This window comes from Candidatus Methylopumilus turicensis (assembly GCF_000953015.1).
Lineage (GTDB): Bacteria > Pseudomonadota > Gammaproteobacteria > Burkholderiales > Methylophilaceae > Methylopumilus_A > Methylopumilus_A turicensis.
In genome coordinates this window covers 57,672-113,730 of record NZ_LN794158.1, presented here as the reverse complement: position 1 = coordinate 113,730, position 56,059 = coordinate 57,672, and the positions used below count along the sequence as shown (strand labels likewise).

Genomic DNA, 56,059 nt, shown 5'->3' with positions numbered 1-56,059 from the left:
CATTAAGCGATGATTACTTTGGTGGAACCAGCAATCATCGTTGGGAAGAAAACAACCATGCTGATGAAGATATCGACTACACATTTCAAGAAGTCGTTGTACCTTCCTTGCGCGAACACCTCATCAGTCAACTTCATTTAATGCCGCTCTCAGATCGAGATCAACTGCTTTCAATGGTGCTCATTGATGCGATTAATGAAGATGGATACCTAGAGCAATCTCTCGAAGAAATCGCTGAAATTCTCAACGCAGAACTTGAAGTGGACATGCTGGAACTTGAAACTGCACTCAAACACATACAACACCTTGACCCACCAGGCGTGGGGGCTAGAAACTTATCCGAATGCCTCACATTGCAACTCAAGCTGCTGCCAAATGAACTGCGAGAAGAGAATAAAAACGTGTTTGATTTAGCCCTGCAAATGGCGGAGCAACATTTACCATCACTCGCGTCACGCGACTTTGCCAAACTGAAAAAAAACCTCCGTTGCGATGATGAGAGCCTTCGCTTAGCCCAGAAAATGCTTAAGCATCTCGATCCGCGCCCAGGAAGTGAATTCACAAAACTCGCCTCAGGTCATTATATTCAACATGAAATTATGGTGAAAAAAGTCAAAGGGCAATGGCTTGCAAGTTTGAATGATGAGGTCGTTCCTAAATTACGTATTAATAAGCTCTATGCCGATATTCTGAAACGTAATCGAGATAGCTCAAGCCAATATTTAAATGGCCAAATGCAAGAAGCAAAATGGATGATTAAAAATATTGAGCAACGGTTCTCCACGATTTTAAGAGTGTCTCAGGCAATCATTGACCAACAAAGTCAGTTCTTCGAACATGGCGAGATTGCAATGCGACCCTTGATACTCCGTGAAATTGCAGATGCACTTGGTTTACACGAATCAACTGTCTCACGTGTAACGACGCGAAAGTACATGCTCACACCACGTGGCGTTTACGAGTTAAAATATTTTTTTGGAAGCCATGTCTCGACAAATACAGGTGGCGCATGTTCAGCAACAGCCATTCGAGCTCTGATTAAACAATTGGTGGCAGAAGAAAACCCAAAAAAACCTTTTTCAGATAATCAACTAACTGCAGTATTATCAAAACAAGGCATTGTCGTTGCAAGACGTACAATCGCTAAGTACCGCGAGTCTCTTAACATACCTGCGGCCAACCAACGCAAGTCCTTGTAAGACTTGCATCACTACCAAAAGGAGTTAATCATGAATTTACACTTAACGGGGCATCACTTAGAAGTTACTCCAGCGTTACGTGAATATATCGAAACAAAATTGGCTAAACTCAGCAATCATTTTGACCATATGATTGATGTTAAAGTGACATTGTCGGTGGAAAAACTGGTACAAAAAGTTGAAGCGACGATTCATGTTCCTGGGGCTGATTTGCATGCCGAATCAAGTGATGCAGATATGTATAGCGCCATTGATTTATTGGCCGACAAGCTTGATCGTCAGGTATTGAAACATAAAGAAAAAAATGCGGATCATCACAAAACAAATGGTGCTGTGAAGCATCAAGCAACTGAGTAATTCACTAGGTAACTTCTGATGGCCGAAATTAGCGTACACCAGCTTCACCAAGAAACCCGCCGCAAGCTCAAACTCACTTGGGTGGCGGGTAAATCTGGCGGAGACAATTTATTAAACAGTGAGACAGTTTCCAAGCCCTCGCTGGCTTTAACTGGTCATCGTAATTTCGTCCATCCCAACCGCGTTCAAGTCCTAGGTTGTGCGGAAATGGACTACTTGAACGGCTTAGATCCAGAAGAACAAAAACAGTCGATTAATCATTTATTCTCTCAAAAACTTGCAGCCCTCATCGTTGCCAATGGAGAGAAAGTACCGACTGAGCTAATGGTGGCAGCAGACAATCACCAGACTGCTTTAATGACATCGCCGTTGGCTAGCCCAAACTTAATGGATTTATTAAGCCATCATTTAGCACAAGCTCTGGCTGAATCAACCAGTGCACATGGCGTATTCATTGAGGTTCAGGGCTTTGGTGTGCTGATTAAAGGTAGCCCGGCTATTGGTAAAAGTGAGTTGGCATTAGAGCTGATATCACGCGGCCATCGTTTAGTCGCTGACGATATTGTCGATTTTTATCGTGTATCACCTGAGCGCATTGAAGGCCGCTGCCCGCCTTTATTGCAAGATTTTCTAGAAGTGCGCGGATTGGGCATTTTGAATATCCGTGCGCTCTTTGGTGATAGCGCTGTGAAGCCAACTAAGCCGCTTGATTTAATTATTCAGCTTGAAATGGCTGACACATTAGCCCCACAAAATTTAGATAGACTCAAAATCAAATCACATGATGAAGACGTGCTAGGCATCAAGGTGCAAAAAGTTGTCATTCCTGTTGCTGCTGGTCGCAACATTGCTGTTTTAGTCGAAGTAGCTGTTCGCAATCACATGCTTTTATTGCGCGGCGTCAATGGCACCAAGCAATTTATGGATAGGCAAGCACGCGAACTTAAAAATAATGCGAATCAAGACTGATGCAACTGATTATCGTCACAGGCCTATCTGGCTCAGGTAAAAGCGTGGTCCTCAAAGCCCTTGAGGACACTGGCTATTATTGCGTGGACAATCTGCCCGCAACCCTGCTCCCGCAAATCTATGAAAATTTAAAAGGCACTCAGAATCGAGTGGCGATTAGCACTGATACCAGAAGCGGGGCATTAGAAGCCCTGCCTGAGAATATTAAAAAATTAAAAGCTGTAGGCGTTAACGTTCAAGTGTTGTTTCTTGAATCGACCAAACAAGCTTTAGTTAAAAGATTTAGTGAAACGCGTCGGCGACACCCACTCAGCAATGAGGATATTACGCTCGGAGAAAGCATAGAACTTGAGCGTGAATTATTAGCACCACTTTCTGAGTTGGGACATCACATTGACACGAGTGAATTAAGCGCGAACACCTTACGGGGCTGGGTGAAAGATTTTGTCGCTCAAGAAAATAAAGAAATCACGCTCTTATTCGCCTCTTTTGGGTTTAAGCATGGCATTCCGCTTGATGCAGATTTTGTATTTGATGTGCGCTGCTTGCCAAATCCACATTACGACCCACTACTCAGACCAATGACAGGCCGTGATGCGCCGGTGAAAGCTTTTTTAGCGCAGCAACCTATGGTGCATGATATGTACCAAGACATTGAAAACTTTGTCACACGCTGGTTACCAAGCTTCGTCCAAGAAAATCGTAGTTACCTCACCATTGCCATTGGTTGCACGGGTGGACAACATCGCTCTGTTCATATTGTTGAAGAGCTGGGCAAACACTTTTCACAGCAACAACAAGTCTTAATCAGACATCGAGAACTGGAACTATCTTTATGATTGGTATTTTAATTGTCGCGCACGGAGCACTTGGCGAAAGCCTTATTCAATGCGCTACGCATGTCATGGGCGCACGCCCAGCATTATTAGAGCAGTTTGGGATTGATACCCACGACGACCCAGCGACCTTGTTACCTGTGATGCAAAAGGTAGTAAAAGATCTTGATGAAGGTGATGGGGTGCTAATCCTTTCAGACATTTACGGTGCAACCCCTTGTAATATCGTGAGCAAATTAGTGAAACAAAATAGCGTAGAGGGCATTGCTGGCGTGAATTTGCCGATGCTTGTCCGTGCCCTCACGTATCGCAATGTTGACCTAGCCAAGCTTGCAGAAAAAGCCATGAGTGGCGGGCAAGAAGGTGTGATTAATTTTACAGAAGCCGCCTGCAAAGAAAGTTCGGCTAAGGATGCGAGCAAATGAAGCAAGAAATTCTCATTATTAATAAGCTCGGCCTCCATGCCCGCGCGTCAACAAAGCTGACGCAAACAGCCAGCCAATTTAAAAGCGACATTTGGATAGAGCGCAACGGACGTCGCGTGAATGCAAAAAGCATTATGGGCGTCATGATGTTAGCTGCCAGCAAGGGCAGCATAGTCACTTTAGAAGCTAATGGCGCTGACGAAGTTGAAGCAATGGATGCGCTCGTTGCCCTCATTAACAATCGTTTTGGTGAGCCAGAGTAATGAGCTTTTCTATTCATGGGGTAGGGGTATCAAACGGCATTGCCATCGGCCATGCCCATTTGGTTTCGCACGCCCTGTTAGAAGTCGTCCATTACCAAGTGCCAAAGCATCTAATCGATCAAGAGCTTGCGCGTTTTGACCAAGCAATTAATACGGTTAAACATGATTTAGAAACCGTAAAAGCACAACTCCCAAGCAAATCACCTGCCGAACTGACTGCTTTCATCAATACACATTTGATGATTTTGAATGATCACACGCTCGCTGAAGACCCAAAACTCACCATCAAAAATGAGCACTGCAATGCCGAATGGGCGCTCAAACAGCAGATGGAAAGTATCGTCGAGCAGTTCGACCAGATCGAAGACGAATACTTACGTGAACGTAAACATGACGTCGTACAAGTTGTAGAACGCATTATTAAAGTCTTGCTTGGACGGCCTAGCCAAGTGCCTGTGCTGGAGCAAGAAAAAGCCATTATTTTAGTTGCACACGATATTTCACCAGCGGATGCCATTCAGTTTAAGCATCACCAATTTGCTGCATTTGTACGGATGTCGGCGGCGCAACCTCGCATACTGCCATTCTGGCACGTAGTCTCAATATTCCATCTATTGTTGCGCTGCAACGTGCAAGAACACTTATCCGCGATGGTGAATTACTGATCATCGATGGAACGCAGGGCGTTGTCATTGTTAACCCTGACAAAGACACGCTGGCTGAATACAAGCTCAGACAAGAGCAATGGCAAATCGAGCAACAAAAACTAAAGCGTATCAAGCTCACCAAAGCAGTGACTTTAGATGGCACAGCGATTGATTTATACGCGAACATTGAAGTGCCTGATGATGTTGTTCAAGTAAAAGCCTCAGGGGCCTCCGGCATTGGCCTCTATCGCACCGAATTCTTATTCATGAACCGCAGAGAAGCCCCTAATGAAGAAGAACAATTCGAAGCATATAAAGCAGTAGCAGAAGCGATGGATGGCAAACCAGTGACCATTCGAACGCTGGATTTAGGCGCTGACAAACAAATGAATGCTGATACAGAGCGTACATGCACGAATCCTGCACTTGGGTTGCGTGCAATTCGCTTATGTTTAGCTGAACCACAAATGTTCCACATCCAGTTGAGAGCGTTGTTACGTGCCTCCGCTTTTGGCAACATTAAGATTCTGATTCCAATGTTGTCTTCACTGACTGAACTCAGGCAAACGTTGTTATTAATCGAGCGCGCTAAACAAAGTTTGCGTGTCCAAAAAATTGGATTCAATAATGAGATTGAAGTTGGCGGCATGATTGAAATTCCAGCAGCCGCTTTGTGTGCAGAAGCTTTTGCTAAAGAATTGGATTTTCTCTCTATCGGCACCAACGATTTGATTCAATACTCACTCGCCATCGATCGAACTGATGATAGCGTTTCGCACTTGTATAACCCACTTCACCCAGCGATTCTGCAATTAATTGAAATAACACTTAAAGCTGGTCTTAAGCTTGGTAAAAAGGTGTCGGTTTGCGGTGAAATGGCTGGCGATTCAAAGTTAACACGTCTATTGTTAGGCTTGGGCTTGCGTCAGTTTTCTATGCACCCATCGCACATTTTGTCAGTCAAGCATCAAGTATTACAAAGTGATCTTGTAAAATTAGTCCCCACCGCACGTAAGATTTTGTCTAGCCATGACAGCGACAAGATTGAACCTTTACTCCAAAAAATGAATCTCTAAATTATAACAAAACCCAACACATGTGCACGACCAAAAGGAATTTGAATTGACCGACTTAGCAAACAATCCGTTATTGAGCTTTTCTGGCTTACCAAAATTTGACCAAATCAAAGCAGAGCACGTTGAACCTGCAATTGACCACTTACTCGAAACGGGTCGCAGCTCTGTTGAAAAACTAGCGTCATCAAGCGAATCGCCCACATGGGCTAATTTTGCCAAGCCATTAGAGGACATGGAAGAAAAGCTCTCGCGTGCGTGGTCGCAAGTTGGTCACATGAATGCTGTCGTCAACAGTCCCGAACTTCGCGAAGCTTACAATGCCAGCCTGCCAAAACTGACTGACTTTTATTCTGATTTGGGCCAAGACGAACGCTTGTATGCAAAATTCCGCGCGCTTAAAAATAGTGCTGAATTCGACACGCTCAATACTGCCCAACAAAAAATCGTAGAGAACGAACTACTTAGCTTTCGTTTAGGTGGTGCTGAGCTAGCGGACGCAGAAAAAGCTCGCTTCAAGTCCATACAAGAATCACTCTCCAAAATCACCACCAAGTTTGAAGAAAATTTGATGGATACCGTGAATGATTTTTCACACTTTGTAGAAGATGTCGCTGAGCTAAAAGGCGTACCAGAGGATGCACTTCAAGCCGCGCAAGAAGCAGCTTCCAGCGATGGAAAATCAGGTTATAAATTCACGCTACACTTTCCTTCTTATATGCCTGTATTGCAATATTGCAAAAATCGCCCACTGCGAGAGTTACTTTACCGCGCTTATGCAACAAGAGCTTCAGAGTTTGGCAAAAGCGAACTGGATAACACCCCGCTCATCAGCGAAATTCTGACACTTCGCCGCGAAGCGGCGACTTTATTAGGTTACAAAAACTATGCTGAAATGTCACTCGCTACCAAAATGGCTGATGCACCAGCAGATGTCATCTCGTTTTTAGATAACTTGGCGCAGCGCGCAAAACCTTTTGCAAAACGCGATATGCAAGAACTCACTGAGTATGCTGCGAAGCTTGGCATTGCTGATATGCAAGCATGGGATGTGGCTTTCGTGTCAGAAAAATTACGCGAAGAAAAATATGCGTTTTCAGATCAAGAAGTAAAACAATACTTCCCTGAAGCACAAGTGTTAGCAGGCTTATTCAAAGTGGTCGAAACCATTTTTGGTGTGCACGTTAAAAAATCTCAAGCGCCAGTTTGGCATGCTGATGCAGCCTTTTATGAAATTAGTGACCAGCACGGAAAAGCAATTGGTCAGTTTTATTTAGATTTATATGCACGTAACAACAAGCGGGGTGGTGCTTGGATGGATGAAGCTATCACCCGCCGCAAACAAGATGATAAAAATGGCGAAGACAATATCGTCACCCCTGTCGCTTACCTCACCTGCAATTTTTCAGCACCAGTGGGCGGCAAACCAGCGCTATTCACGCACGATGAAGTCATTACGATGTTCCATGAGTTCGGACATGGTTTGCACCACATGCTTACACAAGTTGATGACTACGGCGTGTCTGGGATCAAAGGTGTTGAATGGGATGCAGTGGAACTGCCAAGTCAGTTTATGGAAAACTTCTGCTGGGAATGGGATGTGATTCGTTATATGACCAAGCACGTGGAAACAGGCGCAAGCTTGCCTCGTGCATTGTTCGACAAAATGATTGCCGCTAAGAACTTCCAAGCAGGCATGCAAACTGTTCGTCAGATTGAGTTCTCACTTTTTGATATGCGTTTGCATGGTGAATTTGACCCAAATGGCAAACAAACTGCACTCGATTTAATCGAACAAGTTCGTGACGAAGTTGCAGTGGTTCGCCCACCAAAATGGAACCGCTTTCCAAATGGGTTTAGCCATATTTTTGCAGGCGGCTACGCAGCTGGCTATTACAGCTACAAATGGGCAGAGGTCCTTTCAGCAGATGCATACAGCATGTTTGAAGAAAATGGTGTGCTATGTGCAGAAACAGGCCAACGCTTTTGGCATGAAATTTTAGCTAAAGGCGGTTCACGTCCAGCCTTAGCGTCTTTTGTGGCGTTCCGTGGTCGTGCACCAGATATTGAAGCCCTACTGCGCCATAATGGCATGACCGCTTCGGCATAATCCTCTTTTAGATATTTTATGAAAATCGCCACCTGGAACGTTAACTCACTCAATGTGCGCTTGCCACACGTGTTGGATTGGCTCGTCGCCAACAAGCCCGATGCTTTGTGCTTGCAAGAAACCAAACAAGAAGACAGCAAGTTTCCTTATGAAGCGTTAAAAGAAGCTGGCTACAACGCGATTCACAGCGGACAAAAAACGTATAACGGTGTTGCCATTATTAGTCCTCACAAATTAGACGATACCCACATGGGCATTCCTCATTTTGCAGACGAGCAAAAACGCTTGATTGCCGCGACGATTAATGGCGTTCGTATTGTGTGTGTTTATATCCCAAATGGCCAAGCAGTAGGTTCAGACAAATACGCTTACAAGCTTGGTTGGTTACAGGCATTTACTGCTTGGCTCAGCACCGAAATCAAACAGCACCCTAAGCTTGCCTTGTTAGGTGATTACAACATTGCACCAGAAGATATTGATTGTCACGACCCTGTGGCCTGGGTAGGCCAAGTACTCGTGAGTGAACCAGAGCGTGAAGCTTTCAAAGCGTTTACGCAATTAGGGTTAGAAGACAGCTTCCGCCTATTTGAAAAAGGTGAAGGACAATTTAGCTGGTGGGATTACCGTATGGCAGGGTTTAGACGTAATTTAGGTATGCGAATTGACCACATTTTAGTGACGCCTGAACTCAGCAAAGTCAGCACAGCTAGCTATATCGACAAAGCCCCACGTAAATTAGAGCGTCCTAGTGACCACACCCCTGTGGTACTGGAATTCAATCATTAATGTTGATTAGTTGGGTAGAAGGCGGCGCCACGCTCAGTGCACGCTGGCAATCCGAAGCTGGTGTTGCCGCGCCTCAGCGGGTCATTATTGCTGATGACACCATTAACGCTGACACAGCCTATAGGCTAGCTTGTGAAGGCACAGCGATGTTGTGGCGTGGTGACTTTCACAATGCGCGCCAACTCCTACAAGCAATGGCGAGACGCTGTGACCAAAAAAAATCACCAAAAAAAATCAACCAAGAATCTGCAACAATAGACCTTAAGCAAGCCTTTAATTTACATCGTGTTGCGCAAGCACAGCGCGCAAGAGTATTAGGGATGCTGCTGATCGAAGTCGGAGAAAACTTTCAAGTACGCCTGAAGAGAGCACCAGATTTTCAGCAAGCTTGCTCGGAAGCCTATGGCGAATTTACCAGCCCATTTGTAGCTTCATTACGCGAGCTACAAGGCTTGGTTGGTGCACATGAATGGCGTAAAAAAGGCGTGCCGATTGAAGCCTTAGGTGCCAGCATTCATCCACATTACGGTGTATTTTCGCCGATCCGCGGCGAGTATTTAGCATTGCTCGCCAATGCACCGTTACCGAGTCGAGAGCTCGCCTTTGATATTGGGACAGGAACAGGCGTGATTGCCGCGCTGCTTGCTAAACGTGGTGTCAAAAAGATTATCGCCACTGACCAAGATCCGCGTGCCTTAACTTGTGCTAAAGAAAACATCACCCGCTTAGGTTATCAACAACAGGTTTCAGTCAAACAAGCTGACATGTTTCCTGAAGGTAAAGCACCCTTGATTGTATGCAACCCGCCATGGTTACCAGCCAAGCCAAGCTCACCGATTGAGTATGCAGTTTACGATCCAAATAGCCGTATGTTGATGGCATTTCTAAATGGGCTAAAAAATCACCTGACGCCAGAGGGTGAAGGCTGGCTGATTATGTCTAACTTTGCTGAAAACTTAGGCCTAAGGACCAAAGATGAATTCCAAAACGCAATTGCTCACGCTGGTTTAGTCGTTGAAGAAAAAATAGATATTACGCCAAAGCATGGCAAGGTCATGGATCAGACAGATAGATTGCACCAGGCGAGAAAAGCTGAAATTACTTCACTTTGGCGATTAAAAGCCAATTAGATTTACTTCGTTTTAATGCCTAATTGCTTGAGCTTGCGATACAAATGGGTGCGCTCAAGCTCAACCGCTTCAGCTACACGAGTCATGTTCTTCTCTGATTTTTGAATATGATACTCAAAATATAATCGCTCAAATTCATCGCGTGCTTCTCGTAATGGCAAATCAAAATCAATAGGCAAGCCGCTACCTTCTTTAGATGCCGGCTCCATCAACGCGGACTGCAGTGGTGAGAATTGCTCCATCACACGATGCACATCGTCTAATGTGATTTTCTCCCCTAAACTTGATTGCATCAAATTACGAATTACGCTATCGAGTTGCGAGAGATTACCGGGCCAATCGGCGTTTCTCAGCATATTGAGCGCGGCTGTCTCAAACTCTCGGTAAGGAGATGCTGTGGTTTCGACCAACAGAAATGCTAAGGCACGGGCTAAATCAGGGATATCTTCTCTGTGGTCTGCGAGACTTGGAATTCGTAAGGTGCTGACGGACAAGGTCTGTAATAAGCCGTTATCAAACATTCCTTCTGTGACAAGATCAGGGAGAGGTTTGGATGTGCCACATACCACACGCGTTCCATATTTTTCCGCTTTTGCCAGCAGCACCAACAAGCCTTTTTGCTGGGTCTTATCTAAATCAGCTACCTCGGGAATAAATAAAACTCCTTCACGTAGCTGCTCCAAGACATCGAGTGGCGCATCTGCAAGTCGTTGAGATTCGAGGAGTTCCATCCATGGGGTGTTGGCCTGATGTAAAAATTTCGCGCAAAGTTCAGCTCCACTTCCTTTTTCACCAATAAGCAATAGCGGTGCTTTGCTCATCATGACTTGCTCTAGTCGCTGACGCAGCTCATTAATCACGACACTTTTGCCAAGATTAAGCAAACTCATATCAGATCTTGGAAGTTGCTCACTATGTTTTAGGGCAGCGTTCACTGTCTTGAGTAGCTTTTGAAGCGCGATTGGTTTTTCAAGAAAATCAAAAGCACCAATCCGCGTAGCTTCAACAGCGGTATCAATCGTGCCATGTCCAGACATCATGACCACTGGCATGGTCAACATACCGCCAGTGCCCCATTCTTTTAAGAGCGTAATACCATCGCAATCTGGCATCCAAATATCGAGAAGAACAACATCTGGACGGGTGTGTTGGCGATATTCTCTGGCTTCAGCTGCATTCTCTGCGAGTTGTACTTGATAGCCTTCGTCTTGCAAGATATCTCTTAATAGTTCACGAATGCCGATTTCATCGTCCACCACTAGGACTTGTCTCGTGGTCATACCTAATCTGCCTTTTTACCGTTAATACTTGGTTTTTTAGATGCTAATTGTTGAAGCGGCAAGGTCACAATCACAATGGCTCCGCTGTCTTGATGAGACGCACCTTTTCGGTTCTCGATATTGATCGTACCCTGATGTTCTTCTACAATTTTTTTCACGATCGCTAACCCCAAACCTGTGCCATGGTGTTTAGTCGTCATATATGGCTCAAATGCACGAGACATAATCTCGATAGGAAAGCCGGCACCGTTATCCATGACAGTTAATTGAACATGATCAACAAGCTTTGATGTTGTTACCTCAATGGTTGGTGCATCCACGCCCTCTAACGCATCTTGTGCATTCTGCAACAGATTATGTAACACCTGTCTCAACATCGTGTTGTCCCCAAGCACATCAAGTGTCTGCTTAGCGAGATTTACTTTAAGCGTCACCCCTGTCAGTTCATACAGATCAAGGACGTCACGCACTAATTGATTAAGATCTAATTGGCTTAAATTAAGCACTGGCGCTCGAGCGTACTCACTGAATTCATTCACCATCGTTTTTAATGCATCCACCTGGGCAACAATCGTGCCTGTCGCTCGCTTCAACATCTCACTGTCTGCGACGTCTAGCTTAGCTGAAAGCTTATGTTCAATTCGCTCAGCTGAAAGTTGAATAGGCGTCAGTGGATTTTTGATTTCATGGGCCAAGCGTCTTGCTACCTCACCCCATGCAGCATCGCGCTGAGCTTGTGCCATCATTGTGATGTCATCAAATACGACTAAATAACCACTATCGGCACTATAAGGCAGTCGCGTTCCCCGAAGGAGAAGCGTGCGCTGACCTTGTGTGGTCACAATCTCCATTTCTGCTTGCCAGTCATTCGTTTTTGATTCGCTCGCATTTTGAAGAATGGTATCGGTCAGCGCGGCTAAATTAGGAAATGCCTGCCCGAGTTTAGTGAAGGGCTGTCCGGAAAAATGTCCTAACACAACCCCTAATATATTTGACGCAGTTGCGTTATAAGTCCGCAATTCACCTTTGTCGTTCAAAGCCAAAACACCAGATGACAAATGCGCTAAGATCGTTTCTAAATAACCTCTTGCCGCTTCCACGCTTGCGCGATTGGCTTCTGCAGCTTGTTTTGCCTCACCAAGCTGTTTACTCATACTATTAAAAGATTGAACTAAAATACCCAATTCATCGTTGCCGTGTACAGGGAGTACGGTCTCATAATCGCCCCGCGCAATCGCCCTAGTCCCTTCGGCCAGAACACCAAGCGGCGATGATAAGCGACGGCTCAATACGAAAGCAACCGAGACAGCGGTTAGCATGGCTAGCATTAACACTAAAGTAAGTGTGAGAGAAAATACCTGTTTAAGTGACTCGCGACTTAATGACAGCTCTTGATAATCTTGATAAACGTTTTGGACGGCTTCAGCTGTATTCGAGAGTTGACTCGGAACTGGCTGGAGTAATTGTAAAATCCGAGTTTCCCCCCCAATATCATTCATATTGACTGGTACTAACGCACGCAAATATAAGCCCTTGCCCGCGATAGGCTCAATAATGCCAAAATCTTTTTGGCGTGCTTGTCTAAGCTGCTCTAAACTTGGCGTATCGGGCAAGAAGCTGGTGGCGTCACTACTAGAAAAGGCTAAAATTTTGCCTTGCATCGTCAGCAAAACGGCATCTTGCACGCCACTTTTTTCACGCAAGTCATTTAGCACGGTTAGCTGCGCGTTGGTCGGCTGGAAAGCAAGATTTAGCGCCATTCCATCACCCTTTTGCTTGAGGTCTGCCAACATCGCATCTAATGAGCTCTGACCAAGCTTTACACCCCCTTCAAGGGCGGCTTCAACCTTGACGTTAAACCACGATTCAATCGAATGCGTAAGAAAATTGACCGACACCCCATAAACAAGAACGCCTGGCGTAATCGCCATCAATGCAAATGCTCCTAACAGTCGTAAATTCAGGCGACTGCCGATTACTCTTGCTCGCATCTGCTTGAAAAGTAACGATAACTGGTATGCGATCAGCAACAGCAAGGCCGAAGCAAGACCAATATTAAGGCCAAGCAACATCGTGTAATCTGCGCCGGAAACATTGCCATTTCCACTCGCATGCGAGAGCAGATAGAGCAGGCCTGCACCGAGCAAAGCAGTAATAAAAACGATATATCGCATCAGTAAGTGCTCATCTTAAAAAGCGAATACAGGTGTCCAGCGATATCGTTCTGACGCTATATTCCAATCATCAGAACCAATCGCTTCCACTTGTAAAGGTTTGGGTAGCTTTGTTTGATCGAGACGCACTTTTATCGCGGCAACATATGCGTCCCCTTTTTTGAGTAATTTTTTATCCACAACTGGCCATGGTTTAATTTTTGAAAACTCGTCTTTGGCTTGTTGCAGGTTTGCAAATGATTGTTGATGATTGTTGCGATTGACTAAATATTGTCGTGAAAGTGCGTGATAACTTATCGTCAAATACTGCGTTTGAGTAACAATTTCATCATCAAACCAATAACGACGAGGTGAGCTTAATTGAAACTCAACGAGAAATGTAAGTGGTACGCCTTTATTTAACGCGTCTTCAATGACGGAACTAAAACTGATATCAAAATCAGCAATCAATGTGTAGGCTTCTTCGACTGGAAGCAACTCTGCACTTTTAATATGAATGGCGCTACCTGCCGCATTCGCTAACTGGCTAAAAGCCAATGTTAACGCAATAATGACGAGGCAAACATGTGCGTAAAGACGCTTAGTGCTTCTGTAGTAACGCATAAAATAAACCATCATGCTGGGCACCCGGTTTTAGTTGTCCATCGTTTAAAGTCAAGCCTGAAATTGGTTCATTTAAAGGCAATTGCTCCGCATCTGCATGCAACTTCAAAAAACTATCAATTTGCCGCTGATTTTCTTCTTGAAACACTGAGCAAGTCACGTAAAGCAATTTACCACCCTTTGCTAATAGCTGCCACAAAGATGGCAATATCTGCGCTTGCTGTCTAGTGAATGAAGCAATATCGGCCTCGCGACGTAACCATTTAATATCCACATGACGTCGCACAATGCCTGAAGCCGTACACGGGACATCCGCCAAAATACGATCGAATGGCTTGCCATCCCACCAGTCTGCTGACTTGCCTGCATCCCCAACCAGCAAAGTCGCTTTCAGTTTTAAACGCTCAAGATTACTTTGAGTCCGTGCGATACGCGTTTCATCATTATCCACTGCGACTAAATCGACATCTGCCAACTCTAAAATTTGGCCTGTTTTACCCCCTGGAGCGCAACAAGCATCTAAAACACGTTGCCCACTTTGTAAATCCAGCGCATAACCAGCGACTTGTGCTGCGTAATCCTGTACCGAAGCTTCGCCATCTGCAAAGCCTGGGATAAGATCAACAGGAATAGGCTTTTCCAACATTACTGCATTCGCACCAAGCGCTTGGGAGGCAATCCCTTCCGCACTGAGTTTGGCGATAAAATCAGCAGATGAAATTTGTCGCTGATTGACACGTAATATCATCGGCGGATGCTGATTTCCAGCTTCCAGCATTTCCTGCCAATTGTTTGGATATTGGTATCTCAGCTTAGTAATCCACCAAGCTGGGTAAGAGTATTTCGCGAATTCGTCATCTTGAATATTCGTCAACAATTCGGCTTGTTGACGTAGAAAGTTACGTAACACGCCATTGACCAAACCTTTTGCCCACGTTTTTTTAGACTGCGAAGCAGCCTTGACCGCTTGATCGACCACCGTATGCGAAGCCGCTTTGTCGTATTGCAGCTGATAGACTGCAACCAACAACAAGCACTGTAAACGTGCGTCATCCAACGGTTTTTGCAAAAGCTGATCCAACAAAGACTGTATTGCACCGTAGAACCGCAAAGTGCCATAACTCAAATCTTGAGCAACTGCACGTTGCTGAGGTGTGATATTTGAATATCTAGAAAATAAGCCGTCTAGTACGACGCCTAAATTGCGGCCCGCAAAAACTTGTCCAATTGCCTCTGCGGCAATTTGTTGTGAGATATGCACGTGTTATTTGACCAATCTCATCGAAATATAAAAAATAAACTTACTCAAAATGTTGTCCCACTTTCAGGTTCTGCCCAGCAATAAAATCTTTAGCTTTCAATCGTTTCCCGCCAGGAAGTTGCAACTCCTCAACAATGAGCGCGCCTTGCCCACAAGCAACTTGAATATTGGTGCCAACATCCAAAATAGTGCCAGGTTTTACATGACTAACAACATCAGATTGTGTCGCCATCCAAATACGACAAACCTCACCATTCAATATGGCATGGGCAACAGGAAACGGATTAAATGCACGCACTTGCCGTGAAATTAAATCGGCAGATTGAGTCCAATCAATGCTCGCCTCCGCTTTTTGCAATTTGGCCGCATAAGTCACTAAAGACTCATCTTGAATTGTCGCTGGCAAATTGCCAGTTTCAGCAAGCTGTTGCATAGCATCGACCATTAAATCTGCTCCCATATGGGCAAGGTCATCATGCAAAGATTGAGAAGTATCGCGTTCGCTAATGGGCAGCACACCTTTAGAAACCATGGCGCCGGCATCAAGTGCTGGCACTACTTCCATAATGGTAACCCCCGTTTCAGCATCGCCTGCTAACAAGGCGCGATGAATTGGTGCGGCACCACGCCAACGTGGCAATAATGAAGCATGAATGTTATAGCAACCCAATCGCGGCATTTGCAAAACGTTAGTTGGGATAATTAAGCCATAAGCAGCGACAATCATCACATCCGCTTTCACCGCCTCAATCCGCGCTTGCGCATCAACATCTTTCAATGTTTCAGGCTGAAAAACCGCTATTGCGTGTTGCAAAGCGAGTTCTTTAACAGGACTAGCCTTCAGCTTCATCCCTCGCCCAGAAGGGCGGTCTGGCTGAGTAAGCACTAGCACTACATCATGTCCAGCTTTAATAAGCGCCGCTAAAGCTGGGACAGCAAAATCCGGCGTCCCTGCGAAAATAATCTTGAGTGGCTTCATGTTATCGACCGCGCTGCATTTTCTGCATTTTGGTTTTAATGCGATTCTGTTTAAGCGGAGACAAATATTGGACAAAGACCTTCCCAAGCAAATGGTCCATTTCATGTTGAATACATACAGCCATCAAGCCGTCGGCTTCCATCACAAAAGGCGTCCCATTTCTATCCAAGGCCTCAATCACTACGGCCTCTGCACGCGTGACGTTTTCATAAACACCAGGAACAGATAAACAACCCTCTTCATATTCTTGCGAGCCCGTCTTAGCCTTAATTTTAGGATTGATAAATACCTGCAGCTTATTTTTAGATTCGCTGATATCAATGACGATAATTTGTTGGTGCACATTCACCTGAGTCGCAGCCAAACCGATGCCTGGCGCTTCGTACATGGTTTCAGCCATGTCATCGATCAAACGCTGGATTTTTGTGTCCACTTGCACCACCGGCTTTGCAACCGTATATAAACGTGCATCTGGATAATTAAGTATGTCTAATATTGCCATCTGAATTCATTGCCATAAAAACTTGATTGTTATACAAATTAAATGCAGAATCTAATACAGCTTCACCGCTTCTCAACTGAAACTTAACGCCGTTTACAAAGCCCATATGATTCTTCGCTCTATTATAACCCTGCTTATGTTTTGTTGTTTAACTGCGCATGCGGCAAATAGCATGATTGAACTTCAAGATAACCACTCAGATCGCTATGTCGTCACTGAAGGTGACACCTCATGGGGAATTTCTGCTAAGTTTCTCAAGGATCCATGGCGATGGCCGCATTTATGGGAAATTAATAAACCATCGATCAACTCAAAACGCATTAAACTACCCAATGAGCGGATAGGCTTGTTGATTGTGTTAAGTGCGTTTGAACGTATTTCTTACGCATAATTGTACAATCCACCAAACCCATCAGAAATGATGACTTAGTAGAAGCCCCCCAATAAAAAAGCTCAAAATGACCATTCAAGAAAACAAAGAAAATTCTTTATGGATATGCTTACAGAACATTCATGGCCTTGGTGGCCAGGGGATCTGTAAGCTACTTCAGCAGTTTGGTTCTCCAGAAAATATTTTTAACGCCTCACATCAAGCCCTCCAGCAAGTGGTTTCGGAAGATGTCGCCAGCTCAATTAAGCAAGGCACTAATCTAGATGAAGCGGCATCAGTATTGGCTTGGCTAGAAAAAGAAAATAACCATCTTATTACACTTGCTGAGACGCATTATCCTCAAGCACTTTTAGAAATTCCCGACCCCCCGCCCGTGCTTTATGCCAAAGGTGATTTAAGCTGCTTAACGATGCCGACCATCGCGATGGTCGGCAGTAGAAACGCTTCTGTGCAGGGTGAAAAAAATGCTGAAGACTTTGCATATGCATTAAGCGAACAAGGGTTTTGCATTGTCAGTGGCATGGCACTTGGCATCGACGGAGCTGCACATCGGGGCGCACTAAAAAATAAGCAAGGGAGAACGATTGCAGTAGTTGGCACTGGCTTAGACATCGTTTATCCCGCTAAGCACCGCGAACTCGCGCACAAAATTGTCGGCCAAGGCTTGATCATCTCAGAATTTCCAATTGGCACACCCTCTCGCCCACAAAACTTTCCAAGGCGGAATCGCATTATTAGCGGCCTAAGTTTGGGGTGTTTAGTGGTGGAAGCGAACACGCAAAGCGGCTCACTCATTACTGCAAAATTTGCTGCTGACCAAGGTCGCGAGGTATTTGCAATCCCTGGCTCCATTCATTCTCCAATGTCCAAAGGCTGTCACGAGCTCATTAAACAAGGTGCAAAATTAGTCGATTGCATTCAAGACATCACAAACGAATTGGCGCCACATCTCGCACACCTCATTAGCCCAGCTTCGGAAAAACCTGAAAGCTCAGAATACACGGCCTTGCTTGACTTAATGGGATTTGACCCCATTAATATGGAAGCACTCATTGCGCTGACCAACTTGACGAGTGAAGGCCTTTCGGCCACACTACTCGTGCTGGAGTTGGAAAATAAAATAGCTTCTCTACCAGGAGGTCGTTATCAGCGTATCGGCTAACTGAATAAATTTGACCATATAAATTTGATAGGAGAATCTATGTTTGAAGTCTTGGTTTATATGTTCGAAAACTACGTCGAGGCAAATATTCAGCCTGACCATAACACCCTTGCTCAAGAGTTATTTGAAGCAGGCTTTGACAGCTCCGATATCAATGGTGCATTCGATTGGTTTAGTTCCTTAGAGTCAATGGCTGATGAGGCAGGAAACGCACCAAGCGGCCTTACTCAATCAACGCGCATTTATAGTGATGTTGAAACCGAAAAAATTGACGTTGAAGGCTTAAGCTTTTTGATGTTTTTGATGCAAGCGAATGTCATCAATCACGCATTGCATGAAGTCATTATGGATCGTGCCATGGCGCTTTCACAAGAACATGTCGGCTTAGATGAAATCCGCTGGACTGCATTAATGGCACTCCGCAAACAAGGCCGCACGGACGATTTTTTGTTTGTTGAAGATGCCGTTTTCGGTGATGATAGCCCAACGTTTCATTAGCCGTTCATCATTTTTTCTCAATAAAAAAGCCTAGATTGCGTCTAGGCTTTTTTATTTTATAAAGCAACACTTCTAGATTAGCTAGCTAAGATTATTGCACCAAGGATTATTTCACCAAGGATTACTTTATCAAGCCCAGTCTTTCAGCGATGATACTAATAGTACTCGATTGATTTAATGTATAAAAATGAAGCCCTGGCGCACCACCTGCCATCAGTTTTCCACATAAATCCGTCACAACATCTAAGCCAAGTGCACGAAGTGAAACCATATCATCGCCGTAATCCTCCAGGCGTAATCTTAACCAGCGTGGAATCTCTGCGCCGCATACGTTAGAAAAACGTGCTAACTGCGTATAGTTGTAAATAGGCATGACACCTGGGACGATTGGAATTTCAATCCCCATTTTCTGGCATTGCTCAACAAATTGAAAATAGGCATCTGCATTATAGAAGTATTGCGTAATTGCTGCGTTAGCACCGGCGTCTACTTTGGTCTTAAAGTGTTTTAAGTCGGCATTAGCCGAGCGTGCTTCAGGATGTGTTTCAGGATAAGCCGCCACCTCAATTTGAAACCAGTCATCCGTTTTTTTGCGTATGAATGCGACCAGCTGGCTGGCGTAAGCAAAGTCACCGCTACTCACCTCTCCTGAAGGTAAATCACCACGCAAGACGACAAGGCGCCAATGCCATGACTCTGGTAAGTCTTAAGGAGACTTAATATTTCTTCTTTAGATGAAGAAATGCCTGAAATATGAGGCGCCGCCTCAAACCCTTCAGCTTGAATTTCAAGCACTGCATCCATCGTGCGATCACGCGTTGAACCACCAGCACCAAAAGTCACTGATAAGAACTTCGGATTAAGTCGCGCTAACTGCTTTCGCGTTTCACGAAGCTTTAATACGCCCTCTTCCGTTTTTGGCGGAAAAAACTCAACACTAATTTCAGGTTTCATAAATGCTTTCTTCTCTTACAATTTCTATTATTAAGACATTAGCAGGTCGACGAGCGACCTGCTAATGTCTTAATTAATAGCGGTAAGTATCAGGCTTGAATGGGCCGTTTTGTGAAACACCGATATAAGCTGCTTGTTCGTCTGATAAACGCGTTAGCTGAGCATTCAGTTTTTTCAATTGCAATACTGCAACCTTTTCATCCAAATGCTTAGGCAACGTATAAACGCCGACTGGGTATTTTTCAGTGTTACAAAACAATTCGATCTGTGCGATCGTTTGATTTGCAAAAGATGAGCTCATCACATAGCTTGGGTGACCAGTTCCGCAACCCAAGTTAACTAGACGGCCTTTTGCTAACAAAATAATCTTTTTGCCATCAGGGAAAATCACATGGTCAACTTGTGGTTTGATTTCGTCCCACTCATACTTTTCGATTGAAACAACATCAATTTCGTTATCGAAGTGACCGATGTTACATACAATGGCTTGGTCCTTCATTTTCATCATATGGTCGTGACTAATCACGTGATAATTACCTGTTGCTGTGACAAAAATATCAGCATGCTCACAAGCATAGTCCATTGTCACTACACGATAACCTTCCATCGCCGCCTGCAACGCGCAGATTGGATCAATTTCTGTTACCCAAACCTGCGCTGATAAAGCACGCAAAGCCTGTGCTGAACCTTTACCTACATCGCCGTAACCTGCAACCACTGCAATTTTTCCTGCAATCATGACGTCTGTTGCACGCTTGATTGCATCAACCAATGATTCGCGGCAACCATACAAATTGTCAAATTTTGATTTTGTCACAGAGTCATTCACGTTAATTGCTGGGAAAGCTAGACGGCCTTCTTTGTGCATTTGATATAAGCGATGAACACCTGTTGTTGTCTCTTCTGTCACACCTTTAATTTCAGCAAGACGTGTTGAGTACCAAGTTGGGTCTGTTTTAAGCTTTTCTTTGATGGCGTTAAACAAACATACTTCTTCTTCGCTACCAGGATTGTTCAGCAAAGAAATATCTTTTTCAGCATTCGTACCAAGATGTAACAACAAAGTAGCATCGCCACCATCATCCAAAATCATGTTCGAATAGCCACCATCAGTCCATTCAAAAATGCGATGTGTGTAATCCCAGTACTCTTCTAATGTTTCGCCTTTAATTGCAAACACTGCGGTGCCGCCAGCAGCAATCGCAGCAGCAGCATGATCTTGCGTTGAATAAATATTGCATGATGCCCAACGCACTTCCGCACCCAAATCCTTGAGTGTTTCAATCAACACCGCAGTTTGGATAGTCATGTGCAATGAACCAGTAATACGTGCGCCTTTTAGCGGCTGCGCTTTTGAAAACTCTTCGCGAATCGCCATCAAACCAGGCATTTCAGTTTCAGCAATCGCAATTTCTTTGCGGCCAAAACCAGCTAAATTAATATCAGCAACTACATAATCTTTAATATCAGTCACAGTATTCATGTTTTTTCCTTGAATGGTGTGACCGGAGGGAATGCGGAAAATTTGGAGTTGCTTGAAAAACTAGAAGTGATGCCACTTGAAGTTCTAACACTCTCACCCGTATCCCGTGCCCGGCACGGTTAATATGGTGAGCGCCGTTAAAACATTTTCCGAGCCTGGGAGTTTTTCTCTCGCAGCGCTCCTCGGAATGTCGGCTATTATACGCAAATATTGTTTTTACACAAATTCAACACATTAGCCTTAATTAGTGTTTTCAAAATACCTGAATGAAGACACAAAAAAGCCCCAATCAGTTCATGATTGAGGCTTTAAATTTCAAAAAAAGATAATCAAATAGAAGCTTTGAGCGCTGCCGCCTTATCAATCGCTTCCCAAGAGAACTCAGTTTCGTCACGACCGAAGTGGCCGTAAGCCGCTGTCTTTGTGTAAATCGGACGGAGCAGATTAAGCATCTTCACAATGCCTTTAGGACGTAGGTCAAAGTGTTCGCGCACAAGCGCTGTCAGCACCTCATTTGATACCTTACCTGTACCGTAAGTCTCGACCATGATAGAAGTAGGCTGTGCCACCCCAATTGCGTAAGAGATTTGCACTAGGCAGCGTGAAGCCAATCCTGCTGCAACGATATTCTTAGCCACATAACGACCTGCATAAGCGGCTGAACGGTCTACTTTAGAAGGGTCTTTACCAGAGAATGCACCACCACCATGAGGGGCTGCACCGCCGTAAGTGTCGACAATAATCTTACGACCAGTTAAACCGCAATCGCCTTGTGGGCCGCCAATCACAAAGCGACCGGTTGGGTTCACTAAGAACTTAATATCACCCTTGATGAGTTCTTTAGGCAATGTTGGTTTGATGATCTCTTCAATCACCGCTTCACGGATGTCTTTTAATTCCATCTCAGGCGCGTGCTGTGTTGAAACAACCACAGTATCAATGGCACTGGGTTTGCCGTTTTCATATTTAATCGTCACTTGAGATTTCGCATCAGGACGAAGCCATGGCAAACGGCCATCTTTACGGAGTTGAGATTGACGTTCCATGATCCGGTGCGATAGCCAGATTGGTAATGGCATCATTTGTGGTGTTTCATCACACGCATAACCAAACATTAAACCTTGGTCACCAGCACCTTGGTCTAGTGGATCATCTTCTGCCTTATCCACACCTTGAGCAATATCAGGAGACTGTTTGTCATAAGCAACCAATACAGCACAGCCTTTATAGTCGATGCCATATTCTGTGTTGTCGTAACCAATGCGTTTAATCGTCTCACGAGCAACCTTGATGTAATCAACGTTCGCTGTTGTGGTGATCTCACCTGCAAGCACAATCAAACCAGTGTTCGCTAAGGTCTCTGCTGCCACACGTGCAGTTGGATCTTGCTCTAAAATCGCATCTAAAATACTGTCAGACACCTGATCAGCAAGTTTATCTGGATGGCCCTCAGAAACAGATTCTGAGGTAAATAAATATTCGGACATAATGAATTATCAATAAATTTTACAAAGATGACTAGGATAGCAAAATAAGCCTCATTCGCAAAATGACGACTACCTTCGCCTGAAACAATCCCATACAATATGGGTAATTATTCAGGTAGCTTGATCAATTAAATATGCATATATCATTCACAAAAATGCAGGGAATAGGCAATGACTTTGTTGTCATTGATGCTTATAGCCAAGCGATTGAATTGACCTCAGATCAAATTCGCCAACTTGCTGATCGGCATTTTGGGATTGGATGTGACCAATTACTATTGGTTGAAAAACCAACAAACCCTAGCGCAGATTTTCGTTATCGCATTTTTAATGCAGACGGCGGTGAAGTTGAACAGTGCGGGAACGGTGCACGCTGTTTTGTTCGCTTTGTTCACGACAAAAAACTGACTACCAAAACGCAGATTACGGTTGAAACAGCGAACGGACTCATTTACCCAACCCTTGAGGATAATGGCTTGGTCACCGTCAATATGGGGGCGCCTCAATTTGAGCCCAGTCAAATTCCTTTTATTGCTGATGCCAATGCAATCACCTATCAACTCAATGTCGCAGATACCGAAGTTGAAATTTCCACCGTTTCAATGGGCAATCCACATGCAGTTCAAATCGTTGAAGACATTAATACAGCCCCAGTTAGCGTGCATGGCCCCATCATAGAAAATCATCCGAGATTCCCACAGCGTGTGAATGCAGGATTTATGCAAATCATTCATCCACACGAAATTCGTCTGCGGGTCTTTGAACGTGGTGCAGGTGAAACATTGGCGTGTGGCACAGGCGCATGTGCTGCAGCGGTCGCTGGGATAAATTTAGGTAAATTACAATCACCAGTCAAGGTCATGATGCGGGGCGGCAATCTCAACATTTGCTGGAATGGTGGCAACAGCCCTGTCATGATGACAGGGCCGGCAGTCCATGTATTTTCAGGCGAAATTACTATTTAATTTAACACCTACCGCTGGAATGTAACGATGGAAAATCAAGAAAATAATCCAATGATCAACGAAGCAGATGTTGCCCAATACTTACAAAGCAATCCGCTTTTTTTCTCAAACCATGCTGGCATACTTGCCACAATGTACTTGCCCAACCCGCATGGTAGCGGAACAGTATCACTTGCAGAGCGTCAACAAGTCGCCCAGCGCGACAAAATCCGTCAAATTGAACGAAAATATAACGAACTTCTGCAATTTGGTATCGACAATGAAGAAAAGAGCAATAAAGTTCACAAGCTAACCTTGTCATTATTAGTAGCAACTCACCTAGCCGAAGTAATCGATACTCTCAATACTAGCCTCAAAAATGACTTTGATATTTCGAACACAAAAATCATTCTTTGGACTGAGCCAAAACGGACTGAGGACGCAAATCATGCAGCATTTGATGAAGTGGATGATATTTCAAAAGCATGGGCGGAAGGTTTAATTGAACCCTATTGTGGTGCATTTCCTAATGAGAACCTTGCAGGCATGATGAAGAACAACGAAGCGAAATCTTACGCCATCACTCTATTAGAAATTGGCACGCCTGTCGGCATGTTAATCTTGGCATCAAATGACGAAAATCGCTTCTATCCAGACATGGGCACCTTGTTTGTAAAGCGGATCGGCGAGCTTTTCAGCGCTGCGCTTAGCCAGCATCTCGCTTAATGTTGAGCCGGTCGCTCGAAGGCAACTTGGATTGAATTACTTAGAAGCTTATCTCAACCACATCACCTTCGAGCGAGGCCTCAGTAAGCTGACGCAAAACAATTACACAAGGGATATCAAATTACTCATTGATGCAAGTGCAGATCACTTACCCCCATTAGATGCATTAAAACCAGCGCACATTCGACAGCTCATTGCCAAATTACACGGCCGTGGACTGGGCGGAAAAAGCATTGCTCGGATGCTCTCTGCGTGGCGAGGATTTTTTGATTATCTCGTCAAACAACATCAATTCAGCAGCAATCCTTGCATCGGCATGCGCGCTCCAAAATCTGCAAAAAGCCTCCCTCAAGCGCTTTCAGCTGATCAAGCAGTGCAATTAGTTGATATTAAGTCAGATGATTTACTGAGCTTACGTGACCATGCAATCCTGGAGCTTTTTTACTCCTCAGGACTGCGTTTAGCTGAGTTAGTTGGGCTGGATTTTAATACCTTAGATCTAGCCAATGGCACTATTACGGTGACCGGCAAAGGCAATAAAACCCGCATCGTTCCAGTGGGGAGCCACGCTGTGCATGCGATTAAAACTTGGCTAACGGCGAGAGCCGCAATTTCAAAGGCAGACCAACCCGCTCTATTTATTACAAAACAAGGCAATCGCATTAGCCCACGTGCAATTCAATATCGCTTAAAAGAATGGGCGGTTAAACAGGGAATTAATAGCGATGTGCATCCCCATATGCTCCGACATAGCTTCGCAACGCATGTTTTGCAATCAAGCGGTGACTTGCGCGCCGTGCAAGAAATGCTGGGTCATGCAAATATCAGCACCACTCAAGTCTACACTCACCTTGATTTTCAGCATCTTGCTAAAGTGTATGATCAAGCGCACCCGCGGGCCAAGAAGAAATAATCACTTACCCATAACTAGAGCATTGTTTTTTATCTTTCACTAATGTGGCAAAATCGAATTTCAAAATTTTTTGCCAACCCTTACTAAGGAATTTTCATGGAACATCAATTACCAGCGCTACCTTATGCGAAAGATGCGCTCGCTCCACACATTTCAGAGGAAACGTTTGATTTTCACTACGGCAAACACCACCAAACGTATGTAACCAACCTCAATAACTTAATCAAAGGATCTGAGTTTGAAAATAGCAGCCTTGAGGAAATCGTAAAAAAATCTTCAGCTGGCATTTACAATAATTCAGCACAAGTTTGGAACCACACATTTTTCTGGAATTGTATGAAACCCAACGGCGGTGCTGCTCCAGTTGGCGCGTTGGCTGATGCAATCAATGCAAAATGGGGTTCATTTGATGAATTTAAGAAAGCTTTCCAAGCTTCAGCAGTGGGTAATTTTGGTTCAGGCTGGACGTGGTTAGTTAAAAAAGCTGACGGCTCTGTCGATATCGTTAACATGGGTCCAGCTGGCACACCACTCACAACAGGTGACACAGCACTGTTGACCATCGATGTTTGGGAACATGCTTATTACATTGACTACCGCAATGCACGTGCAAAATTTGTAGAAGTGTTCTTGGCATCACTTGCTAACTGGGACTTTGCTTCAGCAAATTTCAGCGCTTAAATTACGTATTTAGCATCAAGCCCAGCCTACTTTGTTAGCTGGGCTTTTTTAATGCTGAAACGAAACAGTGATCATGGACAAATCCTTAAAGAATCGATTACTAAAAGCAGTTAATCTGGCGCAAGCAGGAGAATGGGCTGCGTCACACGTTATCGTACAGGACGAGCAACACGCCTATGCTTGTTGGATACATGCGGTGCTCCACAAAATTGAAGGGGACAAAAACAACAGTCAATACTGGTACGCCCGTTGCCAGGTGCGTTTTGAGGATTACCCGGATGCCATGCAAGAACTTAACACCATTCAAGATTTTTTAATCTGATACAATTTAATGATGATTCGTCGTTATTTTATTTATTTTACTTTTGCCTTGCTGTTCGCATTGACACAGCAAGCAGCTGTTACGCATGAGATATCTCATATTTCAGACGTGCAACAAAACACGCAAAAACAAGATAAGACAACACATCTTAGCTTTTGTGAAAAATGTGTGAGCTTTGGCGAATTGGCCAACAGCATTACATGCAAATCATTTGCAATCGAACTTTCTGCTTTTAACTGTGACCAAACTGCGCATCTTATCCTTCAGGACTTCAGCAATACCTATGCTGTTTATTCTGCCCGCGCTCCCCCATTGCACGTTTAATTAAATCGCTCTAACGCAAATATGCGTTTTATTTTCTCTCTTGATTCAGGAGAGGAATGCTGTTTATTTTTAAAGGTGGCACGATGAAAACCAAGCAATCTTTGATCTCTTTTGTTGGCTTGATAGCCATGCAAGCGACATCATTCAATCCAGCTCAAGCGGCTGAAAGCACTTCAATTAAAGCGCCCTCAGTGCCAATCACCGGCAATCCGCTTGGCGCTGGCTCAGACCAATTAGTTGTTCCCGTGTATGTATTAAGTGGTCGGGAATTATCCATTACGCGTGAATCAACCATAGGCGAAACCCTTACTGGCACACCCGGGGTCAGCTCTAGCTATTTTGGTCCGAATGCTTCACGCCCAATTATCCGTGGCATGGATGGGGATCGCGTAAGAATCATGCAAAATGGCGTGGGTGCGCTTGATGCATCTTCTCTCAGCCCAGACCATGCTGTTGCAATCGACCCTTTAATTGCAGAGCAAATTGAAGTCATTCGCGGACCCGCTACCGTACTTTATGGTGCAGGTGCGATTGGCGGCGTGGTGAACGTGATCGATCACCGCATTCCCAAAGAGCCACTGAATGGTGTCATGGGTCGTGGAGAAACAAGATTCGGTGGTGCAGACAATGAGCGAAGTGGTGCAGCTGTCATTGATGTCGGCAATGGCACATTTGCCATTCACGCCGATGTTTACACACGAAAAACAGATGACTTAAGCATTCCAAGCAGTGCGCAAAACAAACTCATCGGCTCCGGAAGAGCCGAGCATGTCAATAAGGGCAAACTTGCCAATAGTGCGGCAAAGTCAGACGGAGGTGCTTTTGGTGCATCATTAACGTTTGATAAAGGACATGTCGGCGTCTCATATTCAGAATCTAATAACTTTTATGGCACTGTCGCTGAACCCAGTGTAAAAGTGCATATGAAAAGTAAGCGCTGGGACTTTTCATCAGAAGCACATCATCTTGAAAGCTTTATAGAGCGGGTTAAATTCCGCATGGCGTTCACGGATTATAAACATCAAGAAATTGACGATGGGACGATTGGCACTACATTCTTAAACAAAGGTGTGGAGAGTACGCTTGAAGCAGGCCATGCCAAAATAGGTAATTTATCTGGGGTAATTGGTCTACAAACCCAAAACACTAGATTCTCAGCTTTAGGCGATGAAGCTTTTGTGCCATCTACTCGCACATCTAGTCAGGGAGTTTATCTATACGAAGAGCTTCCAATTGATCGCTTAAAACTTTCTGTAGGTGGTCGGATTGATAAGACCACGGTCAAATCAGCTGGCGGTGGTGCTGATGATCAAAACACCTTACTTCCCAAATTTGGCGATGCAACATCGAAACAATTCACCCCAAAGAATCTTTCAGCTGGCGCTTTATTTAGTATTGATGAGCACTGGGGTATTGCGACAAACATTACCCATACAGAACGCGCCCCAACACAGAATGAACTGTTTTCAAATGGCGCGCACGTGGCAACCAATCAGTATGAAGTTGGTAATAAAAATTTAGCAGTTGAAAAAGCCAATGGTATAGACGCACAAATTCGCTGGAAATCTCAGAAACACAGCTTCAACATAAGCGCCTTTTACACAAAATTTGATAATTTTATTAATGTTTACAATACGGGCATCATCAATGAAGGCCTTAAAGAAGCCAATACTATTGGTGTGCCAGCAACTTTTACAGGAATGGAAGCACAAGGTAAATTTCGTATTTATGAAGGGATTGGCGACTTAGATCTTAATGTACGCGGAGATTATGTCAGAGCCACAAACGAAATCACTGATACCCCGCTTTCTAGAATTGCACCAATGAGAATTGGCACAGGTCTTGATTATCAATTTGCCGGATTTGCATCGAAAGTTGATGTTCTGCATGGTTTCAAACAAGATAGGGTTGCCACGAATGAGTTAGCGACTGATGGCTACACACTTGTTAACGCAACCATTAGCTACCGCCTTAAAACCGCACTTCATCTCGAAGCCTTTGCAAAGGCGCGGAATTTATTAGATGAAGATATTCGAGACCACAGTTCGTTCTTGAAGGAAATCGCCCCGATGGGCGGTCGCTCAGTTTTGTTTGGCTTACGCGGTGAATTTTAGTGGGGGTTTTGCCTGATACTCAGGTGCAGTGTTTCTGCGCTTGCGCTATCATGAACACTCTAGATAATTTTCTATTAAAGAGATGAATATGGCACGTACAGTTAATTGCATCAAATTAGGTAAAGAAGCAGATGGTATGGACTTCCCTCCATACCCGGGCCCATTAGGCCTGAAGATTTTTGAAAGCGTTTCTAAGGAAGCTTGGGCGGCATGGCTCAAACAACAAACCATGTTGGTGAACGAAAATCGTTTAAGTCTTGCAGATGCGCAAGCGCGTCAGTATCTCAAAGAGCAAACGGAAGCTTACTTCTTTGGTGATGGTGCTGACAAAGCCAGTGGCTATATTCCACCACAAGCTTGATCATCCAGCCAAATCGCTTTTTTGTCATAAAATCGTCATCATAGACGCATACAGTTTAGGATTATTTTGTCGCGTGCCATCAAATTGAACTCTGAACACTTCGTCAATCGTGAACTTGGCTTACTAGCCTTTAATAAACGCGTACTTGCTCAAGCAGAAGACGAGCGAGTGCCTTTGTTAGAACGCCTAAAATTTCTGTGTATTTTTAGCAGTAACATGGATGAGTTTTTTGAAGTCCGCGTGGCAGGCATTAAAGACCAAATCAAATATAACGATCAGCAAACAGGCCCAGATGGTCTTCTGCCCAAACAAGCCTTCGCAAAAATCAGTGCTGAAGCCCACATCCTGGTTGATCATCAGTACAAAATTCTCAATGAAGTTGTGCTACCTAAACTTGCAGAAGAAAACATTCACTTTCTCAGAAGAACAAGCTGGAATGATGCGCAGCGCCTATGGATTAGAGAGTTCTTTTTTAGAGAGTTGATGCCTATTCTGACTCCCATTGGACTTGATCCGGCACATCCCTTTCCAAGAGTACTCAATAAGAGTTTAAATTTTGCAGTGGAGCTAGATGGCAAAGATGCATTCGGGCGTAATTCTGGCATCGCCATTGTTCAAGCGCCCAGAGCGCTCCCACGAGTCATTCGCTTACCCCCTGAAATCGCTCAATGTGACCATGGCTTTGTATTTTTATCGTCTATTTTGCATGCCCATGTGAACGAGCTTTTTTCAGGCATGACCGTTAAAGGGTGTTATCAATTCCGAGTGACTCGTGATAGTGAATTAACACTGGATGATGAAGAGACAAAAGACTTAAAGATTGCATTACAAGGTGAGTTATCTCATCGTCAATTCGGTGACGGGGTAAGGCTTGAAGTGGCCGACAATTGCCCTGCTGAAATGTCACATTTTCTACTTGGTCAATTTGGCTTACATAAAGAAGATTTATATCAAGTAAACGGCATTGTTAATCTCGTCCGTTTGATGCAAATTCCAGACTTGGTAGACAAACCTGCCCTCAAATATCCGCCATACACGGCCTCAAAAGCCAAAGAACTCGTTAAAGAGTCCGATGTGTTTAAAGCGATACGTAAACAAGATATTTTAGTGCATCATCCATTTCAGTCATTTAATGCCGTGACGGACTTCATTACGCAAGCAGCTGAAGATCCAAACGTGTTAGCAATCAAACAAACCTTTTACCGCACCAGCGCAGATTCCACTTTAATGAAATCACTGATTGAAGCGGCTAAACGCGGCAAAGAGGTGACGGTTGTTGTGGAGCTTTTTGCGCGATTTGACGAAGAAGCGAATATCAATTGGGCAGCAAAGCTTGAAGATGCAGGCGCGCATGTTGTTTATGGTGTTGTTGGTCACAAAACCCATGCCAAAATGGCCATGGTGATTCGCAGGGAAGATGGCATCTTGCGCCGCTACGCTCATCTTGCCACTGGCAACTATCACCAACGTACCGCAAAACTTTATACCGACTTTGGTCTATTTACTTGTAACGAGCAAATCTGTGCTGACGTCAATGATGTGTTTGCCCAGCTTACCGGTCTGGGTAAATCTAATAAACTTAATCATCTATGGCAGTCTCCATTCACACTCCATAGCAACTTAATTAAAGCGATTCACAAAGAAACTGAGCTTGCGAAGTCGGGCAAGAAAGCACGCATCATTGCCAAAATGAACGCCTTATTGGAAAGCGATGTGATTAGAGCACTGTATGAGGCCTCTTGTGCTGGCGTCGAAATTGACTTATTGGTGCGCGGTGTATGTGCCCTTAAGCCAGGTGTGCTGGGCGTTTCTGAAAATATTAGGGTACGCTCTGTGGTTGGGCGCTACTTAGAACATACGCGTATCTTTTACTTCCTCAATGAAGGAGAGGAGAACGTGTATTTATCAAGTGCCGATTGGATGTATCGCAATTTCTTTAAACGTATCGAAGTCTGCTTTCCAATTTTGGATCCCAAAGCTAAAAAACGTGTGATTCAAGAAGGCTTAGATATCTATCTAAAAGACAATGTGAATGCTTGGGAAATGATGCCTGATAGCACGTATCAACTGGCACATAAACGCGGCCTGCAAAATTCAGCGCAACAGTCTTTGATGCAACTATATGGCCAGGATTTACCAGTTCAAGAAGCGCTCAAGAGTTAAGCGAGCGACAAGGTAATATTGATTTCTTTCCAATAAATGACCTCACTCGCTAGTTCAGCATCCGTCAGAGGATTCTTTGCTAGCCATCCGGGCTCCACATCCAATCCGAAGCCTGCTTTATGCCAAGCCAAATTAAGTTCAGGCGGCGTGATATCTAAACGATTGCGATGAAACAAAACGGCCAGCCTAAAAATCATCATCAACACAGTGTGATGATCAAATAGGGATGGTGAAGCCATCTTTGTCATTGATCTTCGCTGTGCTCGGACCAAGAAACCTAGAATCTCTTGCTCCATTTTTGAGAATCCAGGCATATCGGCATTTTCAATAATATAAGCCGAATGCTTGTGGTATCCACCATGGGCAATAGAAACTCCAATTTCGTGTAACTTAGCTGCCCAAACCAAATATTGCTTGGCTACTTGAGTATCCATGCTTAACTTGTGTGCCACCTGCGAGAGCAGGACTAACGCTAACGATTGAACACGCTTTACTTGATCGCGGTCTACATGATATCGACGCATAAAACTATTGACCGTCGCATCACGCGTATCATCATGCTGCATACGACCAAGCAATTCATAAAGCACGCCTTCTCTTAATGCACTATTCGCAACAGTTAGCTTATCAATGCTCAATCCCTCAAACGCAGCGATCATGATGGCTAAGCCACCAGAGATGACTGAGGAGCGATCGACACTGAGTCGTCCGTTAAGTTGTATTTTTTTCACATCCTTAGCGCGAATCAACAGCTGACGCAATTGATACAAGCCCTCTATCGTCACGGCCCCATCTGTCAGACCATTCAGTCTAAGGACTTCGCCAAGCGTGCGAGCAGTTCCAGAGGAGCCGACGGCTTCTTGCCAATGTTTAGATTTAAAGTTTTTGGAAATTGTTTGGATTTCTGTGGCTGCTGCAATTTGAGCACGCTCAAATGCTTCCTCCGTTATTTTTCCATCGGCAAAATATTTGAGGCTATAGCTGACACAGCCCATGTAGAGACTTTCCATCTCTAATGGTTCTAAGCCTTCGCCAATAATGAATTCGGTTGAGCCGCCCCCGATATCAATCACGAGGCGCTTGTGCTCAGCTTTAGGAAGGCTGTGGCTAACCCCTACAAAAATCATTCGAGCCTCTTCACGCCCTGCAATAATTTCTATCGGAAAACCAAGTGCTTCTTGAGCTGCTTTTAAAAGCTGAGGGGCATTTTTGGCGACACGAAATGTGTTTGTTGCTACCGCACGGACCGCTTGTGGAGGCAAACCGCGCAATCGCTCACCAAAACGATTGAGGCATTCAATTGCACGGTTCAGGGCTTCATCACTCAGGACTTTGTCATCACCTAACCCTGCACCAAGCCTGACGACTTCGCGCAAGGAATCGTGGAAAATCAGGTGATCATCAACCACCCTTGCAAGCTGCAACCTGAAGCTATTAGAGCCTAAATCAACTGCAGCAATTTCAGAGAAAGTTGGTTTACTATTGACCAAGACCAACCTTTATTTTTAACACAACAACAAAAAAATTATGGTGCGAGTGTTTCGCGCTCCATCTCATCAACAGAGGTGTGGCGAACATCCTTACCCTTGACCATGTAAACAACGTATTCTGCAATATTTTTGGCATGGTCACCGATACGCTCAATCGCTTTAGCCACAAACAACACTTCTAATGACATTGAAATTGTACGTGGGTCTTCCAACATAAAGGTGATTAATTGTCGCATCGCCGCGCGGAATTGTTCATCCACTTGTTCATCTTGACGAGCAACCTCAACTGTTCTTGTCACATCTAAACGTGCGAACGCATCCAATGCCGTACGGAGCATTTCACGCACTAGAGTCACCATTGTTTTAATTTCATTAAAACGTGGCTTGTACATCCGATCTGACTCATAAATCTTCTGAGCAACGCGCGCAATTTTTGTCGCTTCATCACCAATACGTTCAAGATCCGTGATTGTCTTAACGACCATCATAATCATCCGTAAATCACTTGCTGCTGGCTGGCGACGCGCAATGATATGACTGCAGTCTTCATCCACTTGAACTTCCAACGCATTCACGCGTTGGTCAGTCTCCATCACTTCCGCTGCTAACTTTGGATTCACGCTGATAAGTGACTCTAACGCGTTTACAATTTGTTGCTCAACCAAGCCGCCCATTTGCAGGACTTTTGCGCGCACAGCTTCAAGTTCAGCATCGAACTGCTTATAGGTGTGTTCAGTTTGCATCCGAAATATCCTTATTAAAAATGAATAGCAAAAGCATTAAATGGGAAAGCATAGACTATGTTTATGACAGTTTGATGTCATTTTGATGTATAAGTTTTAACACCTTGCGCAGTTGCGAGCAGCAGGACATTTGCTGGGCGCGCCGCAAACAAACCATTGGTCACCACACCCACGATTTGATTGATTTTCGCTTCCATTTCAATTGGGTTGCTAATCGTTAATCCGTGCACATCTAAAATCATGTTGCCGTTATCTGTTGTGAAATCACGCAATTTTGGCTGTCCACCCAGCTTCACTAACTCACGAGCCACATAGCTACGCGCCATTGGTAACACTTCTACAGGCAAAGGAAATTTACCGAGTACTGGGACATATTTGCTCTCATCGCAAATACAGATAAAGCTTTTTGCACAAGCTGCCACGATTTTCTCGCGCGTTAACGCACCACCACCACCTTTAAGCATGTGAAGATGTTCAGTAATTTCATCCGCACCATCTACATAAATTTCCATGCCATCAACCGCATTCAAATCAAACACTTCGATACCATGCGCACGCAAACGCTGCGCAGTTGCTTCTGAGCTAGCGACAGCCCCGTCAATTTTTGATTTTACTTTTGCAAGCTCATCAATGAAAAAGTTAGCTGTTGAGCCTGTGCCCACACCGATAATGCCACCTTTTACATACTCGACCGCCGCTTTTGCGACTTGTTGTTTTAATTCGTCTTGCGTTGTCATGTTCTTTTATCCTTCAAATTGCATAATAAAATTCTTTAATGATGCGTTTTCTTTATAATTACAAGCTACCCTCAATCATACACTTAGCAAGACTGAATGAAAAACGACTACTTAGAAAAAATTCGTGCCGCACTCGTCTATGACGTTGCTAAAAAAACGCCTCTCGAATACCAACCAAATTTGTCGGCACGTCTAGATAACCGCGTCTTACTCAAACGTGAAGACATGCAGCCAGTGTTCTCTTTCAAGATCCGCGGCGCCTACAACATGATGGCGCATCTTTCAAAAGAATCGTTGGCACGTGGCGTCATTGCAGCATCTGCCGGCAATCATGCCCAGGGCGTCGCTTTATCTGCACAAAAACTTAAGTGTCGGGCGGTCATTGTGATGCCGACGACAACCCCACAAATTAAAATTAATGCCGTTAAAAGCCGGGGCGGAGAGGTGGTCTTATTTGGCGACTCATACTCTGATGCTTACCTTCATGCCCTAGAGCTTGAAAAGTCTGAAGGGCTGACTTTTGTTCACCCTTACGACGATCCTGAGGTCATTGCAGGCCAAGGAACGATTGCAATGGAAATCCTTAATGAACATCCAGAGCCAATAGAAGCGATATTCTGTTGCGTGGGTGGTGGTGGTTTGCTCGCTGGGATTGCCGCATATGTAAAAGCCTTACGTCCTGACATTAAAGTGATTGGCGTTGAAGCAGTTGACGCGGATGCGATGACACAATCTCTTAAAGCAGGGAAGCGCGTGATGCTAGATCAAGTGGGACTGTTTGCTGACGGTGCTGCGGTGAAGCAGGTCGGTGAGCATACATTCAAGCTTTGCCAAGCCTATGTCGACGAGATGGTTTTAGTCGACAATGATGAGATTTGTGCTGCGATCAAAGACGTGTTTGAAGACACGCGCTCAATCTTAGAGCCCGCTGGGGCGTTAGCGGTCGCTGGAATGAAATCCTATATCGCACGTAATCACACGCACGGTAAAACCATGGTGGGGATTGCTTCTGGTGCCAACATGAATTTTGACCGTTTGCGTTTTGTAGCGGAACGCGCAGAAATTGGTGAGAAGCGTGAAGCCGTTTTAGCGGTGACCATCCCTGAAAAACCCGGCTCCTTTAAAAAGTTCTGCCGTCTCCTGAGCGGCCGCAGCATTACGGAATTTAATTATCGTTATTCAGATCCTCAATCAGCACACATTTTTGTGGGCATTGCGATTAACGACAACAAAGCACCAAGCCAATTAGTGGAAATGCTTAAAGCAAACGAATTACCTGCACTAGACCTAAGCGATAACGAAGTTGCAAAACTACATTTACGTCACTTAGTGGGTGGCCATGCGCCTCAAGCAACAAACGAAGTCATTTACCGGTTTGAGTTTCCAGAGAAACCTGGCGCGCTGATGAATTTCCTCGACACCATGGGACATGATTGGAATATCAGCTTATTTCATTATCGCAACCATGGGGCTGATTACGGACGTGTATTAGTCGGCATGCAAGTCCCCCCAAGTGATCGCGCCGCATTTAAAGTCTTTTTAGATCAGCTTGGCTATCCCTATTGGGACGAAACCAACAACCCTGCCTACAAGCTTTTTTTAGGATAAATTCCCGACTTAGGATTAGATAGAACCTAAGCAACAGACAACTGACTAAAATAGGTCACTCTATAAAGGAAATCAGCGATATGAAAAATTTCTCAGTACTTTTAACAGCACTCATGATTTCAGCCATGAGTTTACACAGCGTTGCAGCAGGAAAGGGTAACGCCTATGTGTCAAATCAAGATGGCGGCGTCAGCGTGATCGATCTGGATACGATGGAGACCACGGGCAATATTGATATTCAAGCCAAAAGCCCCCGCGGGATCGCGGTCACGTCTGATGGTAAATACCTGATTACCGCGAATAAGGATGATGGCAACATTTCGTTGATTGACCGTGCCAGCGGACAACTCGTTAAGCTTATTCCTGTTGGTAAAAATCCAGAGTTCGTTAGAGTACACAAGGGCCTTGTCTTTGTTTCAACAGAACCCAGCTCAAAAGGTGGCCCGCCACCTAAGCCAGGTGAAGCAGTCAAAGAGGAAGACGACGACGACAAGTCACCCGCAATTATTGCCGTTGTGGATGTAAAAAAAGGCAAAAAGGTAAGAGAAATCGTTGGCGGTCCTGAAACTGAAGGCATTGAATTCTCCAAAGATGGTAAAAAAATCATCATCACCAATGAAGCGGACAATACAATTACAGTCCATAGCTTTAGTACCGGCAAGCTACTCAAAACGGTATCGACAAAAGAGTATGGCGATCGCCCACGCGGCATAAAAGTCTCACCTGATGGCAACACCTACTTAGCCACTTTGGAATACGGCAATAAGTTTTTAGTCTTGGACAAAAAGCTTGATGTCATTCGAACTGTTGAAACCGGCCAATCGCCTTATGGTGTTTCTTTTGATCGAAAGGGCGAACGGATTTATGTTGCCTCTTCAAAAGAAAAAGCCTTGCAAGTCTATGATGCAAAAACGTTTGAGAAGATTAATGACATCAGCACTGGCAATCGTTGCTGGCATTTTAGTTTTACGCCAGATGACAAACAGATCTTACTTGCGTGTGGTAAATCTCAAGCGGTGATGGTGATTGACACTGAAACGCTAGAAAAAACCAAAGAAATTGCTAATAAGGAAATGCCTTGGGGCGTGGTGACTTATCCTAAATCGATGGGTAGCCTAGACCAGCCTTAAGAACTAGATCAGTTTTATCTTTAGTGATTAATAAAAAAGCCCTGAATTTTCAGGGCTTTTTTATTGGCTTAGGCTAACAAAGCCATAATCGTTTGCCAATCTCTTGGATCAACGGGCGTAATCGAGAGCCGATTGCCCCGCTGCAAAATTTTTAAGTTTTCTAGCGCAGGATTTTCGCGCATTTCTTTTAAGCTCAGCAATCGCGTCTTACGCACCAGCTTCACATCCACATTAAACCAACGCGGTGTTTCTGGCGTCGCTTTTGGATCATAATATTTATGATCTTTGATAAACTGTAATCGATCTGGATAAGCGAGTGTTGAGACTTCTGCAAGTCCTGCAATGCCAGGCTGATCGCAGTTCGAATGGTAGAACAAAACCCCATCACCGACTTGCATTTGATCACGCATAAAGTTACGTGCTTGGTAATTCCGCACCCCATACCAATCCACCGTTTGATTTGGGAAAGATGCCAAATCATCAATCGAAACATCAGCAGGCTCAGACTTCATCAACCAATAACGCATTATTTATTCCTCAATATTTCCTGATTATTCAAATATGCGCTTATCATAACCTGACTTAATCTTAAAAAAGAAAAGCATCATGGCAAAAAATGTATTAGGTACATCTCTAGCGGTTTGTAGTCTGGATCCAATGACAGGATTTACGCGCACTGGGTGCTGTGAAACTGGCCCTCAAGACACAGGAAGCCATACCGTTTGCGCGCAAGTGACAGAAGAGTTTTTGAGTTTCTCTTCGGCCCAGGGCAATGACCTCAGCACACCACGTCCCGAGTACGGATTTGAAGGACTTCAACCGGGTGATCGATGGTGTTTATGTGCATCAAGGTGGCTAGAAGCTGCTGAGGCCGGCTTTGCTCCGCCAGTCGTTCTTGAAGCGACACATGAAAAGTGCTTAGAAAAAATCAGCATTGCTGATCTTGAATATCACGCACTTCGTTAGAAAATGGGAGTTCCCCGCCGCATGCGGCCTAGGCTAGCATCCTGAACCAAAAAGGCTCAAGTGGTCACCATCTAAAGCGCATTAGGCGCAACCGCAGTGGATCGCGCTCACAGCAACCTGAATAACGGAAACCTATGCTAGAAACTAGTTCAAGGAATATATAACCTAAACCACACCGCGGGGAACAAAAGAAACTTGTAAAACAACCGATCGAAAACGTTTTAAAACAATTTATTTTGTTCAGCGATCGCAGTATCAACCAAACTTTGCATGCGCGCAATCTTACCCTTCATGCCTCCAACGTCGACACCACCGGAACGAGTCGAAAGTAATTCATGCGCTAAATTTAGCGCTGCCATCATCGCAATGCGCTCAACACCAACTACTTTACCCGCATCACGAATATCACACATCTTTTTATCTAAATATCCGACGGCGTTCAATAAACTTTCACGCTCATCAGGTGGGCATGCAATGGTAAATTCACGCCCCATAATATTGACTTCTACACCTTTAACGTCACTCATAAGACATCCTCTGGTAAGCGATCAATAATGTTTTCAATACGCACTTGGGCTTGCTGCATTCTCGCTTTTAGTTGACGCTCAGCATCCTGCGCTAGGGCAAGCATTTGCCTCAAGTCATGATTATCCTCGCGCATCGATTGGCACAACTGTACGAGTTGTGTAATCTTTTCTTCTAAAGCTTTTAAATCAGCATCCATGCACGCACTATAATTGTTAAATCCTTATCTAGTCAACCTATAAGCGATTACTCTGAAAGCTTTACTGCACCTTGCTAAGCGTCCATTTATTTAAATTGTTAAACGTCGCCAATTAAAATCCAATATAATGATTGAAGTTGATAGGTGCCCGCGTTGCTTTTCAGCAACAAAGGTGAAACTGGGAAATAGGTGCGTTCTTAAAACAAATCCTATGCTGCCCCCGCAACGGTAAGTGATTGTAGATTTGCAACATGCCACTGAACGAAAGTTTGGGAAGGCGCAAATCATATCCTCACAAGCCCGGAGACCGGCCTACGCAACCTAAGCATGGAAATGCCGCGGGGTGACGGTTTCTGTTGTGTTTGATCTTGTCAGGTTAGCACCACTTAATCTATCTTTTATCTCATCGAGTCATACACTCGGCATTTTCATTTTTGATATTGGCGCACGGGGACGTACGCCTTTACTAGGGAATGATAATGAAAAAAACCACCATTGCCGGCCTGATAGGCCTGCTTTTTAGTACGCCAATCTTAGCCGCAGAAACAAACATTAACGCTAAAGACGTCATCGTTACAGCTAGTCGCGTCCATGAAAAAATTCAAAATATTCCAGCTAATATTAAGGTGATTAGCCGTGAAGATATTCAAGAAATCAACGCAACCTCGATCCCACAGATTCTCTCGCAACTAGGCGGGTTAAATGTCACAGGGACTGCCCTTGGCCAATTCAATCAAGGTGCAACTGTTGATATTGGTGGTTATGGAGCTACTGCAGGAAGTACAACTTTAGTTTTAATCAATGGACAAAGAGTTAGTTCTATTGATTCCAGCGCCACACCATGGGAAATCATCCCAGTTCAATCTATTGATCGTATCGAAGTCATTAAAGGTAGCGCAGGGGTTCAATATGGCGATCGCGCAGTGGGTGGGGTTATTAATATCGTCACCAATGAAAGTCAGAAATCAATTAATCAAGCATCTGCAACCATAGGTAGCTTCGGCACAAGTGGTATGAACGCAATCCTTCAGAACAAATTTAACGACACGCTTTTTAGGATTTCAGGCAATGCCAACCACTCAGATGGCTGGCGACAAAACACGGCCTCAGAACAGTATTCAATCAATGCCCGCATTACTCAATACTTCGAAAAAAGCTCTGCCTATCTAGAAGTTTTCGGGAATCACAACAAAAATCAAACGCCTGGTGCTGTGATAGCGCCTATTGGACAAGGCAACCCGCGCGATGTGAAATGTGACATTTATAGTTGCTTCAAAGGAGCAAACAATAAGTATGACAACTACGGACTTGGATTAGGAACTACTTTTGAAGTTACAGACAGCGTTAAATTTGAAGGTGACTTTTCTTATAAAAACACAAAGTCTGAGTTTTTCAAAAACGGCGACAATCAAGGTGATCCTTTAAATGGCTACGCCCTCTATAACCCTCCTCAGTATTATCCTTATACCGCAAACTATAGCCGATGGCGCATAGACTTTTCACCCCGTTTAAAAGTTGAATTAGAAAAGCTGGGCACCCTCATAATTGGATACGACTATGGTCGCGCATATGGATCGCAAAACGACTCTAATACTTTCACCAGCTACACTGCACTCTCAAATTCTAACGCCTCTTTGATAGACAATTCATTGTACCTAAACCATAGATTGCCAATAAAAGAAAAATTAGATTTAACAGGGGGATTCAGAAGACAAACTCAGCAAATAAGTGCTAATGACGATGACGGATATGATTTATCCAATGCTCAAAAAACCACCTCCGCTAACGCTTGGGAGTTGGGGCTTAACTATAAATTCTCCGATGCCGAAAAAATTTACGTCAAATACGGACAATCTTTCCGATTCCCTAACATTGATGAATTTTGGGGATATAGCAGCAGCGGTCGCACCTTCTTTGGAGGCTTAATCAATCCCCAAATAGATCGCACGGCAGAAATTGGCTCAACATTTGAAATAGGCAATACAAGACTTACAACCTCTGTTTTCCGGACAAGAACAGAGGATGGAATTCGATATAACGTTAGCACTCAAAAAAACATCAATGACGCAAACATAGTTGAAAGAAAAGGCGTTTACTTGAGCACTGCATCTTTGATTACGGATCGCCTAAGTTTTTACACAAACTCAAAGCTACAAGAAGCAATCTATGAAGATGGGCCTTATAAAGGAAAGTCTTTTGATCTTGTGCCGAAACTTATAATTAATGCACGTGTGAATTATAAATTCGACAATGATTGGTCTTTGGGCTTGGTAACTAACTACGTTGGCAGTCAATATTACGATGGCGCAAATGATAAAGGCGCTTATACAAAAATGCCATCTTATATTGTCAGCGACTTGTATCTGAATAAAAAAATTAATCAGTGGGATTTGAAATTGGCAATTAAGAACTTAACCAACGAGCGCTATGCAACTTACGGTGGCTATCAAGATAAAAATAATCCAAGTTTTTATGCCGGCTACTACTACTACCCAAGTGACCCAAGGTCAGTATTTGCAACACTAAGCTATAATTTTTAAACCCCAACCCTTATCCGACAAAAACCGTCGGATAAGGGTTACAATAACGTTAAATATTTATGGAGTTCGTTATGTCTTCAAAAACACAAAATTCAACACTCATTGGAATGGCGATTATTGCGTTAATTTTGCTCACGCGTAGCAGTCATTTTGGCACTAGCTTTTTGTTGCCTGATGCAACCATCGCAGCACTTTTCTTAACTGGCATGTTGATGCAAAAACTACGTTGGTTAGCGATCGCTATCGCAGTTGCTTTTGCTGTGGATTTTTACGCGCTGGGCTTTGCTGGCGTTTCTGACTACTGCATGTCATTAGGCTATTGGGGCTTAATCCCAACTTATGCCATGGTATGGGGTGTTGGTCGCTACATTGCTAAACAAGAAAATCCTTTTGCACTACAAGTTTTTGTTCCTTCCGCTTTGATAGCTACTAGCCTAGCTTTTGTTTTATCGAACGCGTTTTGGTATGCATTTTCAGATAAGGTTAGCAGCTTAACTATTGCTGAGTTTTCAGCACGTGTTGCTCAATACTTCACACCCTACCTCGGCTACACAGCTTTCTACTTGGGCGTAGCTTGGATTGCCCAAGCGGCTTTCCAAAAACTAGCGATTCATCAAAGTAAAACAGCCTAACGGTTCACAAACTCAAGTCGCGTGACTCCTGCATCTAATGCAATCTGAGTCACGCTTCCGTAATTCACCTCCACCCCCGATGCTTCTCGCAAAGGCACCTTTAAAGCCTCAGTTACTAATGCTCTGATAACGCCTGCATGGGTAAAAACTAGCGCCTGTTGATTATTTTGATGCTTAGCCAAATCATATAAAAATGCTTTGGCTCTTTCATGCAACTCAACAAAAGACTCTCCATTTGGCGGTGCTTGCTTCACATGCTCATCGGTCCACTCACCAACCAACCCCTGCGGAATATCTCGCCAAGCCTTTAATTCCCAATCTCCAAAGTTAAGTTCCATCAATCGGTCATCAATAAACTGCTCTGAGAAATCAAAATGCGTCACGGCTTTTTGCGCCAATTTAAAGCAACGTTGCAGCGGACTGCTGAAAACGAGAGGAGACTCTAGATGCGCAATTTTTGATCTGAACGACAACCATTCCGCCTCAAAGCTATCCGCCAGCCCCACATCAGATTGCCCATAGCACAGTTCAGAGTCGATTTTTGGAGTCGTATGTCTTACTAGAAAAATATCCATGAGATGCACAATTGAAAACAGCATTTAATGTATTTATTATTGCACAGGGCAAGCTTTTTCAAACGGAATCACAACAGATTTACTATTAAAGGATGCCACAATAGATTTAGTTTGCTATAATGCCGGTCTTTCGCAGTGTGCAAACACCATGAAATGATGGCTGGGTAGCTCAGTTGGTAGAGCAGCGGATTGAAAATCCGCGTGTCGGCGGTTCGATTCCGCCCCCAGCCACCAAACTAAACAAGCTCACATTTATGTGGGCTTTTTTTACGCCTGGCATTCGTAATCAGGCTTAATTTAATCGTCTAGAAGATGTGACTTCTCCTGAGGTAACATATGACTTTCGATTCTTTTCAAATCAACAGTCCTCATACCATGTATCACAAACCTCGCTTAGATCAGTATAGATAATAATGAAGCCAAAATTAGACAATCCAAATGATATTCGCCAGCAAGTATGGCGAGAGCTAGAAAAAGCTTGTCATGATCGGCATCATGCCTGGAGAACGCCAGTGATGGCGACGACATCAAGCGATGATTCGGTGAATGCGAGGACGGTTGTTCTAAGAAAAGTAGATCGATTAAATCAATCCTTAATGATTTTTACAGACCAGCGCAGTTTGAAAGTACGTGAAATACTTAAGCAACCCAAAGCGATCTTTGTGTTTTGGAGTGCACGTTTAAATTGGCAGTTGCGTGTTGATGTTGAGGTATCAGTGATGACAGATTTAACGATGCTAAATACTTTGTGGCAAACCGTTAAAGACGGCCCAAGCGCAATGGATTACTTGCGTGCAGAAGCGCCTGGGACCACTTTAACAAACACAATAACTGAACAAGAAACCGTCATCGACAATCATCAGTTCACTGTGTTAACTGCCGAGGTAAAGCAAATCGATTGGCTTGAATTATCCAGAGAAGGCCATCGGCGCGCCAATATAAGCTCTGATACTTGGGCGTGGCTGGTTCCCTAAGCGATCAACTCATCAGATGCATACTTTGCAACAAACTGTTCAATCTCTTCGTTAATTTGAGCATGAGCCGTGAGCCCATCAATCCAGCGCCGAGGAATAGCACTCATCCCCAGAGCAGCTCCAAGTATGGCTCCCAACACAGCCCCTCGATGACAGTTATCACCTCCGGCATTCGTATTAGCGACCAAAGCACTCTCAAAGTCATTATGATAGCGTGCAGCTAAATAAAGTACCGAAGGAAATGCTTGGTCTACATAGCAAGCGGGGCTGAGAAGTCCCCCAATGACTTCCAAGTCTGATCTTTGATGAAGGCAAACATTCTCAACCACCTGATCCGCTGGAAAGCCCAAGTTTTGTGCTGCTTCATAAGCAAGTTGCTCTACATTTGGATTTGTCTGTTGAAAAAGATTAAACAGCAACTTACTTAGCTCAAGGGTATACCGTTCAAGCACGGATGATTGATGCGTCAGTCTTTGTTGCGTTAAGGCTGCTTCGTTAGTGGCCTGAAGGTTGTTTTCTGCCAAGCTGGCGAGGATCACCAAAGGCAAGCTTACTAAACCACCGATAGAGGCTGTGTCATGACCCTCCTCGCCTGCGCAATTTTCTGGGGCAAGCCCTTTAGCAAAGTTTGCAAAGAAATCACGATGATAAGATTCTGCATAAGTATCGTTATGCTGATCTGGCGTCGTCATGAAGTGAATATAATCGTTCAAAAATTTCGCTTTATCGTAATGGTCTTTGCCATTTAAAGCGCGCATCAAAACACGAGTACATAACAAATTAAGCGTATTGTCTCCAGCATGCATTCCTTGGTGGTAGTGGCGATTAGCAGGACCCCAGTGATGTTTTTTTCCTTTCAGAATCACATCCCCAACAATATCTCCATCTTGTGAGCCACGACCAGCTTTTGCTGGTGTTAGCTAAAGACATGATTGAGTTAGGATGATGTGCTTTGGGCGCCTGATAATCACGAATCTGGCCAAAGTCTTTTGCTAATGCCGAAATATCGTAATACCAATGCACTGGCATTGAGAGTGCATCCCCGATAAATAAACCCCATAACAAGCCTCTCATACGATCAGCTTTAGTGAGAAGATTAGCGCTCATGGTCTCATCCTTGGTTGTTAAATTTAAAAATTAACCGTTATTACGACTTTGAATCACAGGCAAAGTTTAAATGTGCTATCAATCAAAACTTACGAGTATTGGCGATAAAACAATCAACACCTCGATACCACTTTTTAAAATAGGCACACTGTCGATGTTTAACTCAATGGCGTTTTTATTTGAAATACTATGTAATAAAGAAGACGATCTAGCAAAGCATGAAACTCTTTAATTAAAAAACTCTCTTACTGATATGAAAAAAATATCGCATTTTCAGGCCGTTAACTTCTCCGACTATTTCGCGCTCGCTTGCACTAAGTTCCTGCGCTTTTTTGCAGATACCTTTTTTGCAGGGCGATATGGACATCGCGCTGTCGTTTTAGAGACGGTTGCCGCCGTGCCAGGAATGGTAGGTGGGGCATTGCAACATCTTAAATCATTAAGAACGATGAAAAGTGATGATGGCTGGATCAACATACTCTTAGAAGAAGCCGAAAACGAGCGTATGCACTTAATGACTTTTATTGAGATTGCGAGGCCAAATGCATTTGAGCGGCTAATGATTGTTATCGCCCAAGGGATATTTTACAACCTGTTTTTTCTGCTTTATTTGTTCTCAGCAAAAACTGCTCACAGGCTAGTGGGCTACTTTGAGGAGGAAGCAGTTTATAGTTACAGTGAATATTTAAATGGCGTTGAGAGCGGAAAATATGAAAACATTGCCGCACCGCAAATTGCAATTAACTATTGGCACCTTAATGAAGATGCAAGATTGTCAGATGTCATCATGGCGGTAAGAAATGACGAAATGAACCATCGAGACGTCAACCACAACTTTGCCTCGCTATTAACTCAGTAAAACGAAATTTTTCCGGGGAAGCAACGTTAGTCCAATTTAAGCTAACCTCGATCTTCTTAACCCGTTGCTACATGAGCTTGGCTTATGTGCAATAATCATCCAATCAAAATCGAAAGGTTGCCATGAAAACATTAAGAAACTTTGTAATCCTATTTTTCTCATTCTACATGCATGCCGCAATGGCAGAATCACCTCAGGTAGATTTCGTTGATCTTAAAAATGGCGATGAAGTATCCAGTCCATTCAAAGTAAAATTTGCTGTGATGGGCATGAAAGTGGCTCCTGCAGGTGAGACAACGCAGAATACAGGTCACCATCATTTACTGATTAATGTGGAGGGTGTTGCAGCAGGCGAAGTGGTGCCCGCGGACGAAAAGCATTTACATTTTGGAAAAGGTCAAACTGAAACAGAAGTTACTTTGCCAAAAGGCAACTATATGCTGACTTTACAATTTGCCAATGGATTACATCAGTCTTATGGTGAACCGATGCGCAAAAGTATCCATATCACGGTAAAGTAGCGCTTGATGACGTATCTCACCACATCAATCAAAGATTGATGTGCTTAGTAAGCAATCGAGTATCCCAGATAAGCAAATGGTTGGAATCGCGTCTCAACAATTGGACTGTTTGCTTGTTGATCGCCTAATCTAGTGACCGCAGCGCCAAACAAAATGTAGCTATTTGTACCGACTAAGTAAGAACCATTAATCCCAGCTTTATATTCAACACTGGAGCCTGCAGCATATTGCGGCCTATTCACAGTAGCCTCACTTGCAGTCACGCCAAAGTAATAGTCATTAAACTTGTTATCGCTCCATGTGAGGCCCACGCTACCGTTTAACTTAAACGCGTTGTCACGATAAAGGTTTTTGATGAATTGCAAATCTACCGTTTGCCCATTACTTGCGCCGCCAGCATCAAGTCCCCATTGCGCATTGATTGTTCCAAAATCCGTTTGCCAACGCAACGCGGGGCCGATTTCAACCGTGAAATCACGATCTCGCATGCCGCGCGTTAACCTACCATCGCCTGCATCCCAGCCAAATCTTGCTTGAGCTGCCACGCCAAGACGAAGGCGTTTGTCATCTGAATCGAGCAACCATACGCCAGCTTGTAGGGCATTGATGTAAAAACGATCCGCATAATTGGCGTTGATAATCGGCAATGCCATGAATCTAAACTCGTCTGAACCTGATGTTTTTGGAAGAACAGCCACGCCAATACCATAAAGATTTTTACTGCGAGGAATCGCCGTTTCAGTATCGCGATCAATTTTATCGGCGGCTTGCGCAGAAGAAATACCCATGAGGCATGCCATTAAAACAAATACTGTTGACGAGAAAAAATTACGCATATTGAAATTATCTACCATTCTATTAAGGATTATCACGCATTATAGGTTTAACTCGCACAATCGCCTTTTCCTTTTTCACGTATCCATGAAATTAAACGCAACTGCACAATGACAAGCCACTATTCCACTTCAATCAAGACCTCATTACGCCGCAAGAAAGGCAGTGTCCATGGCGGATTATATCGAGCAAGCTCAGCATTCCCGATGACCTTTAGCTGTTTACTATTGATCCATTGTTCTAAATCAGACACTTTTTTAGACATCTTCTCTTCATCCACTAAGCCTGAAAAGCGAATGACTGCAAATTTCTTTGCCGGAACAGATTTGATTTTAACAAGTGAATTGTTAGGCTTGGGTAAGGTTGCTAGGGTGTATTGACTAGGCATCACAAAATTTACTCTCCACCCAGCACTCGACTGCTCAATGACGACGGGCGCGGTCATCGAAATTTTTTCAGGTCGAGGTTCAATCAGTACCGGTGCAGTCATACTGATTTTTTCAGATTGGCCAGAAATGGCCACATTGTCCCCAAAAATGAAATCAGCAATCATTCTAAAACCCTTGCTCGAGGCCTCACGCATATTGCCGGTCACGATCACTTCAGCATGGATTTTGGGCTCATACATACGCAACTCAAAAGACTGGTCTTTTTCGAGTAATTCAAATTTAGGTTCTTCAGTGGCCATCGTTATATTTGAAAAAAGCAGTAAAACAAGCGTCCATAGTAACATTCTCAAATCCTCTATCTTGAAATAAAAAAGGCAGCGAAAGCTGCCTTTTAGCGCAGATAAAATCCTGATATTTATTTATCTTTGTGCATAAAGTTGTGCACTTCTTCTCGGCTAACCGTACCGTCTTTGTCAGCATCGATTGCGTCAAAGTTTTGGTAAACTTTTTTCAGTTTTTTGGCTTCCTCTTTTGTGAGTGTGCCATCTGAATCTTTGTCCGCCGCTGCAAATTCTTTTGACCTCTTTACATGCAACTGATCATTTTCATCATGTTTTTTGCGGCCACATACCATCACCTCATCTTTAGAAAGTGTGCCATCCTTATCTGTGTCCATGACATCAAATTTTTCACCACAAACTGCTTTTGCTTCTTCACGATCCAAGGTGCCATTTTTGTCTTTATCTGCCTGTTCAAAAGTAACTTTGGTATGCATTTTACAATGCTCTCCCATGCCCTGATGCTCAGCAGAGGCACTGCCTGCTGTTGTAAGAAGCGCTGTCAAAATTAAAGCTTGAATTTTTTTCATAATGTCGTCCCATTGATAAAATAAAACACCTAAATGTGACAGTACTTTATCACAGCGAGTTCAAAGAAAAATGATAAAAATCAATTAATAGAGACTAATTTCGATCATGCCTTCAAACAACAATCGTTGCAGAAAAATGGGCGTAATGATCAATATTTGTCATATAATATTAATAATGTAATATTTAACAAAATCTTTCTAAAAAAGGCAAACAATGGCTAATTTCAAGCACATTTATCAAAAATTTCTGAACCTAGCCAACGCAGTTGAAGAGCTATCAGAATTCCCTTCGCTTGATCCCGTTGAACAAAAAATGTTGGCTCTGTTGAGCAAATACTGGTTAACAAAACAAAAAATCACCGTGGTTGAAGCCATGCATATGACGGATGAAATCTCAACGTCTACTATTTTTCGTTACTTGAAAAAATTACGCCAAAAAGGCTATCTTGAACTAATGGTTGACGAATTAGATAACCGGGTTAAATACGTCTCACCAACGTCCATGACCGATAGTTATTTTAATAAAATGGGCAAGCTAATGATGAAAGCCGCCAGCCAATAACGCTGTCTCTTGTCACGCCATGCAATATTTATTCAATGACGCAAAAAAGGCGACGGTTTGTATTTTAGGAGTTGCTTTGCTATGGACAATGTTGTTCAGGCTTAACACTCTCCTATTTTCTTACTTTGAGAAGAATCAGTTTGTTAACTTATTTTTTATGCCCGCGGGTGTTCGTCTAATCGCAGTCTTGTTATTTGCAGAACTTGGCGTTGCTGGTTTGTTACTTGGCGCTTTAATCACAAGCTCATCGATCAATATTACGATCATGATGGCGACCTGCCTTATTTCAGCAATCAACCCTTACTTGGCAATTCATGTAACAAAGCGCTTTTTCCAGGTGGACTTCCTGCTTAACAATCTCAATGCAAAAGTATTAATTTTAATGGGTGTCTTTTCTGCTGGTTTTAACGCACTGACGCATCATTTATATTTTTATTACGCGGAATTAACCACCTCGTGGCTAAACTGTTTAACGATGTTCGTGGGTGATTTACTTGGCATCGCGATCATGATGCTATTATTTAGCCTTATTTTGAAGCTAATCAGAAAATCCACATCGTTATCAATCTAGGCCGTAAAAAACCATCTCATGAAAAAATTTCAAGACATCGACTCGACTGCGCTTCATGCCTTACTCGATACGCAGAAAGTTTATTTAATCGACGTTCGCAACAACGATGAAGTTGCGCAGGGCGTGATTCCCGGCGCAACCTTTATCACCCTGTCATCCATCCCATCTGTTGACTTCTCGCCGCTTGAGAATGAAACCGTCGTTTTTTATTGTCATGCAGGCGTGCGTTCAGCGCAAGCTGCTGCTTTTGTTGCGGATCAAATTGATGCTAGCGTTTACAATCTTCGCGGTGGTATTTTGGCTTGGGCAAATGCTGGTTATGGCTTTACTCAGCTTTCAACCACATAAAACAATATGCACTTTGATCAAGAATTAAACACGCGAGGACTTAAATGTCCATTACCAATTTTGCGATGTAAAAAGGCATTATCTGAGTTGTCCGCCTCGCAAGTACTTAAAGCTTACGCAACCGATCCTGGCGCGGTCAAAGATTTTCAGGCCTTTTGCAAGCAAACGGGCCATGTCATGCTTTCACTGGAAGAAATCAAAGAAGACGAAATAACGGTTTATATATTCCACATACAAAAAAAGGCAGCCTAGCTTTTAAATTAAACTAGGCTGCTTTTTTTACAATTAACTGGCGTTTATTTATCTAATTTCGCCAATTGTGCACTTAACTTCTCTAAATTTGCAGAAAACTCCGCCACACGTGCCTTTTCTTGCTCAACCACAGCGGCTGGTGCCCGGGCAACAAAACTCTCATTGGTTAATTTGCCATTTGCTTTCGCAATCTCACCACTTAATCGCGCAATCTCTTTACCCAAGCGCTCTTTTTCAGCCGCAACATCAATTTCAATTTTTAGCATGAGCTTGAAGTCACCAGCCAATGCCACAGGTGCATCCGCTTCTGGTAAATCAGCCACAATTTCCACATCCGCTAATTTAGCCAGGGCTTTTAAATGTGGCGCATAAGCTTGCAACTTAGTGACATCGCCTGCGGCAATTAGCGGCACTTTAGTTGCCGGCGAAATATTCATTTCACCACGTAAGCTACGGCATGCATCAACCGCTTCTTTTAGCAAATCCACCCAAGCTTCTGCGGCCTCGTCAATCTTCTCAGGCTGAGCTTTAGGGTAGGTTTCCAACATAATGCTTGGGCCAGTGCGGCCACTCATTTTGCCGATAGTCTGCCAAATTTCTTCGGTGATAAATGGCATCACTGGGTGTGCCAAACGAAGAATGGTTTCTAGCACGCGAAGTAAGGTGCGGCGAGTTGCACGTTTCTCAGCGTCTGTCCCTTGCTGAATTTGCACCTTGGCAAGTTCCAAATACCAATCGCAATACTCATCCCAAACAAACTTATAAATGCTTTGTGCGACGTTATCAAAACGGTAATCTGCAAACCCTTTTTCAATATCCGCTTCTACACGTTGCAATAAACTCACAATCCAGCGATCTGCCTGTGAGAAGCTCAAATAGTTCTCTGGCTTAGTGCTACATTGCTCAAGTCCACAATCTTGGCCTTCAGTATTCATCAGCACAAAGCGGGTTGCGTTCCAAAGCTTGTTGCAGAAATTACGGTAGCCTTCACAGCGTTGCATATCAAATTTGATATCACGGCCAGGGCTGGCAAGACTTGCAAAGGTAAAGCGCAACGCATCCGTACCAAAAGCTGAAATTCCTTCAGGGAATTCTTTACGTGTTTTCTTTTCAATGCTTTCCGCTTGCTTAGGATTCATCAAGCCAGTAGTGCGTTTTTTCAGTAAATCTTCTAGCGAAATGCCATCAATCAAATCAATCGGATCAAGCACGTTGCCTTTTGATTTAGACATTTTTTGACCTTCCGCATCGCGGATTAAGCCGTGCACATAAACGTCTTTAAATGGGATTTTTCCTGTGATGTGCTTGGTCATCATGACCATGCGCGCGACCCAGAAGAAAATAATATCGAAACCGGTCACCAGCACAGATGAAGGTAAGTACTGTTGTAGCGCAATATTGGTAGCATCTTTCGCTTCGTCGCCAGTCCAGTCTAAAGTGAGAAAGGCCAAAGCGCTGATGAATACCAAGTGTCAAGGACATCATCATCTCGTTTCAAGTTACCTGCATAACCATCTTTGGCGGCCAAATCTTTTGCTTCGGCTTCATCATGTGCCACATACACTTTGCCATCATCGCTATACCAAGCAGGGATTTGATGACCCCACCAAAGCTGGCGAGAAATACACCAATCTTGAATGTTATTGAGCCATTGGTTGTAAGTATTGACCCAATTTTCTGGATAAAACTTAATCTCACCAGAAGCCACAACATCTATCGCTTTTTGCGTAATGCTCTTACCATCTGCCGATGGTTTACTCATCGCCACAAACCATTGATCAGTCAACATCGGCTCAATTACAACGCCTGTACGGTCGCCGCGTGGCACTTTAAGTTTGTGTTTATCAATCTTAACTAGGTAGCCTTGCGCTTCTAAATCAGCAACGATTTGCTTACGCGCCGCAAAGCGCTCTAAGCCCACTAGATTTTTAGGTAAATCGATCGATTGTTTTGCCTCGCCATTGGCGGCATAGACTTCTGCAGTGCTTGGTACGAAACCTTCAAGGTTCAAGATAATGATCTTATCCAAACCTTGTCTTTGGCCGACCATATTGTCATTAAAGTCATGCGCTGGCGTCACTTTTACAACGCCTGTGCCAAACTCTTTATCCACATAATCGTCAGCAATAATCAGGATTTCACGGTTGCATAAAGGCAGCTTCACTTGCTTGCCAATGAGGTGTTTATAACGCTCATCTTCAGGATGCACCATCACCGCAACGTCGCCCAACATCGTCTCAGGACGTGTCGTTGCAACGGTTAATTGGCCTGAGCCATCTGCCAATGGGTAGTTGATATGCCACATTGAGCCATCTTCTTCTTCGGAAATCACTTCCAAATCTGAAACGGCTGTGCCAAGTTTCGGATCCCAATTCACCAAGCGTTTACCGCGGTAAATCAAACCTTCGTTATACAGGCGCACAAAACTTTCAGTCACCACTTTATTAAGGCCAGCATCCATCGTGAAGCGCTCACGCGACCAGTCAGGTGATGTGCCCAAGCGTCGCATTTGCTTCGTTATTGTGCCGCCTGAGTATTCTTTCCATTCCCAAACTTTTTCTAGGAATTTCTCTCGGCCTAAATCATGACGGCTCACGCCTTGGGCATCTAATTGACGCTCAACAACGATTTGCGTTGCAATCCCTGCATGGTCAGTGCCCGGCTGCCAAAGCGTGTTATCGCCGCGCATGCGGTGGTAACGCGTTAACGCGTCCATAATGGTTTGGTTAAAGCCATGCCCCATGTGCAAGGTGCCTGTTACATTGGGTGGTGGCAGCAAGATGCAAAAGTTATCTTGCTTGGTGGTGTCTAAACCAGCAGCATAATAGCCTTGGCTTTCCCAGAATTCATACCACTTACTTTCAAGGGTTTTGGGGTCAAAGGACTTGGCGAGTTCGCTAACTGCGGCCGTGTTGTTTTGTTGGGTGTCTGTATTCATGCCGTAATTTTAACATAAGGCCTTGTATCAGCCATATCAGCTTGACAGCCGTCATCAAAAATTAGATTGAGGATTTTGTGCCGCAGACTTGGCACTTTGAATCTTTACTCAGCTTAATCGTACGCCATTCCATCGCCAGCGCATCTAGTAATTGCAAACGGCCTTCCAGACTCTTACCAATGTTCATTACAAGCTTCATCGCTTCAGCCGCTTGCGCGGTACCGATCATGCCGACCAGCGGAGCAAATACGCCATTCTCAGAGCAACGCATTTCTGTATCAGAACCATCATCTGGAAACAAACAGTGGTAACAAGGACTAGCTTCATGCCTAAAATCAAATACGGTAATTTGACCTTCAAAACCAATCGCTGCACCTGAGACCAACGGTTTTTTATATTGGTGACAAAGCCGATTAAGGGCATAGCGTGTAGCAAAATTATCTGAGCAATCTAACACCACATCGGCAGCACTAATTAAAGCAGCCATGCTGGCTTCAGTCGACTTTTCTTGTACCGTATTCACAACTACTTCAGGATTAATCGACTGTATGGCTTGCTGAGCAGAAAGCGCTTTATTGATACCCACTGAGGATGTGGTGTGGATGATTTGACGCTGTAAATTAGTTAAATCCACCTCATCAAAGTCACAAATCGTTAGAGTGCCGACACCGCCCGCGGCCATGTACAAAGCAGCTGGCGAGCCTAGTCCGCCAGCACCGACTATCAGCGCATGGCTTTTGGTTAGTAACTCTTGGCCTTCATAAGCGATAGAAGGAAGCAGAATATGGCGGCTATAGCGGAGGAGCTGATTGTCATTCATCTATAGAATTTTACCAGCAAGCGTTAGTCAGACTAAACAGATTCTTATGCATCATGCAAATAACTCTGAATCTCATCCAAGAGATGGCTTAACGCTCACTTGGGTTCGTTTGGCAAAAAGCATATTTTAATGAGTAATTTACATAGAAAATTGCTGTAAGCTAATGCTAGTCTTCAATTCCAAAGGATTGGCTTTGTTTTTTCTAGGGAGCTATTTTTTGGGTATTTTTAAATGAGAACTAGTCCGTTTTGTAAAACAAGGGCTAATTCTCACCCTCAGGAAGATACTCAAATAGATCCTGTATTCCGCAGTCCAGAAAAGCACAAAGCTTGTTTATGGTATCCATTTCAACTCGACTAGCAGTCTCTTCATAAAGTAGCGTAATTGCATTTCTATGAACACCTACAGCCCTAGCTACATCAGCAACCCTTAATTTTTTCTCGCCCATGATGCGAGACAAATGACATTTAATCAAAAAAACTCCTTTTTCATTCTGAATGAAAATAAGTATTGCTGAGTGCAATATTTTCATCTAGAATTACATTTAGAATGAAATTTGTTTATGCAAAGTAACAATTATTCATTTTACATTAATTCCAACAATCGGGAGAAAAGAGATGACTAATAGACGTGCAAGGAACTATGAGTGGGCGACGGTGGCATGTGAGGGAGCTTCTTATGATGTGTGTATATGCATGGTATTTGAGCAGATCGATGAGATCAGACCTGTGGATAGCGAGATCAATATCATTGAGCTGATGGATAGGAAGAGTATTGAGTGGATGTATGAGAAGGCTATGGAAGAAATTAACGCCAATTTAAATGCGCCCCACTTCAAAGACATGTCTCAGCTATCGTATTTGATTGATGAGGGGATTGAAGGTCCTGTTCTAGATGACAAGGCGGCTTGAGGCGGAGGGAAATGATGATGCATTACACAGAACTGAGGAAGATCAACGTCAATGACTATATCGAGCGTAAGAATGGCTTAGCTTACTTGTCATGGTCTTGGGCAGTGGATCAACTGCTGCAACTTGATGAGAGTGCGAGTTGGGAGTATGCAGAACCTAGGATCTTTGGTGAGACCATGATGGTGTTCTGTACGGTGCATGCCTTTGGTAAATCCAGAACAGCGCAGTTGCCGGTGATGGACTTTAGAAATAAGGCGATTCATAACCCTGATGCGTTCTCTGTGAATACGGCAATGCAAAGATGCTTAGCCAAAGCGATATCACTCCATGGACTCGGGATGTATATCTACGCAGGGGAGGATCTTCCCATGTCAGAGATGAAAGAGACCAAGGAGGAAGAGCAAGAAATAAATAAAGCGAAAGAGATTAAGGCCCCTAGAGACTCGATTACCCCAACGGCAGGCGCACTAGAAGAATTTAATAACGATGAGAAAGACTTACTCGCAAAAATCGCTGAGGAAGTGACTGAGCTTGTACAACTTGAAGAATTAAGGCTCGCGCATGAACGATGCGAGATGCTAGAAAACGATGAGAAAGTGGGACTTTGGAGTTTGCTGGATAGTAGGACGAGAAGTGCACTGAAGAAGTATAAGAAGGTTTAATGCCCAGCTTTTTCTGCCGTAAGGGCTTTTAGCATGTCCGCAATCTCCCACTCGCAGCCACCGCAACCCGAGAGCGCACCCGTTCGACGAGAGATGGCCTCGGCATCGAGGCCCTGCTCAAAAAGGAGACGTACCTTTGCGCGCGTGGTCCCGCTGCACATACAAATAACCTCATCCTCATCGTTAACTTTATTTTCACTCATGTCATGAAATTCTATATGCAAATCCGTTGCCCATCCATCAATTCAACGAATAAGGCTTAAGGTAGTCAAACCAATTCACAAAACAGGTTCGCGCGATCAACTCATTGAAATAATTTAGGGTTTTTGGGGTGACTGATGGGGCTCGAACCCACGACAACCGGAATCACAATCCGGGACTCTACCAACTGAGCTACAGCCACCATAAAACTGGATTTGTATGGCCTGCCCGACAGGAATCGAACCTGTAACCCCCAGCTTAGAAGGCTGGTGCTCTATCCGGTTGAGCTACGGGCAGATTGTCGGACAATCTTAATACAAATATTGGGACAAAAACTGGTCGGGGTGGAGAGATTTGAACTCCCGACATCCTGCTCCCAAAGCAGGCGCGCTACCAGGCTACGCTACACCCCGAGGGGCGAGATTATCTCGCATATTATTCTAAAGGTCAATTCTAATATTGGCGAATAGCCTGTTAAAATACTATTTTTTTACATGCCCCTCAAAATATAAATCTATGTCGGCTCAAATTATTAGCGGTAAAGCAATCGCGGAGGACATGCTCAACGGCATCAAGTCACGCATCAGTCAACGTTTAAGTGCTGGCAAGCGCGCACCATCTCTCGCAGTGATCTTGGTTGGCGGCGACCCTGCATCGAGCATCTATGTAAGAAACAAACGATTGGCCTGCGAGAAAGTCGGCATCAATTCGATCGCATATGATCTGGCCTCAGATATTAAAGAAAGTGAATTATTTGCGCTCATCCAAAAACTAAACGAGGACGACACGATCGACGGCATCCTGGTGCAGTCGCCTTTACCGCCTCAAATTGATGAGAAGTTAATTATTGAGCATATCAGTGCAAGTAAAGACGTGGATGGCTTCCATCCATATAACATTGGTCGCTTAGCTGTTCGCCAACCCACCTTACGCTCGTGCACGCCTTTTGGGGTGATCAAGATGCTCAATAGTGCAAACAT

General features: G+C 44.0%; 59 protein-coding genes, 4 tRNA genes, 3 pseudogenes and 2 riboswitches (2 of these 68 only partly in view). Of the genes and pseudogenes, 38 read left to right on the top strand and 28 right to left on the bottom strand.

What is annotated here, in order from left to right:
- From BN1209_RS00620 to BN1209_RS00575, 10 genes and pseudogenes are all read left to right on the top strand, one after another.
- On the top strand, window positions 1-1,199 hold the 3' portion of the coding sequence (locus BN1209_RS00620; RefSeq protein ID WP_045750499.1) for an RNA polymerase factor sigma-54. It extends 283 nt beyond the left edge of the window; 1,199 of the gene's 1,482 nt are visible here — the last part of the coding sequence; its start codon lies beyond the left edge, outside the window; the stop codon is at window positions 1,197-1,199.
- Window positions 1,200-1,229: 30 nt separating this feature from the next.
- Window positions 1,230-1,556, top strand: coding sequence for a ribosome hibernation-promoting factor, HPF/YfiA family (hpf, locus tag BN1209_RS00615; RefSeq protein ID WP_045750498.1), 327 nt, complete (start codon window positions 1,230-1,232; stop codon window positions 1,554-1,556).
- Between the two features lie 18 nt (window positions 1,557-1,574).
- On the top strand, window positions 1,575-2,525 hold the full coding sequence (gene hprK / locus BN1209_RS00610; protein ID WP_045750497.1) for an HPr(Ser) kinase/phosphatase: 951 nt from the start codon (window positions 1,575-1,577) through the stop codon (window positions 2,523-2,525).
- The gene (gene rapZ / locus BN1209_RS00605; RefSeq protein ID WP_045750496.1) at window positions 2,525-3,364 is read left to right on the top strand and encodes an RNase adapter RapZ; all 840 of its coding nucleotides are present in this window, start codon (window positions 2,525-2,527) and stop codon (window positions 3,362-3,364) included. The genes hprK and rapZ overlap by 1 nt, the downstream gene beginning before the upstream one ends.
- On the top strand, window positions 3,361-3,786 hold the full coding sequence (locus tag BN1209_RS00600) for a PTS sugar transporter subunit IIA (protein WP_045750495.1): 426 nt from the start codon (window positions 3,361-3,363) through the stop codon (window positions 3,784-3,786). Before rapZ ends, BN1209_RS00600 begins: the two co-directional genes overlap by 4 nt.
- Entirely contained in the window at window positions 3,783-4,049 is a 267-nt protein-coding gene (locus BN1209_RS00595; protein ID WP_045750494.1) for an HPr family phosphocarrier protein, read from the top strand. Before BN1209_RS00600 ends, BN1209_RS00595 begins: the two co-directional genes overlap by 4 nt.
- A pseudogene (ptsP, locus tag BN1209_RS00590) lies at window positions 4,049-5,772 on the top strand (phosphoenolpyruvate--protein phosphotransferase). The gene BN1209_RS00595 and the pseudogene ptsP overlap by 1 nt, the downstream one beginning before the upstream one ends.
- A gap of 46 nt (window positions 5,773-5,818) precedes the next feature.
- The gene (locus BN1209_RS00585; protein ID WP_045750493.1) at window positions 5,819-7,879 is read left to right on the top strand and encodes a M3 family metallopeptidase; all 2,061 of its coding nucleotides are present in this window, start codon (window positions 5,819-5,821) and stop codon (window positions 7,877-7,879) included.
- 18 nt (window positions 7,880-7,897) lie between these two features.
- Window positions 7,898-8,665, top strand: a complete 768-nt coding sequence (gene xth / locus BN1209_RS00580) for an exodeoxyribonuclease III (RefSeq protein WP_045750492.1) — start codon at window positions 7,898-7,900, stop codon at window positions 8,663-8,665.
- Window positions 8,665-9,795 carry a methyltransferase gene (locus tag BN1209_RS00575; RefSeq protein ID WP_045750491.1) on the top strand — a complete coding sequence of 377 codons (1,131 nt, stop codon included), beginning with the start codon at window positions 8,665-8,667 and terminating at the stop codon, window positions 9,793-9,795. Before xth ends, BN1209_RS00575 begins: the two co-directional genes overlap by 1 nt.
- A gap of 2 nt (window positions 9,796-9,797) precedes the next feature.
- On the opposite strand, the gene BN1209_RS00570 is transcribed toward BN1209_RS00575, so the two are convergent.
- From BN1209_RS00570 to def, 6 genes are read right to left on the bottom strand one after another with little or no spacing between them, the layout of a single operon-like run.
- Window positions 9,798-11,075 carry a sigma-54-dependent transcriptional regulator gene (locus BN1209_RS00570; protein ID WP_045750490.1) on the bottom strand — a complete coding sequence of 426 codons (1,278 nt, stop codon included), beginning with the start codon at window positions 11,073-11,075 and terminating at the stop codon, window positions 9,798-9,800.
- A gap of 2 nt (window positions 11,076-11,077) precedes the next feature.
- Window positions 11,078-13,249, bottom strand: a complete 2,172-nt coding sequence (locus tag BN1209_RS00565) for a sensor histidine kinase (protein ID WP_045750489.1) — start codon at window positions 13,247-13,249, stop codon at window positions 11,078-11,080.
- A 15-nt stretch (window positions 13,250-13,264) separates the two neighbouring features.
- Window positions 13,265-13,852, bottom strand: a complete 588-nt coding sequence (locus tag BN1209_RS00560) for a DUF4390 domain-containing protein (protein ID WP_045751863.1) — start codon at window positions 13,850-13,852, stop codon at window positions 13,265-13,267.
- Window positions 13,830-15,113 (bottom strand): 16S rRNA (cytosine(967)-C(5))-methyltransferase RsmB, encoded by a 1,284-nt coding sequence (gene rsmB / locus BN1209_RS00555; protein ID WP_045750488.1) that lies wholly within the window; start codon window positions 15,111-15,113, stop codon window positions 13,830-13,832. The genes BN1209_RS00560 and rsmB overlap by 23 nt, the downstream gene beginning before the upstream one ends.
- A 40-nt stretch (window positions 15,114-15,153) precedes the next feature.
- The gene (fmt, locus tag BN1209_RS00550; RefSeq protein ID WP_045750487.1) at window positions 15,154-16,092 is read right to left on the bottom strand and encodes a methionyl-tRNA formyltransferase; all 939 of its coding nucleotides are present in this window, start codon (window positions 16,090-16,092) and stop codon (window positions 15,154-15,156) included.
- A 1-nt stretch (window position 16,093) separates the two neighbouring features.
- Window positions 16,094-16,594: a peptide deformylase gene (gene def, locus BN1209_RS00545; protein WP_045750486.1), complete on the bottom strand. Its 501-nt coding sequence runs from the start codon at window positions 16,592-16,594 to the stop codon at window positions 16,094-16,096.
- Window positions 16,595-16,766: 172 nt separating this feature from the next.
- On the opposite strand from def, the gene BN1209_RS00540 reads away from it, so the two are divergent.
- From BN1209_RS00540 to BN1209_RS00530, 3 genes are all read left to right on the top strand, one after another.
- Window positions 16,767-16,985, top strand: a complete 219-nt coding sequence (locus tag BN1209_RS00540) for a LysM peptidoglycan-binding domain-containing protein (RefSeq protein WP_231855134.1) — start codon at window positions 16,767-16,769, stop codon at window positions 16,983-16,985.
- A 67-nt stretch (window positions 16,986-17,052) separates the two neighbouring features.
- A complete protein-coding gene (gene dprA / locus BN1209_RS00535; protein WP_045750484.1) occupies window positions 17,053-18,147 on the top strand; it encodes a DNA-processing protein DprA in 1,095 nt (364 codons plus the stop codon).
- A 39-nt stretch (window positions 18,148-18,186) separates the two neighbouring features.
- Window positions 18,187-18,645, top strand: a complete 459-nt coding sequence (locus tag BN1209_RS00530; protein ID WP_045750483.1) for a Smg family protein — start codon at window positions 18,187-18,189, stop codon at window positions 18,643-18,645.
- A gap of 121 nt (window positions 18,646-18,766) precedes the next feature.
- Here the strand turns inward: BN1209_RS00530 and metF are convergent.
- The 3 genes and pseudogenes from metF to metK all read right to left on the bottom strand — a co-directional run bounded on the left by metF (window position 18,767) and on the right by metK (window position 22,569).
- Window positions 18,767-19,599, bottom strand: a pseudogene (gene metF / locus BN1209_RS00525) (methylenetetrahydrofolate reductase [NAD(P)H]).
- Between the two features lie 73 nt (window positions 19,600-19,672).
- The gene (ahcY, locus tag BN1209_RS00520; RefSeq protein WP_045750482.1) at window positions 19,673-21,082 is read right to left on the bottom strand and encodes an adenosylhomocysteinase; all 1,410 of its coding nucleotides are present in this window, start codon (window positions 21,080-21,082) and stop codon (window positions 19,673-19,675) included.
- A 122-nt stretch (window positions 21,083-21,204) separates the two neighbouring features.
- Window positions 21,205-21,272, bottom strand: a riboswitch (S-adenosyl-L-homocysteine riboswitch).
- Between the two features lie 139 nt (window positions 21,273-21,411).
- On the bottom strand, window positions 21,412-22,569 hold the full coding sequence (metK, locus tag BN1209_RS00515) for a methionine adenosyltransferase (RefSeq protein ID WP_045750481.1): 1,158 nt from the start codon (window positions 22,567-22,569) through the stop codon (window positions 21,412-21,414).
- A 134-nt stretch (window positions 22,570-22,703) separates the two neighbouring features.
- Here metK and dapF point away from each other — a divergent pair, with 134 nt between their 5' ends.
- From dapF to ppk1, 9 genes are all read left to right on the top strand, one after another.
- Window positions 22,704-23,534: a diaminopimelate epimerase gene (dapF, locus tag BN1209_RS00510; protein ID WP_045750480.1), complete on the top strand. Its 831-nt coding sequence runs from the start codon at window positions 22,704-22,706 to the stop codon at window positions 23,532-23,534.
- 27 nt (window positions 23,535-23,561) lie between these two features.
- Window positions 23,562-24,239: a DUF484 family protein gene (locus BN1209_RS00505; RefSeq protein ID WP_052661059.1), complete on the top strand. Its 678-nt coding sequence runs from the start codon at window positions 23,562-23,564 to the stop codon at window positions 24,237-24,239.
- Between the two features lie 31 nt (window positions 24,240-24,270).
- Window positions 24,271-25,152 carry a tyrosine recombinase XerC gene (xerC, locus tag BN1209_RS00500; protein WP_082048352.1) on the top strand — a complete coding sequence of 294 codons (882 nt, stop codon included), beginning with the start codon at window positions 24,271-24,273 and terminating at the stop codon, window positions 25,150-25,152.
- Window positions 25,153-25,248: 96 nt separating this feature from the next.
- Window positions 25,249-25,833 (top strand): superoxide dismutase, encoded by a 585-nt coding sequence (locus BN1209_RS00495; protein ID WP_045750478.1) that lies wholly within the window; start codon window positions 25,249-25,251, stop codon window positions 25,831-25,833.
- Between the two features lie 73 nt (window positions 25,834-25,906).
- Window positions 25,907-26,155: a hypothetical protein gene (locus tag BN1209_RS00490; protein ID WP_045750477.1), complete on the top strand. Its 249-nt coding sequence runs from the start codon at window positions 25,907-25,909 to the stop codon at window positions 26,153-26,155.
- A gap of 9 nt (window positions 26,156-26,164) precedes the next feature.
- Entirely contained in the window at window positions 26,165-26,479 is a 315-nt protein-coding gene (locus BN1209_RS00485) for a hypothetical protein (protein ID WP_045750476.1), read from the top strand.
- Window positions 26,480-26,562: 83 nt separating this feature from the next.
- Window positions 26,563-28,593 (top strand): TonB-dependent receptor, encoded by a 2,031-nt coding sequence (locus BN1209_RS00480; protein WP_045751861.1) that lies wholly within the window; start codon window positions 26,563-26,565, stop codon window positions 28,591-28,593.
- 88 nt (window positions 28,594-28,681) lie between these two features.
- Complete coding sequence (locus tag BN1209_RS00475) at window positions 28,682-28,954, top strand: oxidative damage protection protein (protein WP_045750475.1); 273 nt, start codon at window positions 28,682-28,684, stop codon at window positions 28,952-28,954.
- A gap of 78 nt (window positions 28,955-29,032) precedes the next feature.
- The gene (gene ppk1 / locus BN1209_RS00470) at window positions 29,033-31,117 is read left to right on the top strand and encodes a polyphosphate kinase 1 (RefSeq protein WP_045751860.1); all 2,085 of its coding nucleotides are present in this window, start codon (window positions 29,033-29,035) and stop codon (window positions 31,115-31,117) included.
- Here the strand turns inward: ppk1 and ppx are convergent.
- The 3 genes from ppx to rpiA form a co-directional block, all read right to left on the bottom strand.
- Window positions 31,114-32,607: an exopolyphosphatase gene (gene ppx, locus BN1209_RS00465; protein ID WP_045750474.1), complete on the bottom strand. Its 1,494-nt coding sequence runs from the start codon at window positions 32,605-32,607 to the stop codon at window positions 31,114-31,116. The genes ppk1 and ppx overlap by 4 nt on opposite strands.
- Before the next feature lie 35 nt (window positions 32,608-32,642).
- Window positions 32,643-33,350 carry a phosphate signaling complex protein PhoU gene (gene phoU, locus BN1209_RS00460; RefSeq protein ID WP_045750473.1) on the bottom strand — a complete coding sequence of 236 codons (708 nt, stop codon included), beginning with the start codon at window positions 33,348-33,350 and terminating at the stop codon, window positions 32,643-32,645.
- A 77-nt stretch (window positions 33,351-33,427) separates the two neighbouring features.
- Window positions 33,428-34,087, bottom strand: a complete 660-nt coding sequence (rpiA, locus tag BN1209_RS00455; RefSeq protein WP_045750472.1) for a ribose-5-phosphate isomerase RpiA — start codon at window positions 34,085-34,087, stop codon at window positions 33,428-33,430.
- 96 nt (window positions 34,088-34,183) lie between these two features.
- On the opposite strand from rpiA, the gene ilvA reads away from it, so the two are divergent.
- Window positions 34,184-35,695: a threonine ammonia-lyase, biosynthetic gene (gene ilvA / locus BN1209_RS00450; protein WP_045750471.1), complete on the top strand. Its 1,512-nt coding sequence runs from the start codon at window positions 34,184-34,186 to the stop codon at window positions 35,693-35,695.
- 113 nt (window positions 35,696-35,808) lie between these two features.
- Window positions 35,809-36,825: a beta-propeller fold lactonase family protein gene (locus tag BN1209_RS00445; RefSeq protein WP_231855153.1), complete on the top strand. Its 1,017-nt coding sequence runs from the start codon at window positions 35,809-35,811 to the stop codon at window positions 36,823-36,825.
- A gap of 68 nt (window positions 36,826-36,893) precedes the next feature.
- Here the strand turns inward: BN1209_RS00445 and BN1209_RS00440 are convergent, their stop codons facing one another.
- Complete coding sequence (locus BN1209_RS00440) at window positions 36,894-37,352, bottom strand: EVE domain-containing protein (RefSeq protein ID WP_045750469.1); 459 nt, start codon at window positions 37,350-37,352, stop codon at window positions 36,894-36,896.
- A 79-nt stretch (window positions 37,353-37,431) separates the two neighbouring features.
- Here BN1209_RS00440 and BN1209_RS00435 point away from each other — a divergent pair, with 79 nt between their 5' ends.
- Window positions 37,432-37,791: a DUF2237 family protein gene (locus tag BN1209_RS00435; RefSeq protein WP_045750468.1), complete on the top strand. Its 360-nt coding sequence runs from the start codon at window positions 37,432-37,434 to the stop codon at window positions 37,789-37,791.
- 221 nt (window positions 37,792-38,012) lie between these two features.
- Here BN1209_RS00435 and BN1209_RS00430 read toward each other — a convergent pair whose 3' ends face one another.
- Both BN1209_RS00430 and BN1209_RS00425 read right to left on the bottom strand, forming a co-directional pair.
- Complete coding sequence (locus BN1209_RS00430) at window positions 38,013-38,318, bottom strand: cell division protein ZapA (RefSeq protein ID WP_045750467.1); 306 nt, start codon at window positions 38,316-38,318, stop codon at window positions 38,013-38,015.
- On the bottom strand, window positions 38,315-38,515 hold the full coding sequence (locus BN1209_RS00425; protein ID WP_045750466.1) for a hypothetical protein: 201 nt from the start codon (window positions 38,513-38,515) through the stop codon (window positions 38,315-38,317). The genes BN1209_RS00430 and BN1209_RS00425 overlap by 4 nt, the downstream gene beginning before the upstream one ends.
- A gap of 137 nt (window positions 38,516-38,652) precedes the next feature.
- Window positions 38,653-38,845, top strand: a riboswitch (cobalamin riboswitch).
- 149 nt (window positions 38,846-38,994) lie between these two features.
- Here BN1209_RS00425 and BN1209_RS00420 point away from each other — a divergent pair.
- Together BN1209_RS00420 and BN1209_RS00415 are read left to right on the top strand one after the other, a co-directional pair.
- Window positions 38,995-41,055, top strand: coding sequence for a TonB-dependent receptor (locus BN1209_RS00420; RefSeq protein ID WP_052661058.1), 2,061 nt, complete (start codon window positions 38,995-38,997; stop codon window positions 41,053-41,055).
- 71 nt (window positions 41,056-41,126) lie between these two features.
- Entirely contained in the window at window positions 41,127-41,687 is a 561-nt protein-coding gene (locus BN1209_RS00415) for a hypothetical protein (protein WP_045751859.1), read from the top strand.
- Here the strand turns inward: BN1209_RS00415 and cobC are convergent.
- Window positions 41,684-42,262 (bottom strand): alpha-ribazole phosphatase family protein, encoded by a 579-nt coding sequence (cobC, locus tag BN1209_RS00410; protein ID WP_045751858.1) that lies wholly within the window; start codon window positions 42,260-42,262, stop codon window positions 41,684-41,686. The two genes, BN1209_RS00415 and cobC, sit on opposite strands and share 4 nt — an antisense overlap.
- A 158-nt stretch (window positions 42,263-42,420) precedes the next feature.
- Here cobC and BN1209_RS00405 point away from each other — a divergent pair.
- Both BN1209_RS00405 and BN1209_RS00400 read left to right on the top strand, forming a co-directional pair.
- Window positions 42,421-42,496: transfer RNA gene (locus BN1209_RS00405), tRNA-Phe, on the top strand.
- Between the two features lie 179 nt (window positions 42,497-42,675).
- On the top strand, window positions 42,676-43,236 hold the full coding sequence (locus BN1209_RS00400) for a pyridoxamine 5'-phosphate oxidase family protein (RefSeq protein ID WP_045750464.1): 561 nt from the start codon (window positions 42,676-42,678) through the stop codon (window positions 43,234-43,236).
- Here the strand turns inward: BN1209_RS00400 and BN1209_RS00395 are convergent.
- Window positions 43,233-44,042, bottom strand: a complete 810-nt coding sequence (locus BN1209_RS00395; RefSeq protein ID WP_045750463.1) for an ADP-ribosylglycohydrolase family protein — start codon at window positions 44,040-44,042, stop codon at window positions 43,233-43,235. The genes BN1209_RS00400 and BN1209_RS00395 overlap by 4 nt on opposite strands.
- A 19-nt stretch (window positions 44,043-44,061) precedes the next feature.
- Entirely contained in the window at window positions 44,062-44,343 is a 282-nt protein-coding gene (locus BN1209_RS09240) for an ADP-ribosylglycohydrolase family protein (RefSeq protein ID WP_045750462.1), read from the bottom strand.
- 253 nt (window positions 44,344-44,596) lie between these two features.
- On the opposite strand from BN1209_RS09240, the gene BN1209_RS00385 reads away from it, so the two are divergent.
- Both BN1209_RS00385 and BN1209_RS00380 read left to right on the top strand, forming a co-directional pair.
- Window positions 44,597-45,202: an alternative oxidase gene (locus tag BN1209_RS00385; RefSeq protein WP_045750461.1), complete on the top strand. Its 606-nt coding sequence runs from the start codon at window positions 44,597-44,599 to the stop codon at window positions 45,200-45,202.
- A 122-nt stretch (window positions 45,203-45,324) separates the two neighbouring features.
- Window positions 45,325-45,723 carry a DUF4399 domain-containing protein gene (locus tag BN1209_RS00380; RefSeq protein WP_045750460.1) on the top strand — a complete coding sequence of 133 codons (399 nt, stop codon included), beginning with the start codon at window positions 45,325-45,327 and terminating at the stop codon, window positions 45,721-45,723.
- Between the two features lie 44 nt (window positions 45,724-45,767).
- On the opposite strand, the gene BN1209_RS00375 is transcribed toward BN1209_RS00380, so the two are convergent.
- The 3 genes from BN1209_RS00375 to BN1209_RS00365 form a co-directional block, all read right to left on the bottom strand.
- Window positions 45,768-46,511, bottom strand: coding sequence for a MipA/OmpV family protein (locus BN1209_RS00375; protein ID WP_231855133.1), 744 nt, complete (start codon window positions 46,509-46,511; stop codon window positions 45,768-45,770).
- A gap of 167 nt (window positions 46,512-46,678) precedes the next feature.
- Window positions 46,679-47,245 carry an SOUL family heme-binding protein gene (locus tag BN1209_RS00370; protein ID WP_045751856.1) on the bottom strand — a complete coding sequence of 189 codons (567 nt, stop codon included), beginning with the start codon at window positions 47,243-47,245 and terminating at the stop codon, window positions 46,679-46,681.
- Window positions 47,246-47,361: 116 nt separating this feature from the next.
- On the bottom strand, window positions 47,362-47,814 hold the full coding sequence (locus tag BN1209_RS00365) for an EF-hand domain-containing protein (protein WP_045750459.1): 453 nt from the start codon (window positions 47,812-47,814) through the stop codon (window positions 47,362-47,364).
- Window positions 47,815-48,028: 214 nt separating this feature from the next.
- On the opposite strand from BN1209_RS00365, the gene BN1209_RS00360 reads away from it, so the two are divergent.
- The 4 genes from BN1209_RS00360 (at window position 48,029) to BN1209_RS00345 (ending at window position 49,547) form a co-directional block, all read left to right on the top strand.
- On the top strand, window positions 48,029-48,376 hold the full coding sequence (locus tag BN1209_RS00360) for a helix-turn-helix domain-containing protein (RefSeq protein WP_045750458.1): 348 nt from the start codon (window positions 48,029-48,031) through the stop codon (window positions 48,374-48,376).
- Between the two features lie 76 nt (window positions 48,377-48,452).
- Window positions 48,453-48,947, top strand: coding sequence for a hypothetical protein (locus BN1209_RS00355; protein WP_171816485.1), 495 nt, complete (start codon window positions 48,453-48,455; stop codon window positions 48,945-48,947).
- An 18-nt stretch (window positions 48,948-48,965) separates the two neighbouring features.
- On the top strand, window positions 48,966-49,295 hold the full coding sequence (locus BN1209_RS00350) for a rhodanese-like domain-containing protein (RefSeq protein ID WP_045750456.1): 330 nt from the start codon (window positions 48,966-48,968) through the stop codon (window positions 49,293-49,295).
- A gap of 6 nt (window positions 49,296-49,301) precedes the next feature.
- Window positions 49,302-49,547, top strand: coding sequence for a sulfurtransferase TusA family protein (locus tag BN1209_RS00345; RefSeq protein ID WP_045750455.1), 246 nt, complete (start codon window positions 49,302-49,304; stop codon window positions 49,545-49,547).
- 44 nt (window positions 49,548-49,591) lie between these two features.
- Here BN1209_RS00345 and BN1209_RS00340 read toward each other — a convergent pair.
- The 3 genes and pseudogenes from BN1209_RS00340 to BN1209_RS00330 all read right to left on the bottom strand — a co-directional run bounded on the left by BN1209_RS00340 (window position 49,592) and on the right by BN1209_RS00330 (window position 53,837).
- Window positions 49,592-52,485: pseudogene (locus tag BN1209_RS00340) on the bottom strand (valine--tRNA ligase).
- 61 nt (window positions 52,486-52,546) lie between these two features.
- The gene (locus tag BN1209_RS00335; protein WP_045750454.1) at window positions 52,547-53,305 is read right to left on the bottom strand and encodes a HesA/MoeB/ThiF family protein; all 759 of its coding nucleotides are present in this window, start codon (window positions 53,303-53,305) and stop codon (window positions 52,547-52,549) included.
- Window positions 53,306-53,567: 262 nt separating this feature from the next.
- Complete coding sequence (locus BN1209_RS00330) at window positions 53,568-53,837, bottom strand: helix-turn-helix domain-containing protein (RefSeq protein WP_197539014.1); 270 nt, start codon at window positions 53,835-53,837, stop codon at window positions 53,568-53,570.
- An 85-nt stretch (window positions 53,838-53,922) separates the two neighbouring features.
- Here BN1209_RS00330 and BN1209_RS00325 point away from each other — a divergent pair, with 85 nt between their 5' ends.
- Both BN1209_RS00325 and BN1209_RS08835 read left to right on the top strand, forming a co-directional pair.
- Window positions 53,923-54,216, top strand: a complete 294-nt coding sequence (locus tag BN1209_RS00325) for a hypothetical protein (RefSeq protein WP_045750453.1) — start codon at window positions 53,923-53,925, stop codon at window positions 54,214-54,216.
- A gap of 11 nt (window positions 54,217-54,227) precedes the next feature.
- Window positions 54,228-54,878: a Sak single strand annealing protein gene (locus BN1209_RS08835; protein WP_052661056.1), complete on the top strand. Its 651-nt coding sequence runs from the start codon at window positions 54,228-54,230 to the stop codon at window positions 54,876-54,878.
- Here the strand turns inward: BN1209_RS08835 and BN1209_RS00315 are convergent.
- The 4 genes from BN1209_RS00315 to BN1209_RS00300 form a co-directional block, all read right to left on the bottom strand.
- A complete protein-coding gene (locus BN1209_RS00315; RefSeq protein WP_320408770.1) occupies window positions 54,875-55,039 on the bottom strand; it encodes a (2Fe-2S)-binding protein in 165 nt (54 codons plus the stop codon). The genes BN1209_RS08835 and BN1209_RS00315 overlap by 4 nt on opposite strands.
- Window positions 55,040-55,205: 166 nt before the next feature.
- Window positions 55,206-55,281 (bottom strand) — tRNA-His (locus BN1209_RS00310).
- Window positions 55,282-55,299: 18 nt separating this feature from the next.
- Window positions 55,300-55,376, bottom strand: a tRNA-Arg gene (locus tag BN1209_RS00305).
- 39 nt (window positions 55,377-55,415) lie between these two features.
- Window positions 55,416-55,492 (bottom strand) — tRNA-Pro (locus BN1209_RS00300).
- A gap of 103 nt (window positions 55,493-55,595) precedes the next feature.
- Here BN1209_RS00300 and folD point away from each other — a divergent pair.
- Window positions 55,596-56,059, top strand: the 5' portion of a protein-coding gene (folD, locus tag BN1209_RS00295) for a bifunctional methylenetetrahydrofolate dehydrogenase/methenyltetrahydrofolate cyclohydrolase FolD (RefSeq protein WP_045750452.1). The gene runs 391 nt beyond the window's last position; only the first 464 of its 855 coding nucleotides appear in the window; its start codon is at window positions 55,596-55,598; its stop codon lies off the right edge, out of view.

Bases quoted from the DNA above. Each gene is read 5' to 3' on its own strand.
- rapZ (WP_045750496.1), top strand. From the start codon at position 2,525: ATGCAACTGATTATCGTCACAGGCCTATCTGGCTCAGGTAAAAGCGTG.
- BN1209_RS00530 (WP_045750483.1), top strand. From the start codon at position 18,187: ATGTTTGAAGTCTTGGTTTATATGTTCGAAAACTACGTCGAGGCAAAT.
- BN1209_RS00315 (WP_320408770.1), bottom strand. From the start codon at position 55,039: ATGTGCAGCGGGACCACGCGCGCAAAGGTACGTCTCCTTTTTGAGCAG.
- BN1209_RS00400 (WP_045750464.1), top strand. From the start codon at position 42,676: ATGAAGCCAAAATTAGACAATCCAAATGATATTCGCCAGCAAGTATGG.
- BN1209_RS00570 (WP_045750490.1), bottom strand. From the start codon at position 11,075: ATGACCACGAGACAAGTCCTAGTGGTGGACGATGAAATCGGCATTCGT.
- BN1209_RS00350 (WP_045750456.1), top strand. From the start codon at position 48,966: ATGAAAAAATTTCAAGACATCGACTCGACTGCGCTTCATGCCTTACTC.
- BN1209_RS00330 (WP_197539014.1), bottom strand. From the start codon at position 53,837: ATGAAAATATTGCACTCAGCAATACTTATTTTCATTCAGAATGAAAAA.
- BN1209_RS00345 (WP_045750455.1), top strand. From the start codon at position 49,302: ATGCACTTTGATCAAGAATTAAACACGCGAGGACTTAAATGTCCATTA.
- BN1209_RS00430 (WP_045750467.1), bottom strand. From the start codon at position 38,318: ATGAGTGACGTTAAAGGTGTAGAAGTCAATATTATGGGGCGTGAATTT.
- BN1209_RS00380 (WP_045750460.1), top strand. From the start codon at position 45,325: ATGAAAACATTAAGAAACTTTGTAATCCTATTTTTCTCATTCTACATG.
- xth (WP_045750492.1), top strand. From the start codon at position 7,898: ATGAAAATCGCCACCTGGAACGTTAACTCACTCAATGTGCGCTTGCCA.
- dapF (WP_045750480.1), top strand. From the start codon at position 22,704: ATGCATATATCATTCACAAAAATGCAGGGAATAGGCAATGACTTTGTT.
- BN1209_RS00370 (WP_045751856.1), bottom strand. From the start codon at position 47,245: ATGGCCACTGAAGAACCTAAATTTGAATTACTCGAAAAAGACCAGTCT.
- BN1209_RS00490 (WP_045750477.1), top strand. From the start codon at position 25,907: ATGGACAAATCCTTAAAGAATCGATTACTAAAAGCAGTTAATCTGGCG.
- dprA (WP_045750484.1), top strand. From the start codon at position 17,053: ATGACCATTCAAGAAAACAAAGAAAATTCTTTATGGATATGCTTACAG.
- BN1209_RS00420 (WP_052661058.1), top strand. From the start codon at position 38,995: ATGAAAAAAACCACCATTGCCGGCCTGATAGGCCTGCTTTTTAGTACG.
- def (WP_045750486.1), bottom strand. From the start codon at position 16,594: ATGGCAATATTAGACATACTTAATTATCCAGATGCACGTTTATATACG.
- BN1209_RS00425 (WP_045750466.1), bottom strand. From the start codon at position 38,515: ATGGATGCTGATTTAAAAGCTTTAGAAGAAAAGATTACACAACTCGTA.
- BN1209_RS00575 (WP_045750491.1), top strand. From the start codon at position 8,665: ATGTTGATTAGTTGGGTAGAAGGCGGCGCCACGCTCAGTGCACGCTGG.
- BN1209_RS00385 (WP_045750461.1), top strand. From the start codon at position 44,597: ATGAAAAAAATATCGCATTTTCAGGCCGTTAACTTCTCCGACTATTTC.
- BN1209_RS00440 (WP_045750469.1), bottom strand. From the start codon at position 37,352: ATGCGTTATTGGTTGATGAAGTCTGAGCCTGCTGATGTTTCGATTGAT.
- ilvA (WP_045750471.1), top strand. From the start codon at position 34,184: ATGAAAAACGACTACTTAGAAAAAATTCGTGCCGCACTCGTCTATGAC.
- BN1209_RS00495 (WP_045750478.1), top strand. From the start codon at position 25,249: ATGGAACATCAATTACCAGCGCTACCTTATGCGAAAGATGCGCTCGCT.
- metK (WP_045750481.1), bottom strand. From the start codon at position 22,569: ATGTCCGAATATTTATTTACCTCAGAATCTGTTTCTGAGGGCCATCCA.
- BN1209_RS00335 (WP_045750454.1), bottom strand. From the start codon at position 53,305: ATGAATGACAATCAGCTCCTCCGCTATAGCCGCCATATTCTGCTTCCT.
- BN1209_RS00540 (WP_231855134.1), top strand. From the start codon at position 16,767: ATGATTGAACTTCAAGATAACCACTCAGATCGCTATGTCGTCACTGAA.
- BN1209_RS00415 (WP_045751859.1), top strand. From the start codon at position 41,127: ATGTCTTCAAAAACACAAAATTCAACACTCATTGGAATGGCGATTATT.
- BN1209_RS00600 (WP_045750495.1), top strand. From the start codon at position 3,361: ATGATTGGTATTTTAATTGTCGCGCACGGAGCACTTGGCGAAAGCCTT.
- phoU (WP_045750473.1), bottom strand. From the start codon at position 33,350: ATGCAAACTGAACACACCTATAAGCAGTTCGATGCTGAACTTGAAGCT.
- hprK (WP_045750497.1), top strand. From the start codon at position 1,575: ATGGCCGAAATTAGCGTACACCAGCTTCACCAAGAAACCCGCCGCAAG.
- BN1209_RS00565 (WP_045750489.1), bottom strand. From the start codon at position 13,249: ATGCGATATATCGTTTTTATTACTGCTTTGCTCGGTGCAGGCCTGCTC.
- BN1209_RS00395 (WP_045750463.1), bottom strand. From the start codon at position 44,042: ATGCATGCTGGAGACAATACGCTTAATTTGTTATGTACTCGTGTTTTG.
- BN1209_RS00375 (WP_231855133.1), bottom strand. From the start codon at position 46,511: ATGGGTATTTCTTCTGCGCAAGCCGCCGATAAAATTGATCGCGATACT.
- hpf (WP_045750498.1), top strand. From the start codon at position 1,230: ATGAATTTACACTTAACGGGGCATCACTTAGAAGTTACTCCAGCGTTA.
- BN1209_RS00365 (WP_045750459.1), bottom strand. From the start codon at position 47,814: ATGAAAAAAATTCAAGCTTTAATTTTGACAGCGCTTCTTACAACAGCA.
- BN1209_RS00480 (WP_045751861.1), top strand. From the start codon at position 26,563: ATGAAAACCAAGCAATCTTTGATCTCTTTTGTTGGCTTGATAGCCATG.
- BN1209_RS00505 (WP_052661059.1), top strand. From the start codon at position 23,562: ATGGAAAATCAAGAAAATAATCCAATGATCAACGAAGCAGATGTTGCC.
- BN1209_RS00360 (WP_045750458.1), top strand. From the start codon at position 48,029: ATGGCTAATTTCAAGCACATTTATCAAAAATTTCTGAACCTAGCCAAC.
- BN1209_RS09240 (WP_045750462.1), bottom strand. From the start codon at position 44,343: ATGAGCGCTAATCTTCTCACTAAAGCTGATCGTATGAGAGGCTTGTTA.
- ahcY (WP_045750482.1), bottom strand. From the start codon at position 21,082: ATGAATACTGTGACTGATATTAAAGATTATGTAGTTGCTGATATTAAT.
- rpiA (WP_045750472.1), bottom strand. From the start codon at position 34,087: ATGACAACGCAAGACGAATTAAAACAACAAGTCGCAAAAGCGGCGGTC.
- BN1209_RS00485 (WP_045750476.1), top strand. From the start codon at position 26,165: ATGATGATTCGTCGTTATTTTATTTATTTTACTTTTGCCTTGCTGTTC.
- cobC (WP_045751858.1), bottom strand. From the start codon at position 42,262: ATGGATATTTTTCTAGTAAGACATACGACTCCAAAAATCGACTCTGAA.
- BN1209_RS00435 (WP_045750468.1), top strand. From the start codon at position 37,432: ATGGCAAAAAATGTATTAGGTACATCTCTAGCGGTTTGTAGTCTGGAT.
- BN1209_RS00325 (WP_045750453.1), top strand. From the start codon at position 53,923: ATGACTAATAGACGTGCAAGGAACTATGAGTGGGCGACGGTGGCATGT.
- BN1209_RS00445 (WP_231855153.1), top strand. From the start codon at position 35,809: ATGATTTCAGCCATGAGTTTACACAGCGTTGCAGCAGGAAAGGGTAAC.
- BN1209_RS00475 (WP_045750475.1), top strand. From the start codon at position 28,682: ATGGCACGTACAGTTAATTGCATCAAATTAGGTAAAGAAGCAGATGGT.
- BN1209_RS08835 (WP_052661056.1), top strand. From the start codon at position 54,228: ATGATGATGCATTACACAGAACTGAGGAAGATCAACGTCAATGACTAT.
- BN1209_RS00595 (WP_045750494.1), top strand. From the start codon at position 3,783: ATGAAGCAAGAAATTCTCATTATTAATAAGCTCGGCCTCCATGCCCGC.
- fmt (WP_045750487.1), bottom strand. From the start codon at position 16,092: ATGAAGCCACTCAAGATTATTTTCGCAGGGACGCCGGATTTTGCTGTC.
- BN1209_RS00560 (WP_045751863.1), bottom strand. From the start codon at position 13,852: ATGCGTTACTACAGAAGCACTAAGCGTCTTTACGCACATGTTTGCCTC.